The organism is Vibrio sp. 10N.286.49.E11 (assembly GCF_041469505.1).
Lineage (GTDB): Bacteria > Pseudomonadota > Gammaproteobacteria > Enterobacterales > Vibrionaceae > Vibrio > Vibrio crassostreae_C.
This window is the reverse complement of record NZ_JBFRKQ010000041.1, coordinates 66,565-116,292: the sequence shown is the minus strand read 5'-3', so window position 1 is coordinate 116,292 and position 49,728 is coordinate 66,565. Positions and strand designations below refer to the sequence as shown.

Here is a 49,728-nt window from a genome sequence, read left to right as displayed (position 1 = left end):
TTAACTGATCGGCATTACTCAATGAGCGGCTTTTTTAGATCTTATGACGACCGAGTAAGGAGTGCGAAAGCGTGGTGCCATCCACCAGCTCTAGCTCACCACCAACGGGAACACCATGAGCGATACGGCTAGCGTTCACTTCATGGGCATTACATAGCTCAGCAATGTAGTGCGCTGTCGCTTCCCCTTCAACTGTTGGGTTAGTCGCTAGGATTACTTCAGAGATATCACCACGACGCAGGCGGTAGTCCAAAACATCGAGACCGATGTCACTTGGACCAATACCATCAAGTGGTGAAAGGTGGCCCATCAATACAAAGTAACGGCCTGAATATTGTCCTGTCGCTTCTATTGCTGCAATGTCTGCTGGGCTCTCTACTACACAGATTTGACCATTTTCCTGACGTTTAGGATTGGTACAAATGTGGCAGGTATCTTCTTCAGTAAAAGTACGGCACTCATTACAGTGACCAATTTCGGTCATTGCTTGGCTAAGAGCTTCAGCCAACTGTAGGCCGCCTTTTCTATCGCGCTGTAACAAATGAAAGGCCATACGCTGCGCCGACTTGGGGCCAACCCCAGGTAGACAACGTAAGGCCTCCATCAAATGCTCCAGCATATGACTGGTACGCATATTTAACCGTTCTAATGTTCAAGTAATAGCCTGTTCAACACAAACCACCACCTGAATTAACCTTTAAGAATAAGTTACTTAGAAAGGCATCTTCATACCTGGTGGAAGTTGCATTCCGCCAGTTACGCTAGCCATTTTCTCTTTTTGAGTTTCTTCAACGCGACGAGCCGCATCGTTGAAAGCAGCAGCGATAAGATCTTCAAGCATCTCTTTATCGTCTTCCATTAGGCTTTCATCGATATCAACACGGCGAACGCTGTGGCTACCAGTGATCGTTACTTTTACAAGGCCAGCACCTGACTCACCTGTAACTTCCATATTTGCGATTTCTTCTTGAAGCTTTTGCATGCGCTCTTGCATTTGCTGGGCTTGCTTCATCATGTTGCCCATACCGCCTTTACCAAACATGTTAATACTCTCTGGTCTAATTGGTTTATTAAAATTAATTAAGCTATACGAGCTTAAATGGGGGTTAAAACAGTGTGATTCAACCCCTCGATGTTCAGTTCTCAGATTTGCTTATCTGGGATGATATGCCGGTCACTAAACAAGAAAACGTTCTAGATAGGACGAACGCTGTCTCTGTCGAGTTCAGCGGCAAAACGTCTTTCAATGAACTGTACGTTGGCATCGTTTTCTAAAGCGGTAAACGCGTCTTTCAACTTACCTTGGTACAACCTTTCTCGTAATTCTAGCGGCGTTTCTCCACCATCACCGATTTCAACACTCAAATGACACTCTTCTCCAAGCACAGTATTGAGAGACTGCAATAATTCACTCTGTGCACGGTCCGTATTCAAGTGAGCTTGGCTCGCTCTTAACGTTAAAGTGATTGATGTGTCGTTTTTAGCAAACACTGAGTTCAATGCTAACTGTTCAACAAGCTTGGCTGTCTCTAGCTTTTGAATCGTGGCGGACCATTCATCTTGAGCAATCGACTCTTGAAGCAATTTGTCGACCATTTCTGGTGTCTTAATATGCTCTAACGCACGCTTGATCTGAGTAGGTGTAAGCTCTTTGCTCACCTCTTTCACTACAGGTTTAGACGGTTTCCAGCGATAAGGTTCATTATCGTTGGTCACATTTTCTGTCGAAGAGGCTGATAAAGAAGCTGGCGACACCCGCTCAGAACCACCGTGTTGCTGAGCAACTCGATCAAGAACTGAAATTTTAGCTGGTGTCGCTTTAGCCTTTTTTGGCGCCGAGCCTTTGTTTTCTGTTGCCGCGCTGCCTCTACGTTGAGAACGTAATTGGTGGCGTAAACCACTCACAGGCGAAGTTGCACGCGCCGGCTGCTCTTGCGGAGCAGAAGGTGCAACGCTTGGCTGTTGAACCGGGCTCTGGTTTTGATAATTCGTTTGTTGCTGCTGAGGCTGATCTGCACCGTAGCTTGGACGCTCATCATAAGCAGGAGGCGCGTCATACTGGCTATGCGGGTAATCCTGTTCTGGATAACCTTGGTTACCTGAATGATCAGCGTAACCTTGCGAATCTGAATACTGTGCTGGATTCTGCTGCGGAGCCTGTTGCACCGGTTGCTGCTGCATAGCTTGCTGTTGAGGCGCCTGTTGTTGCATCTGAGGCTGTCTCGGAGCTGCCATTGGCGCAGGTTGACTCACTGACTGAGCAACGTTCTGAGCTTGAGCTGCTGGAACTGGCGCTGGGCTTGCCGACTGAGTCGAGATTGCAGTAGCAACCGCTTGTTCAGCAGGTCTAAAGGCCAACATGCGTAAAACTACCATCTCAATACCAACACGAGCAGTTGGCGATAACGGTAAGTCTTCACGACCTTTCAATACGATCTGGTAGTAAAGCTGAATGTCTTGAGGGCTTAGTGCCTTACTCAACAGTTCAAGCTTCTCAGCGTCAGGCTGTGCCTTATCTAGTGTAGATGGCAAAGCTTGGAACATCGCAAGACGATGCAGTTGAGTCGCAAGCTGATTCAGCAAACCGTCCCACTCAACACCGTTCTCAGCAAGGCTTTGGATACACGCCATCGCTTGTTGCGGCTGCTTACTGCTAATCGCTTCAAGCAAGTGGATAGCTTGGTCGGTATCCAGTGTCCCAAGCATATGAGCAACAGTATCTGTTACGACATTGCCGTTACCTAATGCGATAGCTTGGTCTGTAAGGCTTAGTGCATCACGCATACTGCCATCAGCAGCATGAGCAATCATTCCAAGCGCACGAGACTCAGACGTCACATCTTCTTGTTCAAGAATATGATCGAGCTGCTCGTGAATATTATCAACGCTGATCGGCTTAAGGTGGAACTGCAAACAACGCGACAAGATAGTCACTGGAAGCTTCTGTGGATCCGTTGTTGCGAGCAAGAATTTCACATACTCAGGCGGCTCTTCTAAGGTCTTTAGAAGCGCATTAAAGCTGTGCCTAGAAAGCATGTGGACTTCATCGATTAGGTAAACCTTGAAGCGACCACGTGCAGGCTTGTACTGAACATTGTCCAGAAGCTCGCGGGTATCTTCTACCTTAGTACGTGATGCCGCATCAATCTCAAGTAGGTCAACAAAGCGACCTTCATCGATTTCTTTACAGGTTGCACATTCACCACAAGGTGTTGAGGTAATGCCTGTTTCACAGTTGAGCCCTTTAGCAAACAAACGGCCGATGGTCGTTTTACCGACACCTCGTGTACCGCTGAACAGGTATGCATGGTGCAACCTGTTCTGGCTAAGGGCATTCTCTAATGCTGTTAAAACATGGGCTTGACCAACCACTTCTTTGAATTTGGTTGGTCGCCATTTTCGCGCTAACGCAAGATAGCTCATGAATAATTCCGAAAAGGATTAGTGACCGTCGAATTCGCAGATGCTAAACACTTCTAGACCTAAGCCTTGTAAGCGCTTGTCACCACCGATTTCTGGAAGGTTAATAACAAATGCAGCGTGTTCTACCACACCACCAAGCTGACGAATCAACTTTGTTGTTGCTTCAATCGTACCGCCCGTTGCTAGCAAATCATCAACCATCAACACTTTATCGCCTTCAACGATAGCATCAGTATGGATTTCTAGAGTGTCGGTGCCGTACTCAAGCTCATAAGATTGTGCCACAGTTTGACGAGGCAGCTTGCCCGGCTTACGAACAGGAATGAAGCCAACACCTAGCTCAAGTGCCAAAGGCGCACCAAATAGGAAACCACGAGCTTCAGTACCAACGATCTTAGTAAAGCCCATGTCCTTGTATGTTTCCGCTAGCAGGTCGATAGTCGCTTTGTAAGCTACTGGATCTTCCATCAAGCTTGTTACGTCACGGAACAAAATACCCGCTTTAGGGTAATCAGGAATGCTTTTGATGCTTGCTTTGATCAGAGAGATTTTTTCTGTGTTCATAATCTTATGCACTTCATTAGGCCGCTTTCCAAACTCTCGTTAACGAATCAAACATCAACGCTCGGAATTAAGGAAAGGTACGATTGGTATTCATTGCAACGAGAGTCATAACTCTGATTGCTGAAATAATAAACGCCCGCTATACAAGCAGGCACACTGGCTTAATGGTAGTGATTTTCTTTGCTGTCAGCAACCAACTCATGGGTTGGAAGTCGCATAAACCATGTGAGAAGAATAACAAGTACACAAATTAGGAAAGCCTTGACCCAAATGATAGGGGCAAAGTAGATGGATAACGCAAAACTCAACAAGATAAAGAATACGCCACGCGTTTTAACTTGTTTGGTGACGGCACCGTGTTGATACCAATTGTTCAGCAAAGGACCCAGCGTTTTGTGCTCATGCATCCATTTATGAACTTTCGGATTGCTTCGCATGAAGCATGCGCTGGCAAGAAGGAGAAAAGGAGTGGTTGGCAGAACGGGCAAAACTATCCCTAGAACTGCGAGAAATATACAAAGGCCACCAGCAATATTGAGGCTTAAAACTCGAACGCTAATTGTGGCCTCCTTGAGTTAGCTATCACCAATCGGCGACGACAGCTTAACTAGAATGTTGCGTAACCATTGAATACACGGATCAACGTAAGTGTTGCTGGTAGCAATGGAATCATTAAAAATGCGGCTAAAAATCCTAAAAAGTAGAATACATTAAACGGGTCTTGAAAGTCTTTGTTATCTGCCATGATTGCTTCTTGTTTTTGTTAGTGAAGGTAAGTATCCGGCGAACCAAACCCGCTTTGCTAAATCGACATTTAACAAAAAAGGCATAGCCACACCATTTGCGCAACTATACCTTAATCAATTATTCACAAAAACCGAGGAAATATAGGGTTAATCAGTAGACCCTTGGTGTATGTCTAAACTAAAACTTGCCGCTCCAAGTAGGCTCAACGACAGTTGGCAGCCCTGTTCGATCGGAAGGTCCCGCGTAATAAAGTTCTTCTTGCAGTTCTCACCCAAGCGCTCACCTGCTGCAATATATTGATTCAATTCACCATTCGACCATTGCCCGTCTAGACCCGCAGGCAAAATGGAGATGGTTCCCTCGGCAAGGTCAGCAACACCAAACAAGGCATTCACTGGGGTGGAGCATTTAGAGCAACGAATCCCCTTCTCTAAGATTTCAGCAATATCTTTGAGATCAACATTAAAATCTTTTCTGTTTCTTATGTAATCGTGGAACAGCGCTCTCACTAACAATGTTGTCGCGGAGCCGCCATTATCAGACGACGATGAATCGACGAGGTAAAAAGCAAACTGCCCGTTCATCATCCACGCATAGTCAAACACAAGTGGCATCATCTCTGTTGATTGCAGTAACCGGTAACTGCAACGCCATGAGCCTTGTCGCGTATCTTTCTCTGGAAGCAGCGCATGCAGTAAGTCTTTTGCTGCGCTTGGGTTATCTTGAAGGTAATTCAGGTGCCAATGCAGTTCTTGGTCTTCAGGGATCTCTCCCCCATCATCCACACAGAACCATTGGCTCGAAAAATCTCGTTGGTCTGAAATGTTATCGAACGAATCTGTCAATGTATTCGCAATCGCACTTCCTAGGTGACGGTGATCCTCTAACGGCTTCGCCAAGAAGTCTTTAATACCAAATCGCAAGGCTTTCGCCACGTCAGACATATCATCAGTGCCAGACACAACGATCATAGGCAGTGACGGGTACTCTAAACTGAGCTCTTCCACAAGCTCTATGCCATCAAGTATTGGCATTGATAAGTCACACACAATTAAATCTGGCGCTGAGTCTCTAAGTTTCTGCAAAGCGTCCAGTCCATTTTCAGCCTCAACCACTTTATAACCAACCTTGTCTAGGTACGCGCTGGTTATACGGCGAAAAATAGGATCATCATCAACCAACATCACGCATTTTTGGTTAATTACTTCCTGAGCCGAGGTCATTACTGGCTGACTGTGAGTTTTGTACATAATCTATAACCTCACAAAACTAAGTCGAATTATTATTGTTATCTGTTCTAAGAACTAATATAAAACTTAGTAATAAAATGCTAAATACACAAATTTGCACTCTTTACTGGTAATTCGTGACGAGGGTTGGAATACTTGTAAATAGTGCAACGAGTTGACGTAACGCAAACATTGATCTCACTGTTACGTATAAATTAGATGAGATTGTAAACAAATGTGTCTGGATTTATGAAATTAGATGATTTAAACCTCTTTCGACTCGTCGTTGAAAATGGGAGCTACACCGCAACATCGCGCAAGACTATGATTCCGGTTGCGACCATCACACGACGCATCCAAGCCTTAGAAGATTCTTTGAACCTTAGGCTTCTCAATAGACACGCGCGTAAACTTTCTTTAACAGAGGCAGGCGAACGTTTCTTCAATGAATGCTCTCCGCTGTTGCAACGTCTCTCTTCTACTGCAGAAGAGTTAACTGACGTGTGCAAAGGCGCTTCCGGTAAGATTCGTATTACGGCACCCTCAAACCTGACCAAGCGCATGATGATGCCAATGTTCAGTGAATTCATGATTCAATACCCTGATATCAATATTGAGCTGATGATGAACAACCAAGCGGATCAGCTGGATCCAACGGAGTGGGACGTAATTTTCCGAGTCGGCCCTCAGCGTGATTCAAGCCTAATCGCTCGAAAAATCAGTGAAGTCAAAGATATTCTTATCGCGAGCCCTGAGTACTTAGCGAAGAACCCAGCTCCAAGCCATGCTGAAGAGCTAGCGAACCATTCGCTACTCAAAGGCTACCCGCTGATTAAGTGGCAGCTGAGTAATTCGAATGAAGAGACGGTGGTGAATAGCGAGAAAGGCCGTTTCAACGCCAATGCGCTTAATGTCGTAAGACAAGCGTGCTCAGAAGGCCTAGGTATCACCCTGATGCCTGACGTGATGATTCGTGAATACATTGAAGATGGCAGCTTAGTGCAAGTCTTAGAAGACTGGAGCGCTAACCCTCGTGATATTTACATGCTTTATAACCACAAAGACCATCTACCAGAGAAAGTGAGATTGTTTATTGATTTTGTGATCGCATACCACATTCATTAAGGTCAATCCCCTTCTCTATAAACAAAAAACCAGAGCCGATGCTCTGGTTTTTTATTTTCTCTATCGCTAGCGAAACTCTGTATGACTAACGAAACGCTAGTTAAGCGCCTTCGTTGTGTAACTCTAAGTTAGCAAGATCTTGTTGAATCTCACGCTGAACCTTTGAGTCGTCATTACGCAAAGAGTCTAGGAAATCTAGGTACACTTGGTCGATATCGCCCGTTACATACTCGCCGTTAAATACAGAAGTATCAAAACGAGAGATGTCTTGATTGCCCATGCCCACTGCAGAAATCAGATCTGGTAGCGTTTGGAAAATCAAGGCGTCTGCGCCAATCTGCTTACAAATCGTTTCGTTATCACGACCATGAGCAATCAACTCTGTCGCGCTCGGCATATCAATGCCGTAAACGTTAGGGAAGCGAACCTCTGGAGCAGCTGAAACCATGAAGACCTTATTTGCGCCAGAATCACGAGCCATCTCAATGATCTGCTCTGATGTTGTGCCGCGAACGATAGAATCGTCAACCAGAAGAACGTTCTTACCTTTAAACTCAGAGCGAATTGCGTTGAGCTTACGGCGAACCGACTTCTTACGTTGTTGCTGACCTGGCATGATGAATGTGCGGCCAACATAGCGGTTTTTCACGAAACCTTGACGGTATGGCTTATTGATCGCTTGAGCGATTCGTAGCGCAATATCGTTTGATGTTTCAGGGATTGGAATAACTACATCAATGTCTAAGTCTGCGTACTCTTCTTTAATACGCTTACCAAGCATCTCACCCATCTCAACGCGTGCGCTGTAAACCGAGATTTTATCGATGAATGAATCTGGGCGTGCAAAGTATACAAACTCAAAGATACATGGGTTTAGTTGTGGGTTGTCTGCACATTGCTTAGTGAAAAGCTCACCGTCGAATGTTGCGTAGATAGCTTCACCTGGCGCTACGTCGCGCATGAAGTCGAAGCCAACAGCATCGAGTGCTACCGATTCAGACGCAACCATGTACTCTGTTTTACCATTAACTTCACGCTTACCAAGACACAGTGGACGAATACCATGTGGGTCACGGAATGCGATCATACCGTGGCCGATGATCATCGCAGTTACGGCGTAAGCACCGCGAATGGTGCGGTGCACATTTGCCACAGCGCGGAAAACATCATCCGAAGTCACGTTACCTTTAACAGTATCGATCTCATGAGCCAATACGTTCAGTAGAACTTCAGAGTCAGAGGTTGTGTTTACATGGCGACGGTCTTTTTCGAACAACTTCTCACGAACTTCGTTTGCGTTCGTCAGGTTACCGTTGTGCGCCAACGTAATGCCAAAAGGAGAGTTTACGTAGAAAGGCTGAGCTTCAGACGCACTTGAACTACCCGCTGTAGGATAACGAACATGGCCAATACCAACTTCACCTTGTAGGCGCTGCATGTGTTTTGCTTCAAAAACATCTTTTACTAAACCGTTCGCCTTACGCAGACGGAAACGATTGCTTTCTATGGTACAAATACCAGCGGCATCTTGGCCACGATGCTGCAATACCGTTAAAGCGTCATAAATAGACTGGTTTACAGGTGTTGAACCCACGATTCCAACAATACCACACATGTCCTAATCCTCGATTTTTCGACATTAACTGGCGCTAGAGCGCGCCAGATAAGAAACTAGATGTTGCTTGTAAATGCTCGAAGAACGGCGCAATGATTCGACTAAATTCCGGAACCAATTGCGAATTCTTCCACCACTCAGAACTTGGGAATGCAGTAAACGCATCCATGAAAAACAACACTGCAGAAACAATCAAAACACCACGTAAGCCACCAAAGACGACACCGAGGATTCTGTCTGTACCTGACAGGCCTGTTTTCTGAACTAGCTGACCGATGACATAGTTAACTAAGGCACCAACAACTAACGTTGCAACAAACAATGCTGCTATCGCAGTTCCGTTTCGAAACATCTCATCTTCGATATTGGTGAAGTACATCGCTAATTTAGCGTAGTACTGGCTAGCAATAAAAAATGCTCCAAACCAAATTACGAGTGACAAGGCTTCTTTAGCGAAACCACGAACTAAACTGATCACGGCAGAGAAGCCGATCACGCCTAAAATGACAAAATCTAACCAATTCATGAATTCTTCATCTTAAGTTGGCGCGCATTTTAACAGAAAAAATGCTGACGCAAACGTTTTCTTATGGATTTAACGGTTTAAATTTGAGCAATTGGCCTTTTGAACCCGTAATTTTTTCTAATTCCTTAATTTGTCGCTCAAGTTTGGATTTAGAGACATCCGGGCCAATAATTACTCGCGTAAAAGTTTTTTCTTGCTTGGTGTGAGCCTGATAACCACGCTTTTGCAGATCCTCAACAACGTTTTTTGCGTTGTCAGCATTCTTCAAAGCCATCAATTGAATAATCCAAGCACTGTCTTGGTATTCATTTTTTTCCGGTACTGGCTTAACTACTACTGCCACTTTGTCAGCTTCTTTATTATTGGAAGAAGACGCGGTTTGCGTGTTTGAACTATCAGTACGACCACTTTCAACCACTTGCTCAACTGGAGAATCCGGTAGCGCTATCTGATCTTCAACAGGATCGAGTACTTCAAACACTTCAACATTACTATCAAGCTCTGGCTTAATCGGAATGCTTGCAAACTCTTCTTTATAGTGGAGCTTCTTACCATCTAGCACATCGGGCAATACAATCACGCCAATGGCCACTAAAATGATGGTGCCGACTAATCGGCTTTGGAATTTACTTGCCATTTAGTTTCCTTTTTTCTGCCAATGCTCCAAGACTTCGCCTACGGTATGGAAAGAACCGACCACCAACACAACATCATCACCTTTAACAGAAGCTAAAGCCGCTTCAAACGCTGCTACAGGGTTTGAATGCTGCTCTACGCCTTCGGGTAGGCTTTGACACAATTCAGCAGCTGTCGCTGCGCGTGGCCCTTGCAATGAAGCTGGATACCAATGAGTTGCGATTGGCGCTAATACTTCCAATGTCGCGGGAATATCTTTGTCATGAAGCATAGCGACTACAACGTGTAAATTTTTACCTGCATACTTCTTCGTAACTTGCTGCGCAAAGTATTCAGCAGAATGCGGGTTGTGCGCCACATCAAGCACAATCACGGGTTGTTCGCTAATTTGCTGCATACGCCCTGGAAGCTGCGCATTCTTCATGCCGTTAACCACGTTCACGTCACTAATACTAAGCTCTGATGTGCCCAATGCCATTAATGCTGTTGCAGCGTTGGGTAACGGCAGGCTTGGAATAGGTAGTGATTCTAGTTGGAATGCACCACTGCGCCAGTTCCACGTATCACCATCAACATCATAAGTGTATTGAATACCGACTTGGTAGAACTCAGCCTTAATGTCATCAGCGTGCGCCGCAACCGTAGCCGGTGGCTTGGGTTGACCACAGATAGCTGGTTTACCGCTGCGATAAATGCCCGCTTTCTCAAAGCCAATCACATTGATGTCATCACCTAGCCAGTCAACATGGTCGACAGCCAAACTAGTAATCACAGAAACATCATGCTCAACGATATTTGTCGCGTCTAAACGCCCGCCTAAACCCACTTCTAAAAGCACAACATCAACCGCTTCAGTTTGAAATGCACGTAACGCCGCTAAAGTGCCATATTCGAAAAAGCTCAGGCTGATTTCGCCACGCTCTTTCTCAATGAAGTCGAAAGACTGAACCATCTTTTCATCAGATAGATCTTGGCCGTTGATACGAACACGTTCGTTATAGCGAATTAAGTGAGGAGAGCTGTAGACACCAACTGAGTAACCAGCGTCCAATAGAATCGCTTCCATCAGTGCACATGTTGAGCCTTTGCCATTGGTTCCGGCAACAGTAATAACATGTTGAGCAGGTTTGGTGAGGTTTGCCTTAGAGGCGACGGCCTGAACTCGGTCTAATCCAAGATCAATAGCGCTTGTGTGGATGTTTGATAAATAATCAAGCCACATCTCCAAAGAGGATGTGGCTTGAGGAATAGGTTGTTGACTCATCTAACTCATAACCATAATTAAGTTGGTTTGTTAGAAGGTACTTTACCCTTTTTCTGGCGCTTCTGGTACTTCATAAGTAGCTTCATTCGGTGAATCGTTCACAGAAACTACTAATGGTGAAGGCTGGTTGGTCATTTTAGCAACAAGGCTTGCAACGCGCTGACGCATCTCACGACGGTCAACAATCATGTCGATAGCACCGTGGTCTAGTAGGAACTCACTGCGTTGGAAACCTTCAGGAAGGTCTTCACGTACCGTTTGTTCGATTACACGACGTCCAGCAAAACCGATCAGTGCTTTTGGTTCACCAATATTGATATCGCCAAGCATTGCCAAACTTGCAGAAACACCACCCATTGTTGGATCAGTCATAACTGAAACAAACGGTAGGCCTTTCGCAGATAAACGCTCAAGCGCAGCACTGGTTTTCGCCATTTGCATTAGAGACATCAATGCCTCTTGCATACGAGCACCACCACTTGCAGAGAAACACACTAAACCACAGTTGTTCTCGATAGCAGCATCTACCGCTTTCACGAAACGAGCACCAACAACAGAACCCATTGAGCCGCCCATGAATGAGAATTCAAAAGCACACGCTACGATAGGTAAACCCAATAGTTCGCCTTTCATTGCAACTAATGCGTCTGTTTCACCACTGTTCTTTTGAGCAGCAGAGATACGTTCTTTGTAACGCTTAGAGTCTTTAAACTTCAGCTTGTCTTGTGGCTCAAGATCAGCACCTAGTTCAACACGCTCACCTTTGTCTAGGAATGTATCCAGACGACGACGTGCTTTCATGCGCATGTGATGGTCACATTTTGGACATACTTCTAGGTTACGCTCTAGTTCAGCATGGTACAGAACCTGCTCACAAGAAGTACATTTCGTCCAAACACCCTCAGGGATAGACGCTTTACGAGATGTTACGATGTTGCTTTTTTCTAAAATCTTTTCAAGCCAACTCATGGAAGACCTTTTTGTTTCGATTCTTCCGCTTGATTGCGAAAGAAATAAATTTGGGAATTATGCGTGGGAATTAAAGCACATAAAACAGCGACTGTAGATAAAAAACTGGTTGTACCTATTTTCTGGGACTATCTTACGCACTAAACCGTAATAATTTTTGAACCTAAGTCTCACATTTAGTTCAAATTATCCGGTAAAAATAGAGGACCAATTGGCTCTCGTGGTAGCTCAAAATGTTCAGGATAATCAACATCCACCAGATACAAACCTTCCGCTTTTGCAGTTGCGCCGGCTACTTTTCGATCTTTAGCTTCTAAAAGCCACTGGATCCACTCTGGTTTCTGCTCCCCTTTACCTACGGCAATAAGGCTACCCGTAATATTCCTCACCATGTGGTGAACAAACGCATTCGCTTTAATATCGATCACAATGTAGTGTCCATGACGAGTCACGTTCAAGTGAATCATGTTTCTCCATGGGCTACGAGATTGACAGTGTGTTGCCCTGAACGAAGTGAAGTCATTCTCACCAAGTAAGTACTGACCCGCTTCATGCATTTTTTTCTCATCAAGATGACCATGATAATGGCTCACACCTGAATTCAAAATGCCTGGGCGTAGTGCATGGTTAAAGATAATGTAGCGATAACGGCGGGCAGTAGCCGAGAAACGAGCATGGAAATCCTCATTCACTTCTGTCGCCCAACGAACCGCAATATCTTTTGGCATGTTGGCATTCGCGCCCATTGTCCATGCCACCATTTTACGATCGACATTAGTTTCAAAGTGAACGACTTGTCCCGTACCGTGAACACCGGCATCTGTACGACCTGCGCACATAACTTCTACAGGGTGATTCGCGACAACTGAAAGAGCCTTTTCCAATTCTTCTTGGACACTTTTCACGTCTCGTTGGCGCTGCCAACCAAAGTAGTGGGTACCGTTATATTCAATACCTAAAGCAATTTTCATGTTCTTGTTCTCTTTGAAAATGGGCGAGAAGTATATACGGAAATCAGTGCTAGCCCAAATAGGATGGGGCTAAAACTTCAATAAACAATCAGCATCGACCGAGACGATGCTGTTGAAAAACCAAATGAAACGATAGCGCTCTGTATCGCCTTAAAATAAAGGGTAGCCAACGCTACCCTTTCTGATTTGTAAATTTATCGACCGTTTAACGTATCGATAAGATTTTTTGCCTCTCGACGAATATCATCGCTGCCGTCAACGATTGCCTCTTCTAGAAGCTTAATTGCCCCTTGCGAGTCACTCATCTCGATGTAGATTTTGGCCAAATCAAGCTTACCCGCAGCTTCTGCATTGCTGTCGACATCATAATTGCCAATATCACCGATAACATCAGGGAATTCGTTAAGACCCACATCCAGTTTAAGCTCTTCATCGTCTGGATTAATGACTTCTTCACCTTCTTGCTCGACTTGAGCCATTAGCTCATCAATCGTCATGTACTGCTTATCACGACTGTTGCCTGATTCGGTTAAATTGTCTTGTTCAGCCCAATTCTCTTCTTTGATTTTCGGTTCAGCTTGCTGTTCAGCCGATGCCCAAATCTCTTGTTGGTCATCAGGCACATCATTATGCATGCTCGATTGTTGTTCTGGCGCTAGGTTAAAGCCTTTCCAGTCTTCGCCGCCGACTTCAAGCATGGCGTCAATATCTAACCCTGCGCTATCAATCGAAGTTGCGTCCAATGGCTTATCGAACATGTTGTCGACAGAGTCTTGAACATCTTCAGAAAGCAACTCAGCTAATGCTGTCTCATCAAAGTCATCAAAGCCTTCTAGTGGCTCGTCTTGAACCGCTGCAGGCGTTGAGTTTGGCTCTGAAGCCGCGCTCAGTGATTGTTCTGGCTGTGCAAAACCAGCCGGTTCAGAGTCTTCAGCATTCGAGAAATCATCAGCCTGACTATAGCTCTGCGGATTTGAGAACAGATCATGCAACGCATCTTGCTCTTCGCCTTGTGGGCTGAAAGAAGTCAGTGGTGTTGGCTTCTCAGCAAACGCATCAGAGATGGCTTCATCTTCACCATATTCCGGTAAATCAAACTCATCGAACTCTACACCTTGGGCTTCCGCCACCGGCTCGGCATTGCTTTGCTCAATATCATCTAAAACAGAGTCTGCTTTTGCGCTTTCTTCATCGTACTCCGGAAGATCAAGGTCATCGAACTCGAACTTCTCTGTGTCAGGCGCTAAGTCTTGCTCTAACTGTGCTTCATCTGGTTCACTCACCACTTCCGCTAACGCATCGCCTTCACCAAACTCTGGTAGTTCGAAGTCATCAAGCGAGAATTCTTCTTCGCTTTCTGGTTTCGCAGTTTCAACTTGTGGTGCAGCATCTAACTGAGGCTCAGCGGTAGGTTGCGATTCAACACTTGATTGAGAGTCTATAGCAGGCGTTGCTGGCTCTGGTGTTGATTCAGCATCAGCTTCCGCTAGTGCGTCTTCTTCACTAAACTCTGGTAAGTCGAAATCATCAAACGAAAACTCTTCGTCGCCTTGCCCCTGAGCTATAACTTGGGCTTCAGTTTGAGGTTCAACACTTGGTTGAGCATCAATAGCTGGCGTTACTGGTTCTGCTGTTGATTCAGCATCAGCTTCCGCTAGTGTGTCTTCTTCACCAAACTCTGGTAGCTCAAAGTCATCAAACGAGAATTCTTCTTCGCCTTCTTGTCCTAGAACTTCAGCTTGTTCTGCTACTTCCGCTTGTGGTGTAGCTTCAACTTTCGGTTCAGCGACAGGTGTCACTAGCTCTGGTGTTACGTCAGTTTCCGCTAATGCTTCTGGTTCAGACGCCTCATCTTCAATCAGCCAATCATCGTCTTCTGGCACACCAAATTCATTTGGAATGATCTCTGGCATGTTTGCAGCACGAACTGGCTCTGGCAAGGATTCAACGACATCTTCAAGCTGATCGCTACCTTGGATTTTCGGTTCAAAGTCAAAATCAGAGTCAATGTTCGCTGGCGACTCTACATCGTCGATGGCTTCAGCTAACCAGTCTTCAACCGTTTCTTCTTCATCTTCAGAGATATCGTTCAAAGACGATGGCGAAGCTTGCTCTTGTACGTCGGCTTCTTTCGGCTCTGGTTCTTGTTGTGCGGTTTCTTCTTTAACTCGCTCTTCAAAATCTGGTTTGTCAAAATCAGAATTCTCAGATAACAGCGAGTCGATATCCAGTTCATCATCTTCAACCGATGATGCGGTTTCTTGCGCTGATACTTCGTCGCTGTCTAAAAGAGACGCTTGCTCTGGTTCAACCGTATTGTCAATTGATGGTTCAACAGGCTCTTCTATTGCTGGCAACAAATCATTGTCATCAGAAGTCATTAACTCATCAATCAACGCTTCGTCTGTTGTTTCTAGCGAGTCATCAAGCAAAGCATCCGTTGCCGGTGCGACACCGAACAAATCATCGATAAAACCATCACGATTAAAGGCTTCATCATTTTCTGGCTTAATGTCAGAACTTTCTTGAGTCATTTCAGAATCTAACGATTCATCAGTAACGACTTCAGGTTGTGGTGTTTCACTAATGTCCAGATCTTGCTCAGGCTCACCTTCAGAGGTTAACGGAGTAAGCTCAACGTCTGAGTCCTTTTCAGGCTCCTCATTGGCGTTGTCCAAACCAAAGGCTGCGTCTAACTCTTTATCAAACGTCTTATCTTCAGATTCAAGCTCGTCTTCAATGCCACTTGTCAGTAAGTCATCAAATGGGTCTAGAGATTCTGATTTTGATGCATCCGCTAAAAGCTCATCATCTGACAATTCACTATCAAGGAAATCATCCAATAAGTCGGTACTTTCGGCGTCGAGTTCGAAATCATCCTCGTCAGAGTCACCTATTAATTCATCCAAGGTTTCCGTGCTGTCTTCTGCGATGTTGAGGTCATCATCGGTCGATAAACCAGAAAGCTCTTCAAGCTCAGACAGAGAATCAAAGCCAAGAGGTTCGCTTTCAGACTCATCATCCGAATCGTCCCCTAGCATCTCATCAAGAAGGTCTGTCGAGTTACTTAGGTCTACGTCATCGCCTGCCAGTTGCTCATCAAGCAGATCAACGCTGTCTTGAGGTTCTTCATTTACGATGGGCTTATCGAACTGAGACAGAATGTTTTCGATATCATCATCAGACGCCAAACCACTGTTTAGGTTAGTGGCAATCTCATCGTCGCTATCGAGGTTGAAAGGGTCATTCGCTTGATCGTTCTGAGCAGCAACTTGGGCAAAGATGTCATCAATATCATCATTCGCTGTCGGTGAAGCTGGCTCAGGGGACTGTTGTTCAGAGATTAGAGCATCAATATCAAAATCGTCATTGCTCAAATCAACAGGCTTAGTCTCACTTTGTTGCTCAGAGATAAGCGCATCGATGTCAAAATCATCGCTTGCTGGTGTTTCAGTGCTAGAAGGCGAATCACTTTGCTCTTCCGAAATCAGAGCATCAATATCGAAGCTGTCGTCATCTTCGTCATCAAGAGCAAACAGATCATCTAATAAAGATTGGTCTAGCTCGTTGGAACCGAGATCTTCAGTTTCAGACTCTTGAGATAGTAAAGCTTCAATGTCATCAGCAGACATTGCGTTATCATCAGAAAGATCAAAGTCGACATCATCAGTATCGACGGCGCTTTCCGCTGTTTTGTCTAGCGCACGTTCCATCTCTTCAAGGCCAAGCGCTTTCTCTTCGCCATTAACACTAATGCCGTTGCTGCTGTCTAAATCTAGATCGTCGAAGTTGGTGTCTAAATCACCGTTTTCGCCAATGCTAGCAAATGGGTCATCATCTTCACCGTCGAGATTGAAATCGAGATCAGATTCATCCAATCCTGCAAATACATCATCTTCTTCAGCAAGAGCTTGGTCGTCAAACAACTTATTGGTATCGTCTTCAGTGCCAAACAGGTCATCGTCTAAAGACAGCTCGTTAAGGTCGTCCATCTCGTCGCCCAGTGTAATAGGCGCGACGCTGCTTGGTTCAGGCTGAATCGGTTGTTCTTGAGTGTTTTGCTGTTGTTCTTCATTTTTAGAACGACGGCCTATCAGCATCACGATGATCAAGCCAAGTAGAAGACCCGGAATAATCGCAAGAGCCGCAACTAACCAACCATTAGATAACAGTTCATCCATGGCACTTGGGGCCATTTTTTCAATTTCGGCGTTCTTTCTACGCTCTTCATCAAGCAGCTTTTCCACTTCGCTACGAATGCGGTCTTCATCACTGAGCTCTGTTTTTAGCTCATCCACTTCCGATTGCACATTCGATAACATCAAACGAAGTTGGTGATTTTTCTCTTCAAGTGACAGCAGTTCAGTTTCTGAAAGCTCTAGCTGCTTCTCTAACTTGTTCATCTCTTGGGTTGGTGCAGATTGAGCTAGAGATGATTGAGTTGGAGACAATGGCTTTTTAGCAGTTTCAGTAGTGCTTACTTGCTTAGCAGGAGTAACATTTTTTGCATCAGAACTCGGCGCTTTGGGTTTTGAAGCGACAGGCTTACTTGCAGGAGCATCAAGCTTAGCAAGATGTGAGTTCATGATGTTGATAGCTTGCTGCGTCGAGCTTGCACGTGCTTGCTCTAAAGAAGGCACGCGTAGATTGCTCGCAGGCAGCAGGCTATGGATATTCTGGTTTTCAAACGCTTGTGGGTTTAAGCGATAAATAGCCAACAGAGTTTGTTGGACTGAAACGGAGTTATCAGGGCGTAACTTTGAGGCAATAGACCACAATGTTTCTGAGCCGCGAGTTGGACCATAGAAACGTGAAGGCTCAGCGCTATTTGATTGCGCTCTTTGAAGTGGTTCTGAAAACGTAGGCGCTGATTGTATCTGGCCATTAGGCCCTACAACTCGAATGGAATCTGCACGAACAACGGAAATCTGAGTCGCAATGATAAAGGCAAAAGGCATTAACCACGGCTTGAAAATTTGAAACATAAAAGGCTCAGCTAGGTGCTTAAATTCGGAAAAGTGATGATCTATTAAATATATCGGATAAATGACGTAAAACTATAGAGATGAAAACAAAAAATGTGTTGCAGCAACAATATTCGCAGCAATTTCACACAATTTGACTAACAATATTTTTAATCGATTAAAAAAGCCCCACTAAAGAGTGAGGCTTTTTTATCAAAGCAATAAAGCTTAGAAGTAATCGCGAATCAGAACTTCAGCGATTTGAACTGCGTTTGTTGCTGCGCCTTTACGAACGTTATCAGCGACAACCCACATGTTTACGCCACTGTGATGGCTGATGTCGTTACGAATACGACCAACCATTACGTGGTCTTTACCACCTGCATCACGAACTTGAGTTGGGAAGTCTAGCGCTTGGAATACTTCAACACCTTCTGTGTTCTCTAGAAGCTGAACCACTTGCTCTGCACCGATTGGTGCGCGAGTTTCAATGTGTAGAGATTCTGCGTGACCGTAGAACACAGGAACACGAACACAAGTCGGGTTCACTGTGATTGAAGAGTCAGCAAAGATTTTTTGAGTTTCCCAAACCATCTTCATCTCTTCACGCGTGTAGCCGTTCTCTGTAAATTCATCGATTTGAGGAATACAGTTGAAAGCGATTTGTTGTGAGAACGCTGAGTTTTCAGCTGGCATACCGTTAAGAAGCTTAGCCGTTTGACCCGCTAGCTCATCGATACCTGGCTTACCTGCACCAGACACAGATTGGTAAGTTGAAACGTTAATACGCTCAAGGCCCACTTCATCGTGAATTGGTTTTAGCGCTACTACCATTTGGATAGTCGAGCAGTTAGGGTTCGCGATGATGTTACGGTTACGGAACTCAGCAATCGCTTCAGGGTTCACTTCAGGCACAACCAGAGGAACATCGTATTCGTAACGGAAGCGTGATGTGTTATCGATGACAACCACACCTTCATCAGCCGCAATTGGAGCCCAACGCTCTGAAAGCTCGCTACCTGCAGAGAAAAACGCAATATGTACTTGAGACCAATCGAAGTCTTCTACGTTTTGTACTTGTATTGTTTTGCCGTTAAAACGGGAAGTTTTGCCTTCACTACGTTCACTTGCTAGTAAGTGCAGTTCACCGACAGGGAATTTACGCTCTTTAAGTACTTCAAGAATGGTTTCACCAACCGCACCAGTCGCACCTAAAATAGCAATATTAAATTCTTGGCTCATTGTTTCTCTCTTTTATAAAGTTGGCTTTACCATAAAACCGAGTTTAGATAACGGCGTTAAATTACAAGATTCGTCGCCCGTTAACTCGACTGCACTGTATTCTCTGCGGTCCCAATATTCTTTACGCATCTTGTCAAAAGAACCCGGCGTAGCGATATTGCGACGGAATAAGGCGTCGTCTTTGCGCACATCATAGATCAACTGAGTCAAATTGTGCAGTGTTGCTTCATCCCAAGCTCTATCTAATTTCATTTGAGGTACAGGCGCTGTCGGCAATAAGTCACTTGCATACGCACGCTGTTCAGTACCTAAAAATTCACAATAACTGTTGAAGATCATCGTGGTACCACGCGCTTTACCTTCTAAACCGTAGCCCGCTACGTGAGGCGTTGCAAAAGCGAGTAACGGAAGAAGCTCAAAGTCGACTTCAGGTTCAAACTCAAACACATCAAGCACTGCAGTGAAACCATCGGCTTTTTGCAGGCGAGCTTTTAGCGCTTGGTTATCAACCACAGGACCGCGAGCTGCATTAATCAGGATTTGATCAGCACGTAAGTTGTTCAGCACTTGCTCACTGATCAAGTGATGCGTTGGATACTCACCCGTCTTAGTGATTGGCGTGTGTAATGTAATAACGTCTGATTGTTCAAGCAAAGTCTCTAACTCAGTAAATTCGCGAGTATCACCCTCTTGCTGTTTTAGAGGGTCGTTCAGCAGAACTTTGATACCAATACCTTCAAGGCACTTCGCTAAGTAACTGCCCACTTGACCACAGCCGATAATACCAACCGTTTTATCAAAAACAGAAAAGCCTTGTTGCTGCGCAAGCACCATCATCGCACTGAACGCGTACTCAGCAACACCCACCTTGTTACAACCAGGTGCCGCAGTAAAGAAAATGCCACGCTCTTTCATCAACTCTTGGTCAACGTGATCCATGCCAGCCGTCGCAGTACCAACAAACTTCAGCTTATTGGCTTTGCTGATCAATGACTCGTTTACCTTGGTAACAGAGCGAATCATCAATGCGTCTACGTCAACTAGGTCGTCAGCTGTTAATGTGCGACCAGACTTCATTGTCACTTCCCCTAGCTGGCTAAAAAGCGCTTCAGCGTAAGGCATATTTTCGTCGATTAAGATTTTCATTTGGCGAGTACTTTTGTTGGGGTCTATCGACCTAAATGTGAATTGAAATGATTGTGCAAAATTCCACACACGGTGTCGAGTAGCAATTGGAATACATTATAAATAAAGGGCTGAATCACCTAACCTTGGCAGACAAGAACCGAAACCAGAGTGAACACCCAAGATCAAACGGCTAAAACGAAAAATGCCCGATTGAATAAACAATCGGGCAAACATCCAGAACAAAAGGATCCTATCTCGCTCTCCAGGAGACAGAGTCTTGCGTCTGTTCAACCAGTACTAACCAAAGTCAGTACTGGTCAAGCTCTGGAAACCTTTCAATCTCTAAACCCAGATTTAAAAACTATGTTCAAAAAACACGTTTACCAACCTGCGTCTAAAAACTTTGTTCTGATGGTCATTATTACTGGGTGACCTGTGCGTGTTGAATCGGCACTAGCGCAACCCTTTAACGATTAACCTTGTCTCTGTAACTCAAGCTTAAGTTAAGCTTGGTACTTTTTGATTACTAGCGTTGCGTTCGTACCGCCGAAACCAAAACTGTTAGACATAACTGTAGTTAGCTCTTGATCACGAGCTTCAGTTACGATGTCTAGGCCAGCAGCAGCTTCGTCTAGGTTCGAAACGTTAATGCTTGGAGCGATAAAGCCGTTATCTAGCATTAGCGTTGAGTAAATAGCTTCGTGTACGCCAGCAGCACCTAGAGCGTGACCTGTCATCGCTTTAGTTGCAGAAATTGCTGGGCTGTTGCCACCGCCATTACCTTGAGAGAAAACTTCTTGGATAGCGCCTAGCTCTTTAACGTCGCCAACTGGAGTTGAAGTACCGTGAGTGTTCACGTAATCAACGCCATCAACGTTTTGCATCGCCATCTTCATACAACGAACCGCACCTTCACCAGAAGGAGCAACCATGTCGTAGCCATCTGAAGTTGCGCCGTAGCCTACGATTTCACCGTAGATTTTTGCGCCACGAGCAACAGCGTGCTCAAGCTCTTCGATAACTAACATGCCGCCGCCACCAGAGATAACGAAACCATCACGGTCTGCATCGTAGGTACGAGAAGCCAGCTCTGGCGTGTCGTTGTACTTAGTAGAAAGTGCGCCCATTGCGTCGAACATCATAGTCAGAGACCAATCCAGTTCTTCACCGCCACCAGCGAATACAACGTCTTGCTTACCAAGTTGGATAAGCTCCATTGCGTGACCAATACAGTGTGCAGATGTCGCACATGCAGAGCTCATAGAGTAGTTCACACCACGGATTTTGAAAGGAGTTGCTAGACAAGCAGAAACCGTAGAAGCCATTGTACGTGGAACCATGTATGGACCAACGCGCTTCACGCCTTTCTCACGGATGATGTCTACCGCGTTTACTTGGTTTAGAGATGAAGCACCACCTGAACCCGCAACGATACCCGTGCGGTCATTAGATACTTGATCTTCAGTTAAGCCAGAATCAGCAATTGCTTGCTCCATTGAAAGATAAGCGAATGCCGCTGCATCACCCATAAAGCGCATTTTTTTGCGATCGATATGGTCAGCAGGGTTCATTTTTAGGTTACCCCATACTTGAGAGCGCAAGCCATTTTCCTTGAACTGCTCTGAAGCGGTAATACCAGATTTACCCTCTTTCAGTGATGCTAAAACTTCTTCGACGTTGTTACCGATACTTGAAACAATACCCATACCGGTGATTACGACTCGTTTCATGTGACATTCCTATAATTCTAAATTCAGCTAGATGATAACTAAGAAGCCTAACAAAAGTGGTCAGCTTTCCTAGAAATTCGTACAATCCCTACCAACATATCGCTTCAAATCACAAAATGATAGATTTTATGACTTCAATTACTAATGCAGAACTGGAATGGAATGAGTCTGGCACGCCAGTTTCAGACCAATTTGACGACGTTTACTTCTCCAATGTTAACGGTTTAGAAGAAACTCGCTACGTCTTTTTAAAGCAAAACCACCTTCCAGAGCGTTGGCTTGAACATGAACAACGCCGCTTTGTGATTGCTGAAACCGGCTTTGGCACAGGTTTGAACTTTCTTGCAGTTTGGCAATGGTTCGATGCTTTTCTTAAAGATAACCCACAAGCGATGACCAAAGAGTTACATTTCATCAGTTTTGAAAAATATCCTTTAAATAAAGAGGATCTCATCAAAGCACACCAATCGTGGCCAGAATTAGCCGAGTATGCGACGCAACTCCAAGAACACTACCCTATTGCTCTACCTGAATGTCACCGCATTGTGCTGGGCGACGGTGCAATCACGCTTGATTTGTGGTTTGGCGATATTAAAGATTGCATGCCCAACGTACCAACCCCGCGTGAAGGTTTGGTTGATGCTTGGTTCTTAGACGGTTTTGCGCCAAGTAAGAACCCAGAGATGTGGAATCAAAACCTATTCAACGGCATGGCAAAACTGGCAAAACAAGATTGCAGCTGCGCCACTTTCACCGCTGCTGGTTTTGTTCGCCGTGGTTTAATCGAAGCTGGCTTTGCGATGAAAAAAGTCAAAGGCTTTGGTACTAAGCGAGAAATGATTGCAGGCCGACTTGGCGAAAAGCACGTTCACACCAATATCAAACCTTGGTATGGCCTCGCTCAACACAATGATTCGCAAGACATAGCTATTATTGGTGGTGGTGTAGCCAGTGCTGCACTTGCAAAAACCTTAAGCCGTCGTGGTAAAAACATCACCCTTTATTGTGAACACCAACAAGCTGCGGGTAATGCCTCGGGCAACAACCAAGGTGCCATTTATCCGCTACTTAGTGAAGCGACATCCAATGTTTCAAGAATATTTGGTCCGGGCTTATTGTTTGCCCGCCAATTTATTAATCAAGCAGCACTATCAGTAAACTTCGATCACAACTGGTGTGGCGTGAATATCTTGATGTGGGATGAAGGTTCAACTAAAAAGCTCAACCGCATGTTGGAAGGCAATTTCCACACAGACTTGATCCAGCGCTTAACGCCAGAGCAAGCCAACGAAAAGATTGGTTTACCGGTCGATAAAGAGAGTGTTTACTTTCCACTGGGTGGTTGGTTAAGCCCTCTTCAACTGACTCAAGGCTTGATTGGCAAGCTAGAAGAGAGCAACCAAGTGAGCGCACACTATCAACATCAAGTAACGCAACTTGAGTGGCTCGAAGCTGAAAAACAATGGTTACTGACGATTGAGGCACCTCAAGGTGAGATTCAAACTAAGCACGACCAAGTAGTTGTCGCAAACGGACACAAGTTCACTCAGTTTGAACAAACTCAGCCAGTACCACTGACTCCGGTTAAAGGCCAAGTGAGCCATATTCCGACCACGGAAAATCTCAGCCAGCTAAAAACCGTGTTGTGCTTTGATGGCTATTTGACGCCACAGAACCCCAACAATGGTCATCACTGTATTGGTGCGAACTACGACAAAACCAATATCGACCAAGAATTTGATATTGAGGTTCAGCAGCACAATGGCGAGCGCCTACATGGGTCACTACCAGACCAAGCATGGACAAAAGATGTCGATACCAGTGACAACTTAGCGCGCCAAGGTATCCGAAGCGTAAGCCGTGACCACCTTCCGTTTGTCGGAAACGTTGGTGACTTTGAAGCCATTAAGGAGCAGTACCAAGATCTCCACAACTTCAACCCGCAGCGTGACTCGGTTGAGGATGTAGAAACGGTAACAAGCTTCCCTAACCTTTATTGCTTTATCGGACTGGGTTCACGTGGTTTGAGCTCTGCACCATTATTGGCTGAAGTATTAGCATCACAGATCTGTGGCGATCCGCTGCCCTTGCCTGTTGATGTGCTTGAGGCGATTCACCCAAGTCGAATGTGGGTACGCAGACTGCGTAAAGGTAAGGCATTAACGGCTGGATGGGTTGCTGACAAGCATTCTAAATCAAAGCCGTAGTTTCTAGTTCAGCTATTTTGAACATCTGAAATTTCTGAATATCTGAAACTAATAAGTTAAAAGCTAAAAAGCCCTACGTGACTAAGTTAAGTCGCTCGGGCTTTTTGTTATTCGTGTTGATCTAAACTGATGTTCTAAATGGAGCAGTATTTACAGCTTAGCAACCGCGTCTTTAATCTGTAGAGCAATCTCTTCGTTGCTGATAGAGCCCGACTCAAAATCAAAGTTATCGTAGAAGCTTGGTACTGAAACTGACGCTTGCACGTTGCCACCGAAGTAAGGTGCAGAACCTGTCGCTGCACCAAGTACCGTTTGTGCGCCACCAGGGCCCGGTGAAGTCGCTAGGTAAACCGCCGGCTTCTCGCCAAACACTGAACGCTCAATACGTGTCGCCCAGTCAAATAGGTTTTTATACGCTGCTGGGTAGTGACCATTGTGTTCTGCGAACGAGATAACAAACGCATCAGCTTCAGCTAGGTCGCGTAGGAATGCTTGAGCACCTTCCGCTTGGCCAATCTCTTTTTCAGTGTCTTCACTGAACATAGGAACATTGTAATCGTTGATGTCTAGGACTTTTACTTCAGCACCTTCAATCAAGTTTGCTGCGTAAGTTGCTAGTGTTTTGTTGATTGAGGTAGAACTTGTGCTTGCGCCAAATGCGATAACTTTCATGATGTGACCTTTCTGTAATTCCGTTAAGTGGGATTAGAATAACGTAGTAAGAAAATGTAACCATCACAAGAAATGAACGGACTCATTCAAAAATTTCGAACGAGTCTCAAATAAACCAGTTCGCTCAGCAAAATGGGAAAGGAAGGGACTGAGCGGATAGTATTAATACATCGAGATTAAGCTTGGTTTTGTAGCTCAACCCAAAGGTCATTAACGATAGTGCGGTCTGCTGGTGTTAGTTCAGAGCGAGCGTCGTCTAGGCTCTGTTCAATACGAGCTTTTACTTCAGCCACATCTTCAATGCCTTCTTCTTCACATGAAGCCACTGAAAGAGAAATATGACCACGTAAGTAACCACCAGCAAACAGTTCATCGTCTGATGCGTTTTCAATGCGAGCATCAATTACTTCAAGTAGTTTTTCTTCAAATTCGATAATCATAATATTCTCTTATTTCACAATAAATTGGCTAGCACATAAAGGTTCTACATCGTAGAAGCTGCGTAATGCTTCAGAGAGCATTTTCACGCGAGGCGGAAAGCCTACTTCAAAGATACCCATAACTTCGCTATGTACTTTATTCATAAAGGCCAAACGATCTGGCTCAAAATCGCCGTGTAGATTGTCACAGCTGACATTAAAAGGAAAGCCTGCGCTCATCGCAATGATCCATTCATACGCTTGTGGGCGAATTTCTACTTTTTCAAACTCAGCTTGAACCGATTCCGTTCGACCGTCAGGTTCATACCAATAGCCAAAATCTTCCAGTAAACGACGCTCAGGCCCAGCAACGCACCAGTGTGCGATCTCATGGAGTGCAGAGGCGTAAAAGCCACGTGCGAACACGATTCGATGGTGTGGGATAGTATCATCAGCAGGCAAATAGATCGGCTCATCAGCCCCTAGCTCTAGTTTGGTATTAAAGCTTTCAAAAAAGGTCTGATTGAAGATATCGATAATGTCTGAGTATTGGTGTGTCATAAAATCAAATTTAAGTAAAAATAACTGGGGCATTTTGCTTTTTTTTAAGCGCTCGGTAAAGCCCTATCAAGCGTAATGACATCGGGTTCGCCATTATACTTTGCAGTGACAATCGATTGCCATTCCCAGATTACACCACTTTAAGGTGAATGATTAGTTTAGCTAATCTGAAACGCCCATTCACGGTACAAATATTCATTCGTCAACAAGCATTTTTACTACTACACTCGCGCTTCATTTTATATCCCTAAGGCCTATAAGACTCGAGTTTATAGACCTAAATTATAGAGCTACAGCAATGCTACTAAGTGTTTTGTATATCATTGGCATCACGGCAGAAGCCATGACCGGCGCTCTCAGTGCAGGCAAACAAAAAATGGATTGGTTTGGTGTAATGTTGGTTGCGAGCGCAACGGCAATTGGCGGCGGTACAGTACGCGATATCTTACTTGGCCATTACCCTTTAGGTTGGGTTGAAAACCCTCAGTATCTGGCCATCACCTGTATAGCAGGTGTTATTACAACCGGGTTGGCGAAATGGGTTATCAAGCTAAAAGGTTTGTTTATTCGCTTGGATGCCTTAGGCCTAATCGTATTCAGTATCATTGGTACCAAAGTAGCGATGACCATGGGTCTGCACCCAATGATCTGTATGGTGTCTGCCTTGGTCACTGGCGTGTTCGGTGGCCTGTTGCGCGATCTTATCTGCCGTCAAACACCATTGGTTCTGCATGAAGAGCTGTATGCATCTGTCGCCCTTGTCGCTTCGGGTTTGTACCTAGGTTTGCTTGAACTTGGCATTAACGACGTAACCGCGACGATTGTGACGCTTGTGGTTGGTTACTTGCTGCGTATGGCGGCTGTACGATTCAAGTGGCGTTTACCTTCGTTCCAGCTTGATCCTGAAAGCTCAGTGCATTAATAGATTAAGAGCCTTGAGCTGCTAGCTGTCTTTAATGACGATAGTCGCTAACCGGACGAATAATCCTGCTAATGTGAAAAAGGGTTGCTTCATTACGAAGCAACCCTTTTTGTTTTTATCAAATCAGTTTCAAATCTGTTCTGAATTAAACGAAGCAGAATTAGATTTTTGGCGTTTCAGTTGTCACACCAAAGTTTTGACCACGGTGACGTAGCAAGTGATCAAGCAATACAATCGCTAACATTGCTTCTGCGATCGGCACCGCACGGATACCAACACATGGATCATGACGACCTTTAGTGATTAGCTGCGTTGCTTCACCGTCTTTAGTGATCGTGTCACCAGGAACGGTAATGCTTGAGGTTGGTTTAAGCGCAATGCTTGCCACAATATCTTGGCCAGTAGAAATACCACCTAAGATACCGCCAGCGTGGTTGCTGCTGAAACCTTCCGGAGTTAATGGGTCACGGTGTTCACTACCGCGTTGATTAACCACATCAAAGCCATCACCAATCTCAACACCTTTCACCGCATTGATGCTCATTAGAGCGTGCGCGATGTCTGCATCTAGACGATCAAAGATTGGCTCACCAAGGCCTACAGGCACTTTCGTCGCAACCACTTGAATCTTCGCACCGATCGAGTTGCCTTCTTTTAGCAGGTCACGAATCAGTTGGTCAAATTCAGGCACTTTGTCGGCATCCGGGCAGAAGAAAGCGTTGTTTTCAATCTCGTTCCAATCCACTTTATCAATTGAGATATCACCCATTTGAGAAAGGTAAGCTTGGATTTCAACACCAAATTCTTGTTTTAGGTATTTCTTCGCAATTGCACCTGCCGCTACACGCATTGCAGTTTCACGAGCTGAAGAACGACCACCACCTCGGTAATCACGCACACCGTACTTTTGATGGTACGTATAGTCAGCGTGTCCAGGGCGGAACTTGTCTTTAATTTCGGAATAGTCTTTAGAGCGTTGGTCTGTATTTTCAATCAATAGACCAATAGAAGTGCCCGTAGTTTGGCCTTCAAATACACCTGATAAGATTTTCACTTCATCCGCTTCACGGCGAGCCGTTGTATAACGAGAAGTACCAGGGCGGCGACGATCCAAATCTCTTTGAAGGTCTGCTTCGGTAATTTCTAATCCTGGTGGGCACCCATCTACGATACATCCTAGTGCGATACCGTGACTTTCTCCGAACGTGGTCACGCGGAAATGTTGTCCGATACTGTTTCCTGCCATTACTTCCTCTAAATCAGCTATTAAGCAGAAGGTTTGATTCCTAAACCGACTGGCTAATAGCTTTACTTGTCTATTCTTCGTGAATTCATAGTGGCTTTATTACCAAATGATGTAAACCCCAAAAAACGAACAATTTTAACTTTCTATTACATGAGCCGAATGAAATGGATGACGTAGGAAAATGAGTGGCGCTTTAACAAGAGTATTTTTATTATGGTAGGAAAGCAAAAAACCCGACAACTCGGAGAGTTATCGGGTTTCTTTAAATAATGGCACGCCCTGAAGGATTCGAACCTTCGACCACCTCCTTAGAAGGGAGGTGCTCTATCCAGCTGAGCTAAGGGCGCGCTACAGGAACGAATTATACGAATTCGAATCAGTAAAGCAACGGCTTTATGTAACATTCTGATCTAAGTGGGTAAAAAAAGGCCAACAAACATATAAGTGTTGGAAAATAGACCAAAGCAAACGTTTGCTTGATGGTAATCAAAAAGATTTTCTGGAATAATGCGCCAAAAACATCAGCCACTAACTTGAATATCAATACTAAGGAAATTCATGACTGCTCAAAATATTGATGGAAAGCTAATTTCTCAAACGGTTCGCTCCGAAGTTGCTGCACGTGTAAAAGCTCGTACTGAAGCTGGATTACGCGCTCCGGGCCTAGCGGTTGTTTTAGTGGGTGAAGACCCTGCTTCTCAGGTTTACGTTGGAAGTAAGCGTAAAGCGTGTGAAGAAGTTGGCTTCGTATCTAAATCTTACGACTTGCCAGCCACTGCGACAGAAGACGAATTGTTAACACTGGTAGACCAACTGAACGACGATCCAGAGATCGACGGTATTCTTGTTCAACTGCCTCTACCAGCTGGCATTGATAGCACTCACGTTCTTGAGCGTATCACACCAGAGAAAGACGTTGATGGCTTCCACCCTTACAATGTCGGCCGTTTGGCTCAGCGTATGCCTAAGCTTCGCTCTTGTACGCCAAAAGGCATCATCACGCTGCTTGACCGTTACAACATCGACTTACGTGGTAAACACGCGGTTGTGGTTGGCGCATCAAACATCGTAGGTCGCCCAATGACGCTAGAGCTTCTTCTAGCAGGTTGTACGACGACAACATGTCACCGCTTCACCAAAGACCTTGAAGGCCACGTACGTCAAGCAGACGTTGTTGTAGTTGCCGTTGGTAAGCCTAACTTCATTCCTGGCGCTTGGATTAAGAAAGGCGCTGTTGTGGTCGATGTTGGTATCAACCGTTTAGAATCTGGCAAACTAGTGGGCGACGTTGAATACGACGTAGCGAAAGAAAGCGCAAGCTTCATCACACCAGTACCGGGTGGTGTTGGCCCAATGACGGTGGCGAGCCTAATCGAGAACACCATGATCGCTTGCGAGCAATTTCACTCGAAGTAGTCCGCTGCGCATAAAAATAGAATGAGAAAGCCGCGACATGATGAACGTTGCGGCTTTTTTGATGCTTTGGTACTTAGCTATTCGTTTTTGAAACAAGGCGACTCGCTTTTGATGAGGTGCTCGTTGCTACTTATCTGGAGTCTCAACTTTTTCCGTCTGTTCAGAAGGCGGTAATAAACTAATAAGCTCACACTCCGTTGATATGAGTTTTTCCAACTCAGACCCTTGTGTAATTAAACGGAAATCACCGCCAGTAATCACCCCAAGAGGAATGGCTTTAGGGTACAGAGCGTTAAACTCGTTTAAATCAAATGCCTCGGTCAAACCTGTACTTTTAATTTGGCTACCCTGAGCCATCAGTGAGTTAAGCTTAGAATAGGTAATCCCTTCCGAAAACAAGCTTCTATTGCCATCGCGGCTCACTTGATGCCTTTCATGTTTATTCTCTGAGGATTCAAGCTCAAACACCTTATTCTCACCAAACTCGTCTTGATAGTGCATACTAACTAACGGGTTGGTTTGACGATAAGGCGACACGATCATCGCACGCCCTATTCCATCCAATTCCAGATTATTTTCAGCGTGGCTCGAAGCCGGGTTACCAAAATAAACATTCAAGTTTTCCATGCGCGCTAAGCGAATGCTTTCCCAGTTGGTATCGGCAAGCACACTGTTGATGTTGTGTGTCGCCAACACTTTGGCAAACTGGCGTGAAAACTGAGTCGCACCAAAGAAGATAACGCCTTGTGCCTTCTCTTGAGTCACACCTAGCCTTCTCGCCCACCAACTCGCGGTAAGGCTCTGAATCACAACCGTACCGATGATGACCAAGAACACCATTGGCACCAGAAGGTCTGCGCCTTCAATTAATTGTTTTTCTTGAAGCTTGATTGCAAACAGAGAAGAAACCGCGGCTGCAACGATCCCGCGCGGTGCCATCCAGCTCAAAAACCACTTATCCGCAGAGGTAAGATCCGTGCCGATCCCGCTGATCCACACACTCAAAGGACGCGCCACCAGCATCACTACCGCTAACAAGCCAACCCCACCCCAACCTATCGAGAGGAAGGTTCCGGAGTCGAGCCTGCTCGCTAATAGAATAAACAACGCAGAAATGAGTAACACGGTTAAGGTCTCTTTGAATTCGATGATGTCTTCGATATCCAAGCCCTTCACGTTGGCAAGCCAGATCCCCATGATGGTCACGGTTAATAAACCAGACTCTTCACTCAAGTCATTCGAGAATGAAAATGCTGCAAGCATTAACGTCAGCACAGCCACATTACGCAAATAGTGTGGAACCCAATGCCCTTTCAGCATCTTAGCAATCAAATGGCCACCGATGATCCCTAAGCCTAAACCTATGACTAACGTCAGGCCCAGAGCTGACAGAACGTGTCCGGTAGGGTCGGCAGAAGAAACAATGTACTCGTAGACGAGAACCGCAAACAGAGCCCCAATCGGATCAATCACTATCCCTTCCCATCGCAAGATACTGCCTAAGGAAGATTTAGGCTGAATACTGCGAAGCATGGGTACGATTACCGTAGGACCAGTTACCACGACTAATGCCCCAAATAGAGCGGCTAACGGCCAACTGAAGTCCACAAAGTAGTAAGCACCCACTACGATACACGCCCATGTTATCAACATGCCGAAGCTCACGAGATGAGTCACCATCCGGCCATGGCCTCTGATTTCTTTGAAATTTAGGGTCAATGCCCCTTCAAACAGGATGATGGCAACCCCTAATGAAATCATAGGAAACAGCACATCACCGAAAATGGCATCGGGATTTAAGATATTCAGGCCGGGACCTAGCAACAGGCCGACGATAAGGAGAGGAAGAATAGCGGGAAGACGTAAACGCCAACCGAGCAGTTGACAAGCTAAAGACAAGAGTCCAATTAACGCCAAAGAAGAAGTAATCGACAAATCCATTTGTGCCCCTAAAAAGTTTGCACCACACCCTGTGGTACAAACTATTCAATGAAATAAGAAAGCCTACGTTCTTACACTATAGGCTCTCTTTTTCACGCTAACCGAATATTATTGTGATTAATCAGTCACTTTACTATAGGGGGAGTAAAGTCATGATCAGTTAGCTATAGAGAAAGCACGACACCAGCAATAGCGGCACTCATTAAGTTAGCAAACACACCTGCACAAATTGCTTTGAAGCCATATTGTGAGATGAAAGAGCGACGCTCTGGAACTAAGCTACCCAAACCACCGATAAGAATCGCCATGGTAGAGATGTTAGCAAAGCCACATAGAGCAAAAGTTACGATCGCTTGTGAGTGCTCACTTAGTGCCTCTTTAGCGTCCATTAGTTGGATGAAAGCCACGAACTCGTTCACGACAATCTTGTTACCTATCAATGAGCCCGCAACGACAGCCTCAGACCACGGTACACCGATCAGCCATGCAACGGGTGCAAACACATAACCTAGGATAAGTTCGAAGCTTAGGTTTACGCCAAACCAGCCGCCAACGATACCTAGCAAGCCATTCAGCATTGCAATCACACTGATAAAGGCAAGAAGTGTTGCACCCACCGCAACGGCAATACGAAGTCCAGACATAGCCCCATCTGCCATTGCCTCAACTACGTTTGTTGCTCGTGGAATTTCTACATCAGACTCAATATTTTCTTGAGCGTCATCTGGGCTGCCAGGTACTAAGATTTTAGCCATCAATAGACCGGCTGGTGCAGACATAAATGCAGCTGCGATCAGGTAATTTAGATCAACGCCAAGCGATGCGTAACCCACTAGCGTACCACCAGCGACAGAAGCCAAACCACACACCATCACAGCAAACAGTTGTGAATCCGTCATGTGCTTCAAGTAAGGCTTAACCACCAATGGAGCTTCAATCATGCCAACGAAAATGTTTGCAGTCGCAGACAGTGACTCCGCACGACCTGTGCCCAAGAACTTTTGTAGTGCGCCACCGATAAGGTTGATCACCTTTGGCATAAAGCCGATGTGGTACAAACCAGAGATCAGTGCAGAGAAAAAGATAATGATGCCTAGAACGTTAATCGCGAAAACAAATCCGTTATTCGTTAGGCCACCAAATAGGAAGTTAATCCCCTCTTGACCGTAGTTGATCAAGCTAGATACCGCACCTGTGGCTGCATTCAACGCTTCTTTACCCATTGGTACATACAGAACCAACAGCGCGAATGAGATTTGTAATAAGAAAGCCAAAGAGACTGTTCTTAGTGGAATATTTTTTCTGTCCGTAGATAGTAACCAAGCGGCAACTAAAATAGTGATAATTCCAAGTAGCGAAGCCATGTGCGTCAACCTAAAAGTTGTAGATAGGAAAGGCGACGCATTCTATAGAGGAAATCGTTTGCGGCAAGCTGAGGTTGTTAATGTGATGTTGGGGTAATCACGATTTAACTATGAGTATAATTAAGCTATTGAATTTTAATAATTAACTTTGATTAAAAAGCGTACTTTTTCCATATGGAAATTATATTTATAGATTAGGAAACAGTTAGCGATGCAGTTCAACGCAAGTTTTGAGGTTTTTGTCCCAATACGTCGGCGACCCGATATGATCTTTAATGAACTCAATCACTGCCGAAAGCTTCTTCGGCATATTCTTTCGGCTCGGGTAAACGGCATAGAATGGCATCAGCTGACTGGCTCTCCACTCTGGCAATACTTGAATGAGCTTGCCCGTTCTAAACTCTTCTTTCACTAAGTAAGTCGCCAAATAAGCAACGCCCCACCCTGATACTGCCGCGTCTCGTACTGCCTCAGCCAAATCGACTGAGTAATCGCCCGCGACTTTGACGCTGAGGTTTTCTTGCCCGTTGTCAAACGCCCACGATGTGTAATCTCGTTCACGGCTGCGATAGATAAGACAGTTATGGTCAATCAAATCGGAAGGTACATGTGGCGTCCCAGCCTTAATCAGATAATCCGGTGACGCAGCCACCACAAACTGACTGTCGGCTAATCGCTGCGCAATGTAACCTTCAGGCAAATCTTCATTGTTGGTGATCCAGAGATCCAAGCGCTCTTCAATCATGTCCACCTTATAGTCGAACAAGTGGACCTCGATTCTCAACTGAGGATAAAGCTGTCTGAGTTGATCAATCGCCGGAATGATATGGAGTGTGCCAAATGACTGCGACAAACCGACGCGTAGTATTCCAGAGATATCATCGCGCTGGCTATCCATATCCATCTGAGCTGCTTTCACCGTGTTAAACAGCTGCTCACAATGTTGATAGAACACGTCTCCCGCTTCAGTCAGCGTGAGGCTTCGTGTGGTTCGTTGTACCAACTTGATGCCGATTGAGTCTTCAAGCAAAGCGACTTGCTTACTGATATGAGACACCGAAACGTTCAAGCTTTTTGCAGCACTGGTAAAGCCTTCGTGCTTGATCAGCGCATGGAATATCACCATCTGTGCAGCTCTATCTGTTAGCACAAGATCACCTTATTAAATCTCTGAAATATAAAATCAAAAAGGACTCCGAAGAGTCCTTTAGTTCGTTCTGCCTATGATAGGCCAAATGCTATTCAAAGCGACTTAGGTCTGTTAATCAAACTTAATTCTGTCGGCTAGGTGGCTTACTGCCAAAGCAAAGTAGTAAGAACGATTCCACTTCATTAACACATTGTAGTTGTTATAAATGAGGTACGAACGTCCGGTTTCATCATCCGGCATGATTAACCAAGCTTTAATGTCTTCATCAAGTGTTGGCAGTGGGCGATCGTCATAGCGTTTAATACCGAGTTCAGACCACTCTTTTAAGTATTTCGCTTTGTCTTCGTCTCGACCTTGTAAATCGATCGACACAGTTGACGGAACATGAACCTGACGACCCCAAGTATATTTGTCATCCCATCCTGATTGGCTGAGATAATTGGCCGCTGAAGCAAATACGTCTTCTTCAGTGCCCCAAATGTCTTTCTTACCATCGCCACTGCCATCAGCGGCGTAAGCTAAGAATGAGCTTGGCATAAACTGAGGTTGACCCATCGCACCAGCCCAAGAGCCTTTCATCTCTTTTGGTGCAATATGGCCTTGATCAAGAATCTTCAATGCCGCCATCGCTTCGCTACGGAAGAAAGCTTCTCGGCGTCCTTCATAAGCCATGGTCGTTAGGGCGTCGATAACGCTGTAATTGCCCGTGAACTTACCAAAATTACTCTCAACGCCCCATAGCGCGACAATGAATCTTGGTTGAACACCATATTCATCACCAATACGCTTTAACGCGGTGTAGTGTTCCTTATAGAGTGACCTTGCCTGCTTCACTTTCCAATCTGGAACCGCTCGTGGAATGTATTCATCCAGAGTCAGTTTTTTCTCAGGTTGGTTTTTGTCGGCTTTCACCGCACGTGGCTTAAACGTTACACCATCAAAGGCTTCATCAATGATCGCTTCAGAGATGCCTTCTTCACGGCCTTGTTGCTTTAGTTTTTCTACATATTGCTCGAAGCTCAGTTCTTCAGCTTGTACTGAGCTTATGGTCAGGCTATTACCCAATAGTAATGCCGACACAGCCAATATGGTTTTAGAAAATTTACTCAACGATCACTCCTCCTTGAATTGAGGTGGCTATCACTCTTCGTCTTGAGATTTCTGTTGAGCTTTACGCTCTTTATGAAGTTCAAGTTCGTTAACTGGTGGTGGCGGAACCTGTAAAAAGAAACCATCGGTATTCAGTGATTCTTTCACTTTTTCGATGTTTACTTGAGCCAGTTTACGGCCATCCATTTTAATTACCATTACAAAACTAGGTTTACCAAACATTTGCATCAATGCGTCAGGAACTTGTGAAAAATCATCCTTCTTAGGGATATAAAGGTATGTTCCTTCTTTCTTTGAGCTTTTATATATAGAACACAGCATGACAAACCTTTTAATTGATTATGACTACAAAACTCTCACTTGCGAGATCAATAGTTTATGTTAGGGAAATATTGGGAACAAAACGTCCATTTGACAACAAGATTACTTGCTGTGCTTGGTTTGGGAATATAACATGATAAACCTAGTTTCAGGCAATGCCCTTTATTTTATTGATAAAGAAATTGTACCAATCCGCTATTGAGGTCCTGTAGTTTTTCGATGTCTAGTAACCCAGATCTAAAAGGTAGCAGCTTTACGCTATCTGTTTTGCACTTATCCGATGATCAAGTCGAAAATGCAGTCTCTTTTCTTCAAGAGAAAGTAGACCAAGCACCTACGTTTTTCGCTGCCGCACCTGTTGTTATCAACATCAGTAAAGTCGCGGGCGATATCGATTTTGTGCAACTTAAAAATGGTATATCTCAAGCAGGCATGATCCCGGTTGGTGTGGCTGGCTGTTCTGATAAGCGAATGCAAAATCTCGCCAAAGAAGCCGGTTTTGCGGTGATGACGGCAAGCAAGTCACCATCTCAAGCTCCAGCGAAGATGGCACCAATCAAAGTGATTAGAACCCCTATTCGTTCTGGTCAGCAGGTTTACGCGAAAGATGGCGATCTATTGATACTCAGCCATGTGAGTGCAGGCGCGGAAGTGATTGCCGATGGCAGCATCCATATTCATGGCACTTTACGCGGCCGTGCGATTGCGGGTGCAAGTGGTCAAACTGAAGCAAAAATAATTTGTAATGACTTACAAGCCGAGCTGGTTTCCATTGCTGGAAATTACTGGCTCAGCGATCAAATTGAAAGCGAGTACTGGCAGAAGAAAACCATGTTCAGTATGGCAAACGATGTATTACACGTTGATGTCCTCGCAATATAAGAGAAATAAAAGGAAAACAGAATGGCACGCATTATCGTTGTAACGTCAGGTAAAGGCGGGGTAGGCAAAACGACCTCCAGTGCAGCTATTGCCTCGGGTCTGGCTTTAAAAGGAAAGAAAACCGCAGTTATCGACTTTGATATCGGTCTGCGTAACCTAGATTTAATTATGGGTTGTGAGCGTCGTGTTGTATACGACTTCGTTAACGTTATCAATGGTGAAGCGACGCTGAACCAAGCGATGATCAAAGACAAGCGCACAGAGAACCTGTTCATTCTTCCTGCTTCTCAAACTCGTGATAAAGACGCACTAACAAAAGATGGTGTTCGTCGTGTTTTTGATGAACTGGATGAAATGGGCTTTGATTTTATCATCTGTGATTCTCCTGCAGGTATCGAACAAGGCGCTCTGATGGCGTTGTACTTCGCTGATGAAGCGATTGTAACCACCAACCCAGAAGTCTCTTCAGTACGCGATTCAGACCGTATTCTAGGTATTCTTGACTCTAAGTCTCGTCGTTCAGAAGATGGCTTAGAACCAGTGAAAACACACCTTCTATTGACTCGCTACAACCCAGCACGTGTTACTCAAGGTGAGATGCTCAGTGTTGAAGACGTTGAAGAAATCCTGCACATCTCTCTACTGGGTGTAATTCCAGAGAGCCAAGCGATACTCAATGCATCGAACAAGGGTGTTCCAGTTATCTTTGACGAAGCAACCGACGCAGGTATGGCTTACAATGATACTGTAGAGCGACTACTGGGTAGCCAAGTTGACTTCCGCTTCTTAACGGAACAGAAGAAAGGCATCTTCAAACGACTGTTCGGGGGCTAATGCACAATGTCATTATTAGAGTTTTTTAGACCACAGAAAAAGACAACCGCAAACCTAGCCAAAGAACGTTTGCAGATCATTGTTGCAGAGCGACGCAGCCATGACGACCCAGCGCCGTCTTACCTGCCGCAACTAAAAGAAGACATCTTGAAGTGTATAGCCAAGTACGTTGAGGTTGATCCATCAATGGTTGATCTGACTTTTGAACACAAAGATGACGACATCTCAGTGCTAGAGCTGAATGTTAAGCTTCCAGAAGAAGATCGATGATCTTTCTGCACAAGATCGGCAGGTAATACACTTGCTTATATTGATTAAATAAAAAAAGAGAGCCTAGGCTCTCTTTTTTTTATCTGCAGTTTATAGCTGTAACTAAGTTAGGCTTTAAAGCAGCAAGCGGTTATTTGATCGCTTTACTCAGCTTTTCGCCAACCACATCTAAACGCCAGCCTTGCATAACATCAGGCAGCTTCTCTGGGTTACGATCGTGCTTCCACACCCAGCTTAACACTTGGTTAAGTTGCTTCTTAGATGCCAAGAATTCCGTCGCTAAACCGCTGTGTTGTGATGCTGTTTTCACTTCATCTTTCAACACTTTGAACAGTTGCTTGTAGCCAGGGAAGTCCATTAGACGTTCTACTGGTGCTGGGTACTCTTCTTCTGGTGTATGTTCCGCTAACTTAACGATTGAGCTGATCTTCGCACCATGGCGACGCACAGAGCGGTAATCAAAACCCTCTTGCTCCATGTGCTTAGGATCTTTCATCGCAAAACGCGCCACAGCCCATAAGTCTTGCTCTTTGAAGACAAAGTTCAGCGCTAAATCGCGCTTGATTGCTTCTTTTAGACGCCAAGTTGCTAGAGGTCGTAAGATCGCTAGCTGCTTAGGTTTAAGCTGCCACGCCCCTTTAATATCAAGGTAGGCTGTATCTGGGTTTACTTTACGAATGCGCTTGGCAACTTGTAAATCAGACTCTTGCTGAGCCGCTTCCCACCAGCCAGCTTCCATCACTTTTTCTAGAAGCTTGTTGTACATTGGCATTAGGTAATGCACGTCTGCTGCTGCGTAGTCCAATTGTTTTTGAGAAAGCGGACGCGCTAGCCAGTCTGTGCGAGATTCACTCTTATCGAGATCGACACCGACAAACTCTGAAACCAGAGCAGCAAAGCCCGTTGATAAACCATGACCTAAGAAAGCCGCCATGATCTGGGTATCAACCATTGGTGTTGGTGTACAGCCAAATGCGTTCTGGAACACTTCCAAATCTTCACCGCACGCGTGCAGCACTTTCAATACTGATGCGTCTTTCAACAAGGTAACGAACGGTGTCATGTCATCAAGAGCAATAGGGTCAATCAGTGACAGCGTTTCACCATCAAATAACTGAATCAAGCCTAATTGAGGGTAATAGGTTCTAGTACGAACGAACTCCGTATCAAGCATAACGACATCGGCTTCACGTGCTTGTTGGCAAACTCGCTCAAGGTCTTTCAATTGGGTAATGATTTGATAATCCACAAAAACTCTCACAGGTTTCTATTTGATCGCCGGATACAAAAATGCCGACATTAACTGTCGGCATTCTAACACCATTTTTCAGCGCTCGCTTAGATTAAGCGCCTCAATGGTTTTGGTGCAGTACTTTCGCGCAAACGGGCTAATTATTCGCTAGCGCGTTTCGCAAGTTCTGCATCGTTTTCTTCACGCAGTACGCGGCGTAAGATCTTACCTACGTTAGTCTTTGGAAGATCATCTCTGAACTCGACTAATTTAGGGATTTTGTAACCCGTTAAGTGCTCACGACAGTGCGCGATAATGTCTTCTTTGGTCAGGCTAGGGTCACGCTTCACAACGTAGATCTTAACCAATTCACCAGACACTTCATGAGGTTGACCGATAGCTGCTACTTCAAGCACTTTACCATGCAGAGCCACAACGTCTTCAATCTCGTTCGGGTAGACGTTGAAGCCTGATACAAGAATCATGTCCTTCTTACGGTCAACGATGTACAACAAGCCTTCGTCATCAAACTTAACGATGTCACCTGTCGATAACCAACCGTCTTGATCGATCACTTCTTTGGTCGCTTCAGGGCGCTGCCAGTAACCTTGCATCACTTGAGGGCCACGAACTTGTAGCTCGCCTACTTGGTCATTAGCAATAACCTTACCTTCATCATCAACAATACGAACTTCTGTCGATGGTACTGGTAGGCCGATAGCACCTGTGTAGTCTTTCAGGTCGTATGGGTTACCCGTTACCAGTGGTGAACACTCAGTTAAGCCATAGCCTTCCAATAGGTGAATGCCTGTCGCTTTCTTCCATTGCTCAGCAACAGCGCGTTGAACCGCCATGCCGCCGCCAACAGATAGGCGTAGGTTACTGAAATCCAACTCGTGGAAATCTTCGTTATTAACTAGCGCATTAAACAAGGTGTTTACGCCGGTAATTGCGGTAAACGGAACCTTTTGCAGCTCTTTAATAAAGCCAGGAATGTCACGAGGGTTAGTAATTAGAAGGTTACGACCACCCATCTCAACAAACAGTAAGCAGTTCACCGTCAGTGCAAATACGTGGTAAAGCGGTAATGCCGTTACAACCAACTCGCGGCCTTCTTGCAGAACAGGACCATAAGCCCCTTTCGCTTGAAGTACGTTCGCAATCATATTGCGATGCGTTAGGATTGCGCCCTTCGCTACACCCGTAGTACCACCAGTGTACTGTAGGAACGCGATGTCATCACCCGCCATGAACGGCTTCACATATTGAAGACGACGACCTTTGTGCAGCGCTTTTCTGAATGAAATAGCACCCGGCAGATCATACTTAGGCACCATGCCTTTTACGTATTTCACTACGAAGTCGACAATTGTCCCTTTCGCGCGTGGCAGCATTTGCCCTAGGCTAGTTAGAACAACGTGTTTAACCGGCGTGTTATCAACGACTTTCTCTAGCGTGCTCGCAAAGTTAGATACGATAACAATCGCCTTTGCACCAGAATCGTTCAGTTGATGTTCAAGCTCACGAGGTGTGTACAGTGGGTTGACGTTCACTGCAATCATACCTGCACGCAATACACCAAATAGTGCAATTGGGTATTGCAGTAGGTTTGGCATCATTAGCGCGACGCGATCGCCCTTCTTCAGTTTCAAGTCATTCTGTAGGTAAGCGGCAAAAGCACGGCTGCGCTCTTCAAGCTTACGGAATGTCATAATCGAGCCCATGTTCTCGAATGCAGGTTGGTCCGCGTACTTCTGTACCGACTGTTCAAACATTTCTACAAGAGATGGGTACTGATCTGGGTTGATCGTTTCTGGTACGTCACTTGGATAACGTGAAAGCCAAGGTTTATCCACGATGTTACTCCTCGTTTATCAGCTGACGACTGCTTCGCCGCTTTTTATCATTGCGGTATTACAGCACAGCTTTAGTGCATGAGCACTAAAAGGCTCAAACACTTGTTTAAATTTTGTTAACTACACCAAGAATTAGCTCTGAAACTAGCTCTGGGCTCTCTAAATGACAATGATGTCCACCAGGAACAGTCTCTATATGCAGAGGACTATGCACTGATTTGTAGCGATTATGCTGCAAATGTCGGAATCCACCATTCCCTAGGATTATTAATTGAGGGCATTCAATAGCCGCCATAATCGCTTCAGCGTGCGCCTGTGACATTCGATATAACGAGTCACATTTTAGATTAGGGTCGCATCGCCATTGCCAAGAGTTCTCGAACTCGACAATACCTCGCTCAACAATAGGAGCGATTAATTCAGCATTAATTTGGTTGGCGTGAGCTCTCAGCTTAATAGCATCCTCAAGGCTTGCCAAAGGACGTGAAGGCTTTCTTCGCTGTCGAAGACGACTGAGTACCCCATCCCTCAAGCGAGAGACTGTTTCGTGGGGAGCTTCAGAAAGAGGTCCGTGACCTTCAATTTGAATTAATCCTGACACCTTTTCAGGAAAGGCGGCACTATAGCAACTTGCTATCAATGCACCAAGTGAATGTCCTACCAGTACCAGTCTGTTTGGCGATAATTTAGTCACCAACTGATGCAAGTCATCAATATAATCATGAAATGGGTAGTAACTTCCCGATTTGTGCGACGAGAAGCCGTGTCCGAAGAGATCGATAGCAACAAGGTGAGCATTGGGCGCAAACTTGGCGACTTGCTGCATAACCGGATTAAAGCTGGACGAATTATCCAACCACCCATGAATAAAAACGACCGTCGTTGCGGTCGTTTGTGGGTTGCCAATCTGTTGTGTTGCAAGCGTCCCGCTCGCAAGGGAGTATGACTTTTCAATCATCAAACACTTAGTTCCATCTGTTTGCGCAATCAACGTCTAAAAAGTTAATTACTCTACGTCCTGTATCACTCGACCTTGTCTTGGCATCGTTTGAAAACTGCGACAATGTAAACTTCTGCACGAGTAGTAGGTTGGTGCAAAATCGTTAACAACAACACGCTCAGTGATGTTCCACAGTCGTTGGTTGTCCACTTTCATCACAGGGAAGATGTAAGGGTATTCCCCTATTTTTCCATCTTCACTTCCGCTTGACTGACCAACCAGTGTAATCAGACGGCCTTCTGCAAAACTTAGAGGCTCAACATACCCTTCAATATAACCAACAAAACGTCCGCTTGGCTCTGCGTCTAGGTCTGGCTTACCGCTACTCGAAATCGGCATATTAGCAACTTCGATTCGAGTCTTATCTTTCAAGTTGGTTACTTTAGAGATAACGCCACCCAATCGAACACTTTTCGCCTCCGGTAGTTGGTCGACCCACTGTTGGTAATCACTAATTACAGGCTCTGATTTTGCTTCAAGTTCGCTAGGAAGTGATGAACACCCGGCAAGTACCAAGACACCAAGAGAAAGGGCTATTAAGCGTAATTTAGAGAGATAATTTGACATGGTTCTGGTCCTTAAACAGGCATTAATAAGAAGCTCTAGATGTAGATATCGACACCGATAAGCTTTGCAAGTTCTTCTTTCTTCGCCTGATTCATTACATCCATATACTCTTCCATAGCCTTACGTCCTCGGCCTTCTGGAAGATCATACTGGATTTGAGCCTTGTGTAGTTCAGACTCTTTAACTTGACGAATAGAGTGAGAAACAGCATTAGCGACCTTAGTCGGTTGCCCAACCGCAGTGCTAGCATCAGATTTTTTTGCCTGCTCCTTCTTTTTAATTCGATTCGGCTTAGACGTGCTGCCTATCGAAGAAGGAGGTAAGTTGTTAATTGATACCATGACTAAATATCTGCCCTCTCAAATCTAAATAATACGCATTTAGACCTAATTTGCATCAGAACCTTGTAAAAATTATTCGCGACCTGGCAGTTTCTTCCAAGTCACTTTGTCACGAAGATAAACTGGCTCAGATTCTTCTGCTGCAACCGCTTTACCTTCTGCGTAAGCAAATTGAGCAAGGAACGCCATATCTTGAGCTTCTGGGAATAGCACTTCACACGCTTTAGTGTTGATCGCTAATGTGTCCATATGCTCTGCGTAAGCTGCCCAACCGGTACCGACTTTCGCCCATGTTTCAGAATCTGCTTCTAACTGCGCAGCCAATTCACTTGGTGGCGTTACACATTCGGCATCAACCGCAGTCCAACGACCATCTTGTTCACGGCTGTAACGAGCCCAGTATACTTCACTCATGCGCGCATCAATCGCTGTCGCAACGTGAGTTTCACCAAATTTACGGTAGCTGCCTTGCGCCATCGCTGCCAGTGTTGAGACACCGATCATTGGTAAATCAGCACCAAAAGCTAAGCCTTGAGCAATACCAATACCAATACGCACACCCGTGAAACTGCCTGGGCCTTGGCCAAACGCGATAGCATCGATATCGGTTAAAGCGACATTCGCTTCTTTCAGTACTTCATCCACCATAGGTAGAATTTTTTTCGTATGGTCTCGAGGAGCCTCTTCGCTACGTGCGAACACCTGGTCACCCATTACTAATGCAACTGAACAGTTTTCAGTTGCGGTATCTACTGCAAGAATTTTCGCGCTCATTTGTGTCTCAAATATCTGTTATCTAATCTAAAAATAATGGCTAAACTCAACAATGCCAATTAATCAGCAGCGGTTGAATGGTCTTTAGCTAAGAATTCTTTAATGACCCCTAAGTCACGTGTACGAGGGATAGGCGGTAAACTCGCCAAAAATATGCCACCGTAATCGCGAGTCACCAATCGGTTATCGCAAATAATCAAAGCACCATTATCGCGCTTGTCACGTATCAATCGGCCGACACCTTGTTTCAAGGTAATCACAGCGTCTGGCAACTGTACTTGTGCAAAAGGATCACCCCCTTTTAGCTTACAGTCCTCGATTCGAGCCTTAAGTAAAGGGTCATCAGGGGCTGTAAAGGGCAATTTATCGATGATAACACAGCTTAATGCGTCGCCCCTAACATCTATCCCCTCCCAGAAAGCACCTGTAGCCACCAGCAATGCGTTACCTAATTCCATGAATTCGGCTAAGGTTTTTTGCTTACTTGTCTCACCTTGCAATAGAACGGGAACCGAGAGGGTTTCACGGAATCGCTCCCCCAACTCTTTCATCATGCTGTGTGAAGTACACAAGAAGAAACAGCGGCCTTGGTTTTGCTCAATCACAGGAGTCAGCATTCTTACTAGCTTATCCGCGAGACCGGGGCTATTCGGTTCTGGAAGATAACGAGGCACACACAAGCGCGCTTGATTCGGATAATCAAACGGGCTCGGCAGTGAAAACTGTGCCGACGGTTTTAACCCTAATCGAGAAGTAAAGTGTTCGAAATCATCCGACACCGCCAAGGTTGCTGAGGTAAACACCCATGCGCCCGGCTTCAGCTCAATCTGTTCGTGGAATTTATCGGCGACAGAAAGCGGTGTGATATGCAGAGCAAAGTGGCGCGGTGTAGTGTCATACCAATACGAATAGCCAGTGATCGACACATCGCACACACGTTCGATACGCGACTTAATCATATTTGCGCGTTCGAAAGCGGTATCTAACAGCTGGCTTCGCCCAAGTGCTAACTTCAATACATCAACAGCAAGTTGCAGAGCATCTTGCAAACGAACTAACTCGCGTGCAATCGACTCGGATTTCAAAGCTTCGCGCCAGTTACCACGAAAGCCGGTGTCGCCGAGCACAATACGTAGGTCAGCAGCTGATTGAATTAGCCTCTCGCCAACCTTTTGCAGCTGACGCATGTCTTTGGCTTCAGTGCGGTAAGCGATTTCAATGTCTTTGGCTAGTTCTTGGATCTGTCGGCTGGAAACCGATTGTCCAAAGTACTGACTGGCAATATCGGGAAGTTGATGCGCTTCATCGAAGATAAACACATCGGCTTCAGGTATCAGCTCACCAAACCCGGTTTCTTTGATCGCTAAATCTGCGAGAAACAAGTGGTGGTTCACTACAACAACATCGGAGTCCATCGCTTTTTTACGCGCCTTAAGCACAAAGCAATCAGTGTAGCTTGGGCATTCTTTGCCTAAACAGTTGTCGTTAGTCGAGGTAATGGTTGGAATAACTGGGCTATCTTCAGCAATATCATCGCAATCACCTAAATCGCCAGTTTGAGTCGCTGACGACCAGCTGCGCACTTTAACCAACTGAGCTAACAGCGTTGGATCGGTATGAGTGCCATGACTTTCGATCATCTGGCGACTGAGCCTGTCTAAACACAAATAGTTTGAGCGACCTTTCAGCAGAGCAACCTGACCATAAAAACCAAGCGCATCGACCATTAATGGTAAATCACGATGAAACAACTGCTCTTGAAGGTTTTTAGACCCCGTACTGATAATAGTTTTCTTGCCACTCAGCAGCGCCGGTACTAGGTAAGCAAACGTCTTACCGGTACCTGTCCCCGCCTCAACAACCAATTGGCTTTGTTGCTCAATGGCCTGTGAGACCGCCTCAGCCATGTCCAACTGAGCTTGTCTTGGTTGAAACCCAGGGATAGCTTTTCCCAGAGCGCCATCAGCAGAAAACGTTTTAGATATCATAGAGTACGAAGTTTAGAAAAAGAGAAGGAGAATTATGGCAGGTTTAGTGAGCCGGCGCGAATCAAGAATGACTTCGCACCGGAGGTGTTTGGTTTGGCTTGACGTGGCTTAAGTTACCTTGAAGGTAAGAATTGAAGAAGTAGGAATTAGAGAATCGTTTTTATTTTCGACTGAGATAACGTGATAGCCAAGGAGCACCTTCAAAATGGTTATCACCAGGCTGTATGGCTTTCGCTGCATCGGTTGGTGAGGTCTTACTTTCCCACATTTCATCTAGAACATGACCATCTAATTCGGTACCTCTCGCCAATGAATTCACTCGCTTGCAGTACAGTTTTTTGGCTAGTAACTCTTTATCCATAAGTATCACCTCTATTTTTGGCCAAGGCGTAAATGCCTCGGTTGAAGTTCAAATGCGTACTACGGTCAAAACTTTTAAAAATGAAGCTTCTGCCTGTTTTTCTATCTAAAAACTGATATTTCTATATCAAACAATTTATCAAAGCGATAAATGAGCAGCAGAATTTGTTGAAACCAACTTGATAATAGATTAATTATAACGGTGATATTGCGGCTCAGTTCACCGTTCGACGGCCTGCATTAAATTTGAAGAATCCCTATTTCATATAATAAGTGCAACATTTCATGGAAGTAAGATGCAAATGGAAAGAAAAACTTTACTAACACATTGTACTGATGCCCCGGGCCTCATCTCTAAGATCACCAATATTTGTTATAAGCACCAACTCAATATTATTCACAACAATGAGTTCGTAGATAACACAAGTGGCCACTTCTTTATGCGCACCGAGCTGGAAGGCTATTTCAATGATGAAACCTTGCTTGCCGATTTAGACCAAGCCCTGCCACCAAATACGAAACGTAAGCTTGTTGATTCGTCTCGCAAGCGTGTTGTGATACTCGTGACCAAGGAAGCACACTGCCTTGGCGACATTCTAATGAAGAACTTCGATGGCAGCTTAGACGTTGAAATTGCGGCCGTTGTCGGTAACTACGACATTCTACAAAGCCTAACCGAGCGTTTTGACATCCCTTACCACCATGTTTCTCACGAAGGGCTAAACCGTGAAGAACATGAGAAAAAGATGCTAGAAGTGATTGACCAGTACGAGGCGGATTACCTTGTTTTGGCTAAGTACATGCGAGTGCTGACACCAGGTTTTGTTGAAAAATACCACCACAAGATCATCAATATCCACCACAGCTTCTTGCCAGCATTTATTGGCGCGAAGCCATACCAACAAGCGTATGAGCGCGGCGTGAAGATCATTGGCGCAACGGCACACTTTGTGACGAATGATTTGGATGAAGGTCCAATCATCAAGCAAGATGTTATCCCTGTGGATCACAACTTCAGCGCGAAAGACATGGCACAAGCCGGTCGTGACGTAGAGAAGAATGTATTAAGTAAGGCGTTAAACAAGGTGATCAATGATCATGTGTTTGTTTACGGCAACAAGACTGTAATTCTGTAAATCGGATATTCGATTTCCGGTAAGACTTCCAGTTAGAACCCAATAAAAAACGCGCAATAGGGAAAGCCCATCGCGCGTTTTTTGTATCTGATGATCAGACTCGCTTTGAGAGATTCCCGACTACGCTCCTTCGTCGCTATCGGGAATGACGAACTCGGTGATGAACCTTCGAGCTATAGGCTCTAACATACGCTCTCGAACGCTCTCGAACGCTCAGTCTGTCACTATCCAAAGATAGACTCTGGAAAATTTCATCGAACACCCCGTCATTCCGACGAGCCAAGGCGAGATCAGGAATCTCTTTCCTAGCAACTCTCTATTCAAATTAAGCCTGTTCTGATTCCACAATCTTCTTCAAAGAGTGTGGATGCAGCTTGATGCAAATCCCTTGATGTTTAAAAGCCACTGTTGGGTTATTCAAGCGTTCACCCTCGCCTTTCGGGCTAGAGAGTTTGATCTTAACGCCTTGCTCACCCAGCGTTTCAAAGTTAGCAGCGAACTGCGGGTAAGTTTCTTTAAGATCCGCTAGATACTCATCAGCTGTTTGGGCATGAGAAGGAATCACAAACTCTACATGTTCCCAATCTTGGCTTGGGTAAATCTTACCTTCTGCTGGATATGGCAGCTCCAAACATTCAATTTTCCAGCCAAGGCTTTGCAAGGGTTCATCGAAAGCCAACACCACAATTGGACGACCATTAATCATCGCCTCAGAAATCATAGAGCCGTACTCAGACCACGCTTGATGGGCAGATTTCGCTAGCTCAGTGTCATTGATTCGCAGCGCAATATGATCCGCTTGAGCAAAGCTTAAATCCAAACCTAATGTATTTCCTAGGCTCTCGATTTTTGCCATAAAAGTATCAAGGCGGGCGATCATTTGTTGTGGTTCTAGTTCAGCTTGCTTCAGGCTCATCATCATTGTCTGTGTTCTCCAAATAATGGCTGCATGTTATCAGTTTTGCCTTTTGCAACAAGCGTTGCTTTTACAAAAAACACTCAATAACTATGTTCTTTTCGCTCCTTAAACATGCAAACGCGTCTTGCTAAAAGTCGATTGTCAAAAACCACTCAGGAAATGTTAATTTTCTATCAATTCGACCTATAAGAAACCGCACAAAATTGGTATGATTACCGCCATTTCTGTGAACTTAAACAGAGTCTGCTGCTGATTTTGGCATTAAATCGTTAACTAGAAGCATAATTAACCAATTTAATGACCAAGAATTAACGGCCACTCTTATCATCCTTGAATTGAAGGAAACGCGTGTGAATATCCAAGCACTTATTAATGACAAAGTATCTCAGGCTCTAGAAGCCGCTGGCGCACCTGCAGGCTCTCCTGCTGCTGTTCGTCAATCTGCAAAACCACAGTTTGGTGACTACCAAGCAAACGGCGTTATGGGCGTTGCTAAACGACTAGGCACTAACCCACGAGAATTTGCTCAAAAAGTATTGGACGTTCTAAACCTAGACGGTATCGCTTCTAAAGTAGAAATCGCAGGCCCAGGTTTCCTAAACATCTTCCTAGATGAAGCTTTCCTAGCCAAACAAGCAGACGCAGCATTGGCTGACTCTCGCCTTGGTGTTGCCGTTGCTGAAACGCAAACTATTGTTGCGGATTACTCTGCGCCAAACGTTGCTAAAGAAATGCACGTTGGTCACCTACGTTCAACTATCATCGGTGATGCAGTAGTTCGTACTCTAGAATTTCTAGGCCACAACGTTATCCGTGCTAACCACATCGGTGACTGGGGTACTCAATTTGGTATGCTTATCGCAAACCTTGAGCGCGTTCAGGCTGAGTCTGGTGAAGTTTCAATGGAACTTGCTGACCTTGAAGGCTTCTACCGTGAATCTAAAAAGCTCTACGATGAAGACGAAGAGTTCGCAGTTAAAGCACGTGGCTACGTTGTTAAACTGCAAAGCGGCGACGAGTTCTGCGCAGAGATGTGGAAGAAGCTTGTTGACGTAACAATGATTCAAAACCAACGCAACTACGATCGTCTAAACGTGTCTCTAACACGTGATGACGTAATGGGCGAAAGCATGTACAACCACATGCTTCCAACTATTGTTGCTGACCTAAAAGAGCAAGGTCTTGCTAAAGAAGATGACGGCGCACAAGTTGTATTCCTAGACGAATACAAAAACAAAGATGGTGACCCAATGGGCGTTATCATCCAGAAACGCGACGGCGGCTTCCTTTACACAACAACCGACATTGCTTGTGCAAAATACCGTTTTGAAGAACTAGGCGCAGACCGCGTTCTTTACTTCATCGACTCACGTCAACACCAGCACCTAATGCAAGCTTGGACTATCGTTCGTAAAGCAGGTTACATCCCAGAATCTGTTTCTCTTGAGCACCACGCATTCGGCATGATGCTAGGTAAAGACGGTAAACCATTCAAGACTCGTGCAGGCGGTACTGTTCGTCTTGCTGATCTTCTTGATGAAGCCGAAGTTCGTGCAGCGCAGCTAATCGAATCTAAGAACCCAGAACTAGCAGAAGACGAGAAGAAAGCGATCGCGAACACTGTTGCTATGGCAGCGGTTAAGTACGCAGACCTTTCTAAGCACCGCACTACTGACTACGTGTTCGATTGGGACAACATGCTTGCATTCGAAGGCAACACAGCACCATACATGCAGTACGCATACACTCGTGTTGCTTCTGTATTTGCTAAAGCTGGCATTTCTATGGACTCTCTTGAAGGTGAAATCAAAATCACTGAAGAGAAAGAGAAAGCACTTATCGCGAAACTTCTACAGTTTGAAGAAGCAGTTCAGTCTGTTGCTCGTGAAGGTCAACCACACATCATGTGTAGCTACCTGTTCGAACTAGCTGGTCAATTCTCTAGCTTCTACGAAGCGTGCCCTATCCTAGTTGCTGAAGACGAAGCTGTTAAGCAGAGCCGTCTGAAGCTTGCTGCACTAACAGCGAAGACGATCAAGCAAGGTCTATCGCTTCTAGGTATCGACACTCTAGAGCGCATGTAAGCGATTCGAGATTCGAGATTCGAG

Annotated in this window: 44 protein-coding genes and 1 tRNA gene; 9 read left to right on the top strand and 36 right to left on the bottom strand. The window is 45.1% G+C overall.

Features of this window, described 5'->3' with window-relative positions; all coding sequences use genetic code 11:
- Positions 1-34: 34 nt before the first annotated feature.
- The 7 genes from recR to AB4167_RS09710 form a co-directional block, all read right to left on the bottom strand.
- Positions 35-634, bottom strand: coding sequence for a recombination mediator RecR (gene recR / locus AB4167_RS09740; RefSeq protein ID WP_019823189.1), 600 nt, complete (start codon positions 632-634; stop codon positions 35-37).
- 78 nt (positions 635-712) lie between these two features.
- A complete protein-coding gene (locus tag AB4167_RS09735) occupies positions 713-1,042 on the bottom strand; it encodes a YbaB/EbfC family nucleoid-associated protein (protein WP_017062338.1) in 330 nt (109 codons plus the stop codon).
- Between the two features lie 152 nt (positions 1,043-1,194).
- Entirely contained in the window at positions 1,195-3,423 is a 2,229-nt protein-coding gene (gene dnaX / locus AB4167_RS09730) for a DNA polymerase III subunit gamma/tau (RefSeq protein ID WP_372136460.1), read from the bottom strand.
- 18 nt (positions 3,424-3,441) lie between these two features.
- Positions 3,442-3,987, bottom strand: coding sequence for an adenine phosphoribosyltransferase (apt, locus tag AB4167_RS09725; RefSeq protein ID WP_017062340.1), 546 nt, complete (start codon positions 3,985-3,987; stop codon positions 3,442-3,444).
- 161 nt (positions 3,988-4,148) lie between these two features.
- Positions 4,149-4,520, bottom strand: a complete 372-nt coding sequence (locus AB4167_RS09720; RefSeq protein ID WP_029225617.1) for a YbaN family protein — start codon at positions 4,518-4,520, stop codon at positions 4,149-4,151.
- Between the two features lie 74 nt (positions 4,521-4,594).
- Entirely contained in the window at positions 4,595-4,732 is a 138-nt protein-coding gene (locus AB4167_RS09715; protein ID WP_017067606.1) for a hypothetical protein, read from the bottom strand.
- A gap of 148 nt (positions 4,733-4,880) precedes the next feature.
- Positions 4,881-5,984: a response regulator gene (locus tag AB4167_RS09710; protein ID WP_102332530.1), complete on the bottom strand. Its 1,104-nt coding sequence runs from the start codon at positions 5,982-5,984 to the stop codon at positions 4,881-4,883.
- A gap of 228 nt (positions 5,985-6,212) precedes the next feature.
- Here AB4167_RS09710 and AB4167_RS09705 point away from each other — a divergent pair, with 228 nt between their 5' ends.
- A complete protein-coding gene (locus AB4167_RS09705) occupies positions 6,213-7,088 on the top strand; it encodes a LysR family transcriptional regulator (protein ID WP_017062344.1) in 876 nt (291 codons plus the stop codon).
- Positions 7,089-7,188: 100 nt separating this feature from the next.
- On the opposite strand, the gene purF is transcribed toward AB4167_RS09705, so the two are convergent.
- The 10 genes from purF to fabB form a co-directional block, all read right to left on the bottom strand.
- On the bottom strand, positions 7,189-8,703 hold the full coding sequence (purF, locus tag AB4167_RS09700) for an amidophosphoribosyltransferase (protein ID WP_372136458.1): 1,515 nt from the start codon (positions 8,701-8,703) through the stop codon (positions 7,189-7,191).
- A gap of 34 nt (positions 8,704-8,737) precedes the next feature.
- The gene (locus AB4167_RS09695) at positions 8,738-9,229 is read right to left on the bottom strand and encodes a CvpA family protein (protein ID WP_009848678.1); all 492 of its coding nucleotides are present in this window, start codon (positions 9,227-9,229) and stop codon (positions 8,738-8,740) included.
- A gap of 61 nt (positions 9,230-9,290) precedes the next feature.
- On the bottom strand, positions 9,291-9,866 hold the full coding sequence (locus AB4167_RS09690) for an SPOR domain-containing protein (RefSeq protein ID WP_048662025.1): 576 nt from the start codon (positions 9,864-9,866) through the stop codon (positions 9,291-9,293).
- The gene (folC, locus tag AB4167_RS09685) at positions 9,867-11,129 is read right to left on the bottom strand and encodes a bifunctional tetrahydrofolate synthase/dihydrofolate synthase (protein ID WP_372136456.1); all 1,263 of its coding nucleotides are present in this window, start codon (positions 11,127-11,129) and stop codon (positions 9,867-9,869) included.
- Between the two features lie 42 nt (positions 11,130-11,171).
- Positions 11,172-12,098, bottom strand: a complete 927-nt coding sequence (gene accD / locus AB4167_RS09680) for an acetyl-CoA carboxylase, carboxyltransferase subunit beta (RefSeq protein WP_017062348.1) — start codon at positions 12,096-12,098, stop codon at positions 11,172-11,174.
- Between the two features lie 176 nt (positions 12,099-12,274).
- Complete coding sequence (truA, locus tag AB4167_RS09675; protein ID WP_004734161.1) at positions 12,275-13,069, bottom strand: tRNA pseudouridine(38-40) synthase TruA; 795 nt, start codon at positions 13,067-13,069, stop codon at positions 12,275-12,277.
- A gap of 194 nt (positions 13,070-13,263) precedes the next feature.
- Positions 13,264-18,054 (bottom strand): FimV/HubP family polar landmark protein, encoded by a 4,791-nt coding sequence (locus AB4167_RS09670; protein WP_372136454.1) that lies wholly within the window; start codon positions 18,052-18,054, stop codon positions 13,264-13,266.
- 207 nt (positions 18,055-18,261) lie between these two features.
- Positions 18,262-19,275, bottom strand: coding sequence for an aspartate-semialdehyde dehydrogenase (locus AB4167_RS09665; protein ID WP_010436890.1), 1,014 nt, complete (start codon positions 19,273-19,275; stop codon positions 18,262-18,264).
- 12 nt (positions 19,276-19,287) lie between these two features.
- Entirely contained in the window at positions 19,288-20,421 is a 1,134-nt protein-coding gene (locus AB4167_RS09660; protein WP_048615087.1) for a 4-phosphoerythronate dehydrogenase, read from the bottom strand.
- 485 nt (positions 20,422-20,906) lie between these two features.
- Positions 20,907-22,133 carry a beta-ketoacyl-ACP synthase I gene (fabB, locus tag AB4167_RS09655; RefSeq protein WP_017070308.1) on the bottom strand — a complete coding sequence of 409 codons (1,227 nt, stop codon included), beginning with the start codon at positions 22,131-22,133 and terminating at the stop codon, positions 20,907-20,909.
- Positions 22,134-22,261: 128 nt separating this feature from the next.
- On the opposite strand from fabB, the gene mnmC reads away from it, so the two are divergent.
- Positions 22,262-24,340, top strand: coding sequence for a bifunctional tRNA (5-methylaminomethyl-2-thiouridine)(34)-methyltransferase MnmD/FAD-dependent 5-carboxymethylaminomethyl-2-thiouridine(34) oxidoreductase MnmC (gene mnmC, locus AB4167_RS09650; protein ID WP_372136451.1), 2,079 nt, complete (start codon positions 22,262-22,264; stop codon positions 24,338-24,340).
- Between the two features lie 150 nt (positions 24,341-24,490).
- Here mnmC and AB4167_RS09645 read toward each other — a convergent pair whose 3' ends face one another.
- The 3 genes from AB4167_RS09645 to AB4167_RS09635 form a co-directional block, all read right to left on the bottom strand.
- Complete coding sequence (locus tag AB4167_RS09645; protein WP_017070306.1) at positions 24,491-25,012, bottom strand: NADPH-dependent FMN reductase; 522 nt, start codon at positions 25,010-25,012, stop codon at positions 24,491-24,493.
- Between the two features lie 176 nt (positions 25,013-25,188).
- Complete coding sequence (locus AB4167_RS09640; protein ID WP_017063425.1) at positions 25,189-25,452, bottom strand: YfcL family protein; 264 nt, start codon at positions 25,450-25,452, stop codon at positions 25,189-25,191.
- A 9-nt stretch (positions 25,453-25,461) separates the two neighbouring features.
- Entirely contained in the window at positions 25,462-25,992 is a 531-nt protein-coding gene (locus tag AB4167_RS09635; protein ID WP_017063424.1) for an elongation factor P hydroxylase, read from the bottom strand.
- Positions 25,993-26,290: 298 nt separating this feature from the next.
- Between AB4167_RS09635 and AB4167_RS09630 the strand changes: the two genes are divergently transcribed.
- A complete protein-coding gene (locus tag AB4167_RS09630) occupies positions 26,291-26,914 on the top strand; it encodes a trimeric intracellular cation channel family protein (RefSeq protein WP_004734183.1) in 624 nt (207 codons plus the stop codon).
- 160 nt (positions 26,915-27,074) lie between these two features.
- On the opposite strand, the gene aroC is transcribed toward AB4167_RS09630, so the two are convergent.
- Both aroC and AB4167_RS09620 read right to left on the bottom strand, forming a co-directional pair.
- Positions 27,075-28,160, bottom strand: a complete 1,086-nt coding sequence (gene aroC / locus AB4167_RS09625; protein ID WP_004734182.1) for a chorismate synthase — start codon at positions 28,158-28,160, stop codon at positions 27,075-27,077.
- A 270-nt stretch (positions 28,161-28,430) separates the two neighbouring features.
- Positions 28,431-28,507, bottom strand: a tRNA-Arg gene (locus AB4167_RS09620).
- Between the two features lie 211 nt (positions 28,508-28,718).
- On the opposite strand from AB4167_RS09620, the gene folD reads away from it, so the two are divergent.
- Entirely contained in the window at positions 28,719-29,576 is an 858-nt protein-coding gene (gene folD, locus AB4167_RS09615) for a bifunctional methylenetetrahydrofolate dehydrogenase/methenyltetrahydrofolate cyclohydrolase FolD (RefSeq protein WP_017062367.1), read from the top strand.
- A gap of 126 nt (positions 29,577-29,702) precedes the next feature.
- Here the strand turns inward: folD and AB4167_RS09610 are convergent, their stop codons facing one another.
- The 5 genes from AB4167_RS09610 to AB4167_RS09590 form a co-directional block, all read right to left on the bottom strand.
- A complete protein-coding gene (locus tag AB4167_RS09610; protein WP_372136449.1) occupies positions 29,703-31,517 on the bottom strand; it encodes a cation:proton antiporter in 1,815 nt (604 codons plus the stop codon).
- Between the two features lie 164 nt (positions 31,518-31,681).
- Positions 31,682-32,881, bottom strand: coding sequence for a NupC/NupG family nucleoside CNT transporter (locus tag AB4167_RS09605; protein ID WP_017056434.1), 1,200 nt, complete (start codon positions 32,879-32,881; stop codon positions 31,682-31,684).
- Between the two features lie 205 nt (positions 32,882-33,086).
- Complete coding sequence (locus AB4167_RS09600; protein WP_017063421.1) at positions 33,087-34,007, bottom strand: LysR family transcriptional regulator; 921 nt, start codon at positions 34,005-34,007, stop codon at positions 33,087-33,089.
- A 135-nt stretch (positions 34,008-34,142) separates the two neighbouring features.
- Positions 34,143-35,141 carry a lytic transglycosylase domain-containing protein gene (locus AB4167_RS09595; protein ID WP_017062371.1) on the bottom strand — a complete coding sequence of 333 codons (999 nt, stop codon included), beginning with the start codon at positions 35,139-35,141 and terminating at the stop codon, positions 34,143-34,145.
- A gap of 30 nt (positions 35,142-35,171) precedes the next feature.
- On the bottom strand, positions 35,172-35,462 hold the full coding sequence (locus tag AB4167_RS09590) for a YcgL domain-containing protein (protein ID WP_017062372.1): 291 nt from the start codon (positions 35,460-35,462) through the stop codon (positions 35,172-35,174).
- 219 nt (positions 35,463-35,681) lie between these two features.
- Here AB4167_RS09590 and minC point away from each other — a divergent pair, with 219 nt between their 5' ends.
- From minC to minE, 3 genes are read left to right on the top strand one after another with little or no spacing between them, the layout of a single operon-like run.
- Positions 35,682-36,344 carry a septum site-determining protein MinC gene (minC, locus tag AB4167_RS09585; protein WP_017063419.1) on the top strand — a complete coding sequence of 221 codons (663 nt, stop codon included), beginning with the start codon at positions 35,682-35,684 and terminating at the stop codon, positions 36,342-36,344.
- A 21-nt stretch (positions 36,345-36,365) separates the two neighbouring features.
- Positions 36,366-37,178 (top strand): septum site-determining protein MinD, encoded by an 813-nt coding sequence (gene minD / locus AB4167_RS09580; RefSeq protein WP_372136448.1) that lies wholly within the window; start codon positions 36,366-36,368, stop codon positions 37,176-37,178.
- A 6-nt stretch (positions 37,179-37,184) separates the two neighbouring features.
- The gene (minE, locus tag AB4167_RS09575; RefSeq protein WP_010436847.1) at positions 37,185-37,448 is read left to right on the top strand and encodes a cell division topological specificity factor MinE; all 264 of its coding nucleotides are present in this window, start codon (positions 37,185-37,187) and stop codon (positions 37,446-37,448) included.
- Between the two features lie 130 nt (positions 37,449-37,578).
- Here minE and rnd read toward each other — a convergent pair whose 3' ends face one another.
- The 8 genes from rnd to AB4167_RS09535 all read right to left on the bottom strand — a co-directional run bounded on the left by rnd (position 37,579) and on the right by AB4167_RS09535 (position 45,566).
- The gene (rnd, locus tag AB4167_RS09570) at positions 37,579-38,697 is read right to left on the bottom strand and encodes a ribonuclease D (RefSeq protein ID WP_102398074.1); all 1,119 of its coding nucleotides are present in this window, start codon (positions 38,695-38,697) and stop codon (positions 37,579-37,581) included.
- 143 nt (positions 38,698-38,840) lie between these two features.
- Entirely contained in the window at positions 38,841-40,535 is a 1,695-nt protein-coding gene (gene fadD, locus AB4167_RS09565) for a long-chain-fatty-acid--CoA ligase FadD (protein ID WP_017062375.1), read from the bottom strand.
- A 106-nt stretch (positions 40,536-40,641) separates the two neighbouring features.
- Positions 40,642-41,493 (bottom strand): alpha/beta fold hydrolase, encoded by an 852-nt coding sequence (locus tag AB4167_RS09560; protein ID WP_102332536.1) that lies wholly within the window; start codon positions 41,491-41,493, stop codon positions 40,642-40,644.
- Between the two features lie 48 nt (positions 41,494-41,541).
- Positions 41,542-42,102, bottom strand: a complete 561-nt coding sequence (locus AB4167_RS09555) for a Slp family lipoprotein (protein WP_017067373.1) — start codon at positions 42,100-42,102, stop codon at positions 41,542-41,544.
- Positions 42,103-42,137: 35 nt separating this feature from the next.
- On the bottom strand, positions 42,138-42,443 hold the full coding sequence (locus tag AB4167_RS09550) for a hypothetical protein (RefSeq protein ID WP_017062378.1): 306 nt from the start codon (positions 42,441-42,443) through the stop codon (positions 42,138-42,140).
- Between the two features lie 72 nt (positions 42,444-42,515).
- The gene (tsaB, locus tag AB4167_RS09545) at positions 42,516-43,217 is read right to left on the bottom strand and encodes a tRNA (adenosine(37)-N6)-threonylcarbamoyltransferase complex dimerization subunit type 1 TsaB (RefSeq protein ID WP_050643044.1); all 702 of its coding nucleotides are present in this window, start codon (positions 43,215-43,217) and stop codon (positions 42,516-42,518) included.
- A gap of 59 nt (positions 43,218-43,276) precedes the next feature.
- Positions 43,277-45,205, bottom strand: a complete 1,929-nt coding sequence (locus tag AB4167_RS09540; protein ID WP_372136447.1) for an ATP-dependent DNA helicase — start codon at positions 45,203-45,205, stop codon at positions 43,277-43,279.
- A gap of 160 nt (positions 45,206-45,365) precedes the next feature.
- Positions 45,366-45,566 (bottom strand): hypothetical protein, encoded by a 201-nt coding sequence (locus tag AB4167_RS09535; protein WP_017062381.1) that lies wholly within the window; start codon positions 45,564-45,566, stop codon positions 45,366-45,368.
- 301 nt (positions 45,567-45,867) lie between these two features.
- Between AB4167_RS09535 and purU the strand changes: the two genes are divergently transcribed.
- Complete coding sequence (purU, locus tag AB4167_RS09530) at positions 45,868-46,701, top strand: formyltetrahydrofolate deformylase (RefSeq protein ID WP_029235131.1); 834 nt, start codon at positions 45,868-45,870, stop codon at positions 46,699-46,701.
- 325 nt (positions 46,702-47,026) lie between these two features.
- On the opposite strand, the gene AB4167_RS09525 is transcribed toward purU, so the two are convergent.
- Positions 47,027-47,623, bottom strand: a complete 597-nt coding sequence (locus AB4167_RS09525) for a VOC family protein (RefSeq protein ID WP_017070298.1) — start codon at positions 47,621-47,623, stop codon at positions 47,027-47,029.
- Between the two features lie 347 nt (positions 47,624-47,970).
- On the opposite strand from AB4167_RS09525, the gene argS reads away from it, so the two are divergent.
- Entirely contained in the window at positions 47,971-49,704 is a 1,734-nt protein-coding gene (gene argS / locus AB4167_RS09520; protein WP_017067376.1) for an arginine--tRNA ligase, read from the top strand.
- The last annotated feature ends 24 nt before the right edge of the window (positions 49,705-49,728 follow it).

Coding starts and splice junctions, on each gene's coding strand:
- recR (WP_019823189.1), bottom strand. CDS start 634: ATGCGTACCAGTCATATGCTGGAGCATTTGATGGAGGCCTTACGTTGT.
- AB4167_RS09735 (WP_017062338.1), bottom strand. CDS start 1,042: ATGTTTGGTAAAGGCGGTATGGGCAACATGATGAAGCAAGCCCAGCAA.
- dnaX (WP_372136460.1), bottom strand. CDS start 3,423: ATGAGCTATCTTGCGTTAGCGCGAAAATGGCGACCAACCAAATTCAAA.
- apt (WP_017062340.1), bottom strand. CDS start 3,987: ATGAACACAGAAAAAATCTCTCTGATCAAAGCAAGCATCAAAAGCATT.
- AB4167_RS09715 (WP_017067606.1), bottom strand. CDS start 4,732: ATGGCAGATAACAAAGACTTTCAAGACCCGTTTAATGTATTCTACTTT.
- AB4167_RS09710 (WP_102332530.1), bottom strand. CDS start 5,984: ATGTACAAAACTCACAGTCAGCCAGTAATGACCTCGGCTCAGGAAGTA.
- AB4167_RS09705 (WP_017062344.1), top strand. CDS start 6,213: ATGAAATTAGATGATTTAAACCTCTTTCGACTCGTCGTTGAAAATGGG.
- purF (WP_372136458.1), bottom strand. CDS start 8,703: ATGTGTGGTATTGTTGGAATCGTGGGTTCAACACCTGTAAACCAGTCT.
- AB4167_RS09695 (WP_009848678.1), bottom strand. CDS start 9,229: ATGAATTGGTTAGATTTTGTCATTTTAGGCGTGATCGGCTTCTCTGCC.
- AB4167_RS09690 (WP_048662025.1), bottom strand. CDS start 9,866: ATGGCAAGTAAATTCCAAAGCCGATTAGTCGGCACCATCATTTTAGTG.
- folC (WP_372136456.1), bottom strand. CDS start 11,129: ATGAGTCAACAACCTATTCCTCAAGCCACATCCTCTTTGGAGATGTGG.
- accD (WP_017062348.1), bottom strand. CDS start 12,098: ATGAGTTGGCTTGAAAAGATTTTAGAAAAAAGCAACATCGTAACATCT.
- truA (WP_004734161.1), bottom strand. CDS start 13,069: ATGAAAATTGCTTTAGGTATTGAATATAACGGTACCCACTACTTTGGT.
- AB4167_RS09670 (WP_372136454.1), bottom strand. CDS start 18,054: ATGTTTCAAATTTTCAAGCCGTGGTTAATGCCTTTTGCCTTTATCATT.
- AB4167_RS09665 (WP_010436890.1), bottom strand. CDS start 19,275: ATGAGCCAAGAATTTAATATTGCTATTTTAGGTGCGACTGGTGCGGTT.
- AB4167_RS09660 (WP_048615087.1), bottom strand. CDS start 20,421: ATGAAAATCTTAATCGACGAAAATATGCCTTACGCTGAAGCGCTTTTT.
- fabB (WP_017070308.1), bottom strand. CDS start 22,133: ATGAAACGAGTCGTAATCACCGGTATGGGTATTGTTTCAAGTATCGGT.
- mnmC (WP_372136451.1), top strand. CDS start 22,262: ATGACTTCAATTACTAATGCAGAACTGGAATGGAATGAGTCTGGCACG.
- AB4167_RS09645 (WP_017070306.1), bottom strand. CDS start 25,012: ATGAAAGTTATCGCATTTGGCGCAAGCACAAGTTCTACCTCAATCAAC.
- AB4167_RS09640 (WP_017063425.1), bottom strand. CDS start 25,452: ATGATTATCGAATTTGAAGAAAAACTACTTGAAGTAATTGATGCTCGC.
- AB4167_RS09635 (WP_017063424.1), bottom strand. CDS start 25,992: ATGACACACCAATACTCAGACATTATCGATATCTTCAATCAGACCTTT.
- AB4167_RS09630 (WP_004734183.1), top strand. CDS start 26,291: ATGCTACTAAGTGTTTTGTATATCATTGGCATCACGGCAGAAGCCATG.
- aroC (WP_004734182.1), bottom strand. CDS start 28,160: ATGGCAGGAAACAGTATCGGACAACATTTCCGCGTGACCACGTTCGGA.
- folD (WP_017062367.1), top strand. CDS start 28,719: ATGACTGCTCAAAATATTGATGGAAAGCTAATTTCTCAAACGGTTCGC.
- AB4167_RS09610 (WP_372136449.1), bottom strand. CDS start 31,517: ATGGATTTGTCGATTACTTCTTCTTTGGCGTTAATTGGACTCTTGTCT.
- AB4167_RS09605 (WP_017056434.1), bottom strand. CDS start 32,881: ATGGCTTCGCTACTTGGAATTATCACTATTTTAGTTGCCGCTTGGTTA.
- AB4167_RS09600 (WP_017063421.1), bottom strand. CDS start 34,007: ATGGTGATATTCCATGCGCTGATCAAGCACGAAGGCTTTACCAGTGCT.
- AB4167_RS09590 (WP_017062372.1), bottom strand. CDS start 35,462: ATGCTGTGTTCTATATATAAAAGCTCAAAGAAAGAAGGAACATACCTT.
- minC (WP_017063419.1), top strand. CDS start 35,682: ATGTCTAGTAACCCAGATCTAAAAGGTAGCAGCTTTACGCTATCTGTT.
- minD (WP_372136448.1), top strand. CDS start 36,366: ATGGCACGCATTATCGTTGTAACGTCAGGTAAAGGCGGGGTAGGCAAA.
- minE (WP_010436847.1), top strand. CDS start 37,185: ATGTCATTATTAGAGTTTTTTAGACCACAGAAAAAGACAACCGCAAAC.
- AB4167_RS09560 (WP_102332536.1), bottom strand. CDS start 41,493: ATGATTGAAAAGTCATACTCCCTTGCGAGCGGGACGCTTGCAACACAA.
- AB4167_RS09555 (WP_017067373.1), bottom strand. CDS start 42,102: ATGTCAAATTATCTCTCTAAATTACGCTTAATAGCCCTTTCTCTTGGT.
- AB4167_RS09550 (WP_017062378.1), bottom strand. CDS start 42,443: ATGGTATCAATTAACAACTTACCTCCTTCTTCGATAGGCAGCACGTCT.
- tsaB (WP_050643044.1), bottom strand. CDS start 43,217: ATGAGCGCGAAAATTCTTGCAGTAGATACCGCAACTGAAAACTGTTCA.
- AB4167_RS09540 (WP_372136447.1), bottom strand. CDS start 45,205: ATGATATCTAAAACGTTTTCTGCTGATGGCGCTCTGGGAAAAGCTATC.
- AB4167_RS09535 (WP_017062381.1), bottom strand. CDS start 45,566: ATGGATAAAGAGTTACTAGCCAAAAAACTGTACTGCAAGCGAGTGAAT.
- purU (WP_029235131.1), top strand. CDS start 45,868: ATGGAAAGAAAAACTTTACTAACACATTGTACTGATGCCCCGGGCCTC.
- AB4167_RS09525 (WP_017070298.1), bottom strand. CDS start 47,623: ATGATGATGAGCCTGAAGCAAGCTGAACTAGAACCACAACAAATGATC.